Genomic DNA, 55,766 nt, shown 5'->3' on the forward strand with positions numbered 1-55,766 from the left:
AACGAATTAAGGCAAAATTAAAAATGAGCCCGGTACAATACCGAACTCATTTTATACAAGCTGCTTAAACAAAATAACCGTGTCTAACAATTAGGGGTCACTTCAGCAGTTGTCTTTGGAAGTGCTTTTTTAGTTAATGAACACTTACGATAGCTTAACGAAAATGAAAGCATGTCACAGCTAATTTTCGGGTATACTTAAAGGGAATATAGAAACGATGAGGTGGCATGATGGCAGTGGATTTAACGGGGAAAACGATTTTAATAACAAGTGGTGGTACACTTGAAAAGTGGGATAAAGTACGCGGTCATACAAATATGGCCACAGGAACAATGGGTACATATTTAGCAGAAGAAGCACAGAAACTTGGTGCGACAATTATTTATTTAAATGGCTATTTTGCGAAGAAGCCAACGAATGATGACAATTTATTGCTCATTACTTTTGAGGGCATCGAAGACTTAGGCGAAAAAATCAAGCATTTCGTGACGACACAATCAATTGATGCCGTCATTATGGCTGCAGCGGGCAGTGACTGGCTTGTAGATGAAATTTTAGACCAACAAGGGCAGCCGGTTTTAGAAGCAGGAAAATTATCGAGTGATGAACCACCAATCATTAAATTTAAAAAAGCACCTAAAATTTTACCGCAAATTAAAACGTGGAATGCAGACGTCACACTTGTCGGCTTTAAACTAGAGGATGCGACAAATGAGGAGCTTGTAGCACGTGCAAAAAAACGCATGGACACATCGAAAGCCTCGTTTATGGTCGCTAATCAGTCCGGCTCATTATATACGACCGATGTCGATCATTATATTATTAATGAACAAGGTGACTATGAAATCTTTGCCGGCAAACGAGCTGCAGCGAAGGGTCTTATGGCGACGCTTGCAACGCATTTGAATCATTGAGACTGGGAGATAGTGGAACAAAACCGCTCCTAGGAGTAATAGAAGACAGTGATACAATCTTTTTAGATAGTGGCTCAACGACGCATCCTTTAGCAAAATACATAAAAATGCGTCAACAAATCACTGTTGTAACGAACTCTTTACTCGTCGTCAATGAATTAGTTGATAGTGAAGTAGATGTTTTATTAATCGGCGGCAAATTGCGACATTCAGAAAAATCCATCACGGCGTATGATATGCTTTTTCAATTTGATGCTTTAAATATTCAAAAAGCCTTTATTTGCACTAGTGGGATTTCACTTGAAAATGGACTGTCTGATTATGATATCGATGAAATTCGAACGAGACGTCAAATTATGAAAAATAGTAAACAAACGTATGTATTATGCGACCATTCGAAGTTTGAGCAAGATGTTACAATAAAAACATGTGATCTTCAAGAGCTTGAAGCGATTATTACAGATGCAGGTGTTGATGAAGAGGTAAGGAAACGCTTTAGTGAAGCGGGACATCGGATGATAATTGCCTAGTAGAGAACCATCGTTTTAGCGAACGATGGTTTTTTCATCCCTAAATTCGCTATACTACTAAAGGAGGTGAAAAATATGAAAAAATTTGCATGGCTTATGATACCAGCGCTTTTATTAGGAGCATGTCAGCAGGAAGAGCCGCAAAAAGCAGCTACACCGACGACAAAGACACAAAAAGAAGAACCGCAGCTTCATTTGTCAAATAAGGAAAAGCAGCTACTCGCTGCCAAAGTGACGGAGCGAATGGGTGGACGTCCACTTGTGCGTGATAGTGAAGAGCAGTCGGGGGTGATGTATGCAGATTTACTTAATTTAAATGATTCAAAGCAAGAAGAACTTTATTTTTTGACGAAAACACCAACAGGCTATTTTGAGGAAATATGGGGACTTGTAGATGGGCAAGTTACACAGCTTTATAGTCAGATGATTCGTGTGACAAAAATGACCCAGCGCTCGCTTGTGACGCATAATGAGCATGTCTTTTTAGGAGCAACAATTGCTTATGAAAAAGATGGCTTAAAGCAGTTAAAAAGCACGTATCAGCATGTAGGTGACCAAAAATTAATACTAGATGAAGGTATACATATTGAATTACCACTTGGCTCAAATGAACCAACAGCGGCGAGTAAAAATTTAGTAACAGATGAGCCGGCAACGCTTGCAGAGTATGAAGCGCTCGTAAAATCTTATAAGGTGACACAAACTTTATTAAAAAATGAACAAGGTGTCGTATCAATGGCCGTGCCGTTTAACGCAGCGAACGCTAAGCTAGATACTATTTATAAGCAGTTGACAGGAAAAACGTATCAGGTGAAGTCGAATGTGGCAACGATTTCGACCGAAGAGCAGCAAGAGCTGATGTCGAAGTTAGCCGCATTATCATTGTTCCATGAAAATCGGACATTGACTAATATGACAGATAAAGAACTATCACAATATGCGGCACATGATATTGTCAATGGCGCTTTGCGTTTTTTTGACGTTCATTTTACAGAGATAGCAGAGTCGGTGAAAACGATTGAGGGCTTTGTCTATATTGGCTATAACCGCAATGAACTAGACCCTTTAATGGAGGAAATCTTTGGTCGTAGTGTAAGGTGGCAAAATGTGTCGCTGAAAAATTCTAAATTACCGCATGATTTAATTGTATCTAAACAGTATATTTATTTACCGAAGCTAAAAAACGTACCGAAGGCGACATTGCCGGTTATTCAACATTTAGTGCCGATTTCAGCAGATGAATTTTATGTGGAATTGGCTTTTTATAAACTAGGAAACAATCCATTAGGATATACGGAAGATACTTTTTTAGTGCCTGAGCGGATGTGGTCTGAGGAGATGCGTCGAGCCGTTCAACGAAGCAAACCGAAAAAGGGCTATGCGCTCGTGAAAAAAGACGATACCTTGCAAATTGAAAAAATTATTTTTGATGAAACACTATCATATAATGAATTAATAAATACTCGCTAGTCTATATAGAATAAAAAAACAGCGCCATTTAGCGTTGTTTTTTATTTATGCTTTCTTCAAACAATTTTTCGATTTGCAGTAAATCATTTGCAGGTAATTGAGACCGAATAAAAACGGTTGGTTTTGCACTGTTTAATTGTATTCGTGAACAAATAATATTAACATCTGCTTCTTCCACAGTATCAACAAACGCTAATAAAAATCGACCTTTAAAATGCGTTTGTAAAAATTGTTTTGCATATTGTTGGTAAAGTAATGAGAAGTCACAGAAAAAATAAATTCGGATTGTTGGAATAAAGCTATCTATTGGGATTAAAACGTTACACAATGTTAAGTGTACTGCACGGAAATGGTCAGATTCACACATTTCCATGGCGGTAGAATAACTTTCCCATAGTGTATTAAAACGTTCCATATATAATGGGGAAATCGTTTCTAACCGTTCAAAGTCGATTGAATTAAATGTCGCAACAAGCCAGTAATCAATATGGAATAGCTGACTTGCAATATAGTTTTTATAAAGTGTAGCGCTGACAAACTGTTGCTCGTGAGTAGTTAACGGGCGAAATTGTGCTTCAAATTGTTCAATCCACAGTTGCAAAGAGACCGTCTCTTTTGAAAATTGATGGTAAAGCGGGGCATAGTCAATGACAGATTCTAAATTAATAATATCAAACGTATCATAGACCAATAATAAAATGCGCCAATCATCATCTGTCCAATTTTCTAAAAAAGGAGGACGAGCAGGAATAGAAGCCGCATAAAATAGTTGTTGCTCCTGTTCGGTCAAGTCAACATGCTTGAACAAGCGTCTTTCTGTTAGAAGTATAGATAAGGAAAGGGTTTGAAGGCTTTCTTGTACATAAGGAATTTGTAAGTAATCAAAAATCTTTGAGGTACGTTCTATATAAAAAGAAACATTTTCTAAATTTGGTATAAGTGGTAATGTTCGATGAGAAGAGAAGAGAAAAATTGTCCCGAGTATACGAATTTTATGTTCAGGTCCTTCAACTGATAAGGTAGAACCACATGAAAAATGGAGTCCGTAAACAGTCATATAACCATTGATTTCTTTTATCTTTCGACGCAACTTCGACTCGCTAATATGGACAGCTTCACAAAAATCATATGTATCAATGGATTTATGTAAAAAAGTCTGCATAAAAACTTCATATGCTAATTCTCTTGAATAAATATAATCAACATAATTTTGTGTATGAATCGTATGACGAATAAAACGTATGCCATGATGCTTATGAATAATAAATTCTGCTTCATCAGGCTGATAAATTTCTTCAACTTCAGCTTTAAGTTCACGGCACATTTTTTTAATTGTTTCTACACTAGCATAGGCAAGTTTACTCGCTAAAAATTGGCTAGATACAAAGTCATCTTGCTTATCAAGTAGTTCAATAAGATCTTTTTTTAACCATGTTGCCTTCGAAATGCCAAACATTTGGGCTACCTCCTTCAACTTTTTATTTACTGAGGAACAAAAGCTGACTTAGTAAAGTACTCTTATTTTACTATAAAATAGAATGTAACAGGATATAGAATTTAGAAAATTCTTAACAAATAGGAGGGGACAATGTGATTGCAATCGTGCAACCAATTTATGTCGCGAAGATAAAGAGAGCCAATGAGCCCATTTGGAAAGATCTTATTTGTCAAAACAGTTACCAATCAGAGGATTATATGGGAGAGTGTTTTTACGTATATGAAGAACGAGTACATCAGGGAAATCGTTTTTTTTCGTTGCAGCGCACGATGATTAGTGAACCAATTGGTTGGATGAATGAGAAAAGTTTGATGCTTTCAGCGTATGTCGAATTACCAAAATCTGAACATATTTATCATTTTTCAGGAACAGGCATGTGTTATACACATCCCAATGGTGGCCGCATGGATCAATTGTATCCAGCACTTCATATTTTTGAAGGGCAAGCTTTTTTACCACTTGAAACAGTGAAAATCGGCAATAATATTTGGCATCGAGGCAAAATAGGTGATACAAGTGCATGGGTTCAAGCTACTCATTTAATCTAATTTTTAGTGCTTGCTAGTCTATATAAAATAAAATATATTTGTAAATAATCATTTATAGCGAAAAGAGAGGGTTTACTCCGCCGGTGGACGTTCTCTTTTCGCTATATTTTTATGAGGCACAATTTTTGACTTTGAAAACCGATAAGTTTACTTTTATATGGAAGGAGTGATGAATTAATGACTTATTTAACACCATTTACATTCAATAACGGCGTGACATTACGTAATCGCTATGTGATGGCACCGATGACAACCTATTCTGCAAATGCAGATGATACGGTTTCAGATGAAGAAATTGCGTATTACAAGGAGCGCTCATATGGCGTTGGGGCAGTCGTGACAGCTTGTACATATGTCATTGCAAATGGGAAAGGCTTCCCAGGACAAATTGCGGCTCATACGGATGCTTATATTCCTAGTCTTTCAAAAATAGCTTCAGCGATTCACGAAGGTGGTTCAAAAGCGATTTTACAAATTTACCATGGTGGACGCCAAGCAGTACGTGAATTAGTACCAAATGGTGATGTCGTTAGCGCGAGTGATACAGTAGCGGCAGATGGTGGCAGTGCGCGTGCGTTAACAATTGATGAGATTCACGACATCATTCAAGCATTTGGTGAAACGACACGCCGCGCGATTGAAGCAGGCTTTGACGGCGTTGAGATTCATGGTGCGAATACGTATTTATTACAGCAATTTTTCTCAGGCTTTACGAATCAGCGCAACGATGTGTATGGTGGTTCTGTTGAAAAACGTATGCGCTTCCCATTAGAGGTTGTAGCAGAAGTGAATCGCGTAAAGGCTCGCTATGCAGACAAACAATTTATCGTAGGATATCGTTTTAGTCCAGAAGAGCCTGAAGAGCAGGGGATTACAATGGATGAGACGATTCAATTAGTAGATCGCTTAGCAGATGCGGGATTAGATTATTTGCATATTTCACTAGGTGATTTCCGTGCGAACGCGCGTCGTTATAGCGGTGAAAAAGAAAATCGTATTCAAATCCTGCATCGTGTCATTCGTGGTCGCGTACCGTTTATCGGTGTAGGCTCTATTTATTCAAAACAAGATGCACAACAAGCAAGTGAGACTGGCGCAGAGCTACTAGCGCTTGGACGTGAGCTGTTAATTGAGCCACATTGGGTTGAAAAAATTGCAGCAGGAGAAGAGGTTATTACGGAAATGGATATGACGCGTGATAATGTCATTCCTGGACCGTTAATGGATATGATGAAATTACGTCAAGGCTGGGTTCCGGGCGTCAAATAAATATAAAAAGAGACTTTGACATATTTTCATATAAGCATAAGAAAAACCGGAATTGCGCGGTGGCGCGGTTCCGGTTTTTCGTTGCGAACGTTAAAAAAGGAGAATGACGTGTTTTGGCCGAGTCTCTTTTTTTATATTATTTCTTTTCTTCGTTTTTCTTTACCCAATAATCAGCGTTTTTGATACCAAGTTTGATTGGATCAAATGTAGGATCTTTACCTTCTTTTTTCTGTTGTTCATAGTCTTTTAAAGCAATTAATGTTGGCTTCACTAAGAATAGTAAGGCGATAACGTTTACCCAAACCATTAGGCCAAGACCGATATCACCGAGCGTCCAAGCAGCCGTTGATGTTTTTACAGAACCATAGTATAGCCCGATTAAGAAAATTAATTGCATAAAGATAATCGCAATTTTTAATTTTTTACCTTCTAGGAAGTACGCTAAGTTTGTTTCGGCAATATAGTAGTATGCCATGATTGTTGTGAAGGCAAAGAAGAATAATGCAATCGCAACGAAACCAGCACCAAATCCTGCAAGAGGGAATGCGTGCTCAAGTGCTGCCTGTGTATAGGCCGTACCCGCTTCTACACCTGGAATATGTTCAACAATAAATTCACCCGCTTTTGGACCCGACTCATAGGCTACATTGTATTGACCTGTGAATAGAATAATGAAAGCTGTTGCGGTACATACTAAGAATGTATCAAAGTAGATTGAGAATGCTTGTACAAGACCTTGTTTAACAGGGTGAGATACCTCTGCAGCAGCGGCGTGGTGAGGGCCAGTACCTTGACCAGCCTCATTGGCATAAATACCACGTTTTACACCCCATGCGATGGCAGCACCAAGAATTCCGCCAAACATTTCATTGGCACCAAATGCACTTGAGAAAATTAAACCAAATACAGTTGGAATTTGATCAACATTTAAAATGATAATAATAAGTGCGATTAAAATATAGGCACCTGCCATAAATGGTACGATAATTGAAGCAACTGTTGCGATACGTTTTACGCCACCAACAATAATGATACCAATAAAGATAACTAAGAAAGTACCTGACACCCAGGCAGGAATATTAAAGGCATTATTCATTGCGTCTGCAATTGAATTTGATTGTACAGTAGGCATTAAAATCGCCATTGCTAGTACACCAACAACTGCAAAAACCATCCCTAACCACTTCTTGCCTGAAAATTTATGAATGTAGTAGGCAGGACCACCACGATAAATACCGTTTTTCTCCTCTTTATAAATTTGAGCAAGCGTCGACTCTACATATGCCGTTGCGGCACCGATAAAACCAAGTACCCACATCCAGAAGATTGCCCCAGGGCCACCGAACGCGATTGCTGTTGCGGTACCCGCGATGTTACCTACACCAATACGGCCAGATAATGCCATTGCCATCGCTTCAAATGATGAAACACCAGCTGATGATTTTTCTCCTTTAGCCAATTGCACGAACATGTCTTTGAAGAAGCGAACCTGCACAAAACGTGTCATAAACGTAAAAATTAAACCAACAATTAAAATACCGTAAATCATGACAGGGCTCCAAAGCCAGTTATTGACTGTCGTTAACATTTCCTCCATAACATCACCTCTTTTATAAAATTATTCTTTCTGCATATTATTATATTCTGACAATTCATAACATTCAATACAATTTTAGCATGAAAATCATAACCAGGTAAAAGTATCCAATATATTAGATGCTTTAAAGCATTGATATTAAAGAGAAAACGAAGTATTTTAGAGCATCTGTTTCAAATAAATATTTTTTGTGAAAAATAAATTGTTATTTGAAAAAGAATATTGTAGAAAAATGACTAATTGGATGAAATCAAAAAAAGAGCTACTTTTTCGTAGCTCCTGTCAGACTTATGCATAATTTTCTAAAAATGCATGGCCCGCTTCTGTAACCGTTACATCACCGACACCAAATGTAACCTCACAATTTCCATCCGTCAACATGCTTGAAATACCAATTACATAATGATGTTGCTTTGCTTGTTGAATGGCCTCATGCATTTGCGCGTCATTTAATGTATTTTCCCATTTTGTATAATCCCGATTAAAGCGTGCTAGATCTTGAAGTAGTGCATAAAGATGGTCCATCAGAACCCCTCCTTCCGTTATCGTCTTTATCATACGCCAGTGAGCAATAAAATTAAAAAAATAAGCCCCTTTCTTTACAAAAATAATCGAGGGTGCTATGATAAATCTATAAACTGACGAACGTTCGTAAGGGAGATGATGAAATGACACAGCAAGATATTATGAATGCAGGATTACGTAATTTTGCAGAGCATGGCTATGAAGGGGCTTCAATGGCGATGATTGCGGAGACAGTAGGCATTAAAAAACAATCGATTTATACGCATTTTAAAAATAAGGATGCGTTGTTTTTAGCTGTATGTGAGGAATGCATTACACAGGAAATGAATTTTATCCAATCTGTCATTGAAACACAAACAGATTATAAGCAATTGTTTGAGCGTTATATTATACGTTATCAGGAAAATGATGCGACGAAGTTTTGGCTGCGTATGATGTTCTTTCCACCACAGCATTTGTACACAGAAGTGATGGATGGGGTATACCGCTATTTAGATGCTATAGAGGAACTTGTAACGGAAATGTTTAGGGTGTCGGAGGTAGTGACAAACGAAGTAGCGCCAGCGGTTATGGCGCAAGCTTACTTGGCAATCTTAGATAGTATGTTTGTTGAATTATTATATGGTGATGCCAGTCGTGCAACGCGTCGTCTAGAAGCCGCATACACGATTTTTGAACGTGGCATTTAGGAGGAGAAAAAATGAAAAACTGGATGTATGTACTTGCAGCAGGTCTTGTAGAGATTTTATGGGTATTTGGCTTAAAGGCATCAGAGTCTGTCTTAGAATGGGCGGGAACTATCGGCTTAATCGTCATTTCCTTCTATTTAATTATGAAGGCAACTTCGCATTTACCGGTCGCGACTGTGTATGCAGTATTTACGGGTATCGGGACAGCGGGCACAGTTGCTGTTGGGATGCTATTTTTAGACGAGCCATTTAGTTGGTTGAAGATTTTATTTATTACGACATTATTAGTAGGTGTTATTGGCTTAAAACTTGTCACAGGTGAAAAGGAGGCAGCTTAACATGGCTTGGATCGCATTAATTGTAGCAGGTTTATCAGAAGTAATCGGTGTAAATGGAATGAATATGCTGGCGCGTCGTGATAAGCGTGGCCTATTTGTGATGATTATTGGTTTTATCATCAGTTTCTCGCTCTTAAAATATGCGATGATGTCGCTTCCGATGGGCATGAGCTACGCTATTTGGACAGGGATTGGTACAGTGGGTGCTGCCTTGATTGGAATGTTTTTCTACGGTGAGTCTAAAAGTGCGCTACGTCTAGCGTGTATCGCGCTTATTCTTGGCTCAGTGATTGGCTTGAAATTAATCGCGTAAATGACAAGGCCTGATTTAGTATCAGGTCTTTTTTTATTGCATGAAAACGCCTTCCAAATTATAGTAATGAAAAGGAGTGGTGCAAGATGTGGAAAAAAATAGGCCTCATTATTTTAACTGTAGTCGTTGTTTTTTTCATTGCGACGATCACATTAACCATTTTACAAAAGACAAAGCAGCCTGAGGTGAAAAAAGTAGCTGTAGCGATAGATGAGAACAAGGCTCTTAACCATTTATCGCAATCGATTACCTTTCAAACGATTTCATACGATGATCGCACGAAAATCAATTTTAAGCCGTATGATGAGTTTTTATCTTTTTTAGAAAAAACGTATCCACATGTATATGATGAGCTGGATGTAAAGCACATTAATGACTACAGTGTCTTATTTAAGTGGAAGGGACAAAGTAGTGACGCACCGATTGGGCTCATGGCGCATTATGATGTTGTGCCTGTCGCAAAAGGAACTGAAAAGAACTGGGAACAGCCACCATTTAGCGGCGTAATTGATGATAAGTACGTTTGGGGGCGCGGTACATTAGATGATAAAGTAGGCGTTATTGGTATTTTAGAAGCTGTGAATCATCTGTTAGCAGAAGGCCATAAGCCAGCACAAGACCTTTATTTACTCTTTGGTCATGATGAGGAAATTGGTGGCGATGAAGGTGCAGCAAAGATTGTCGCGTACTTAGAGAAGGAAGGCATTCATCTGCGTTATGTGCTTGATGAGGGGGGTGTCATTGTAGAGGATATGGTGCCAGGTGTAAGTGAGTCGATTGGCGTTATTGGAATTGCAGAGAAGGGCAGTGCGAATGCAACGCTCACAGTAGAGGGAAGCGGCGGTCATTCATCACAACCAAAGGATGTTACCACACTTGGGCGTTTAGCACATGCCATTTCAGCTCTTGAGGAAACACAATTTCCAAGTGATATTCAGGGCCCTACAAAAGAGATGTTCACCTATGTGACACCAGAAATGTCCTTTGGTTACCGATATGTATTTGCGAATCAGTGGGTATTTAAGCCGATTATTAAATCCATTTTACTCGACAAACCTGCTACAGCGGCTGTTACACGAACAACGATTGCCCCAACCGTTTTAACTGCAGGAGATAAGACAAATATTTTACCAGAGAAAGCGACGGCTACAATTAATATGCGCGTCATTCCTGGCGATACATTGGATTCGTTGAAAAAGGAAATCGAAAAAATTATTGATGACAACCAAGTGCAAGTCCATGTAGAAGGCGAAGTCGCATCAAGTGTGTCTAAAACAGATAATGCAGCCTTTAAAGAAATTCAACAGGCTGTTTTAGCGACGCATGACAATACGGTTACTACGCCTTACATTATGATTGGAGGAAGTGACGCCAAGCACTATCAAGATGTCGCCGATGATACGTACCGCTTCTTACCAATCGCGATGGAGAAAGATGGCTTAGAGCGAATGCATGGCACAAATGAGCGTATTGAAAAACAAGCATTTATCGATGCGATTTCCTTCTATGTAACCTTAATTAAAAATAATATGAACTAAGTAATAAGGAGGCTACCATGTATAGGTAACCTCCTTTTTTAGCCATTCATCGTTTTTAATGTTAATAAATCCATGACATTATTAATTAAATAGGTAGGCTCTTCTGCTAATAAACTTTCTTGTGAATGGCTACCCCAGGTCACCGCACATGTTTTAATACCAGCCGCCTTTCCCATTTGCAAATCAAATGTCGCATCCCCAATCATGACCGCCCTTTCAAGCGGAAAGTGATGCCGCTGCTGTAGTAGGAAAATACTTTCTGGATTTGGCTTATGCTCTGCGACCATATCGGCACCAATCACATCGCTAAAATAATCACGAATGCCAATGAGTGTCAAGTTGCGTAATAACGCATTACTATGTTTGCTAGACGCAACATAGCATGCATCTAAGTTGGAAAGTGTTTGTAAAACTTCAGGGATACCATCGTAGACATGGATATATTCTTTTTCATATTCTTTATATAAAATGCGAAATAATGTAATAAGTTCAGCTAAATCTGTGTCATTGAGTGGTTCAGCTGCCATTGCTTGAAATGATTTTTCAATTGGAATGCCCATATAGTAGGTAATCGTTTCATCGCTTGGTACGGTTAAATCTAAATCAAAATAAGCTTTGCGTGTCGCAATTAAACTACATTCACGTGAATCTGCTAATGTCCCGTCAAAATCAAAGATAAAGACCATTCTAGCCCACTCCTTTCAAGTCACGTACGTTATTCTTTACCCGAAAAAGGCAAAAGTTGAACAGCACCATAACAGCTAGTACGCAACGTGTTAAATAATTTTTTAAAAATAATAATATCGTCGATTGGTAAAAGAAAAAATTATGAAAGGTTTCGAGTAGAAAATGATATTTATGTCCATTTTATGCGTGTTGTTAGTTTCGGTGATGAGTGTTGTCTATCTTTTGTGTTACAATTGGATACTTTTAGGGTATAAGTTTCAGTAGAAAGGGGAGAAGCATATGCTGAAATTAGAACATTTATCAAAAGTATATCGGGGTGGCAAGAAGGCAGTAGATGACCTCAATATCGAAGTGGAAAAGGGTGAATTCATTGCCTTCATCGGTACGAGTGGGAGTGGGAAGACGACCGCCCTTCGTATGATTAATCGAATGATTGAACCAACAAGTGGTACCATCACATTAAATGGTGAAAATTTGATGAAAAAGAATCCGGTGGCACTACGACGCTCCATTGGGTATGTTATTCAACAAATTGGCTTAATGCCACATATGACAATCCGCGACAATATTACCCTCGTACCAAAGCTTTTAAAATGGTCAAAAGAGAAGAAGGACCAAAGCGCCGAAACATTAATCGACCTTGTTGACCTTCCTCGTAGTTATTTAGACATGTACCCTGCACAGCTATCTGGTGGTCAGCAGCAACGAATTGGTGTCCTACGTGCACTTGCTGCGAATCAAGACATTATTTTAATGGATGAACCGTTTGGTGCGCTAGATCCTATCACACGCGATACCCTACAAGATTTAATGAAGGACTTACAGCAGCGTTTAGGCAAAACGGTTATTTTTGTGACACATGATATGGATGAAGCCATTAAGCTTGCGGATCGTATTTGCATTATGCATAACGGGCAAATGGTGCAGTTTGATACACCAGATAATATTTTAGCCGCGCCAGCGAATGACTTCGTACGTGAATTTATCGGCTCACATCGCCTGATTCAAAACAAACCAAGTGCCAAACTCGTAGATGATGTAATGATCAAGCCGATTACGATTTCAATGGAGAAAAGCATTGATGAGGCGATTTTAATGATGGTCAAACGTCGTGTTGATACGTTGTTTGTTGTCGATGGAAAAGAACATTTACGTGGCATGATTACAGTCGAGGCTATTACAACGAATCGTAATTCGACAGATACGGTGTCTGATGTGATGACAAAAGATATTTATGCCGTACATACGGGCACGAAACTTCAGGATACTGTACGTCGAATTTTACGTCGTAATTTAAATAATATTCCAGTAATTGATGATGAAAAACATCTTGTGGGGCTTGTCACCCGCGCAAACATCGTCGATATTGTGTATGACACAATTTGGGGCGATGAGGAAACAGAAAAAGCAGAATAGGGGGCGTTATCCATGATGGAATTTATTCAAGCTAATAGTAGCGATATGCTAACGAAAACATGGGAACATCTCTACATTTCGCTAATTGCACTGGGCCTCGGCATTGTTGTCGCAGTGCCAGTCGGTATTTTGTTATCAAAAACGAACAAGGTCGCGAAAGTCGTTTTATCGATTACAAGCGTGCTGCAAACATTACCATCACTCGCAATTTTAGCGTTAATGATTCCATTTTTAGGCGTGGGGGTTGTCCCTGCAATTATCGCATTATTTATTTACGTACTATTACCGATTTTAAATAATACATACTTAGGTATGCGGTCGGTAAATTCAAACTTAGTCGCTGCGGGAACAAGTATGGGCATGACCCGTTGGCAAACGATTTATATGGTCGAATTGCCGCTTGCGATTCCTGTGATTATGGCAGGGATTCGTCTATCAGCCGTCTATGCCATTTCATGGGCAACACTCGCATCTTATATCGGTGCTGGCGGATTAGGCGACTTTATTTTTAACGGTTTAAACTTATATCAAACAGACTACATCGTAGCAGGGGCTGTCCTTGTTACCGTACTCGCACTACTTGTTGATTTTATTTTAAGCCGTGTTGAAAAATGGGTGACACCAAAAGGCTTGCGTGTCGAACGATAAGGGGGAAGGATAATGAAAAAGCTTATGGCACTTTTAGCTTGTAGTATCCTACTCGTTTTAGCGGGATGCTCAAGTCAAAACGCTGTTGAATCAGGAGATCAGGTCACGATTGCGTCTGTTTCTACAACAGAAAGCTCCATTATGGCCTATATGCTACGTGATATGATTGAACATTACACAGATGAAGAAGTAGAGATGATTAATAATTTAGGAACGAGTACGACACTTCACCAGGCAATGCTGAACGGGGATGCGAATGTTTCTGCAACGCGCTATACAGGAACAGATTTAACAGGGGCACTCGGTGAGGACCCAATTTCGGACCCTGATAAAGCATTATCAACGGTTAAAAAGCTAACGAAAGAACGCTTTAATCAAACATTCTTTGATTCGTATGGCTTTGAAAACACCTATGCTTTTTTAGTCACAAAAGAAACAGCAGATAAATATAATTTAAAAACCGTCAGTGATTTAGGGAAGGTCGCAAAAGATTTACAAGCCGGGGTAGATACTTCTTGGATAAACCGCGAAGGGGACGGCTATAAGGGCTTTACACAGGCATATGGTTTTGACTTCAAAAAAGTATATCCAATGCAGATTGGGCTTGTCTATGATGCACTACAGGCAGGGAAAATGGATGTGGTCCTAGGCTATACAACAGATGGTCGTATTAGCAGCTATGACTTAGTCGTGTTAAAGGATGATAAACAGTTCTTCCCGCCATATGATGCGAGTCCACTGGCAACAGATAAGTTACTAGAGAAAAAACCGGAAGTAAAGGCGGCAATTGAGCGCCTAATCGGTAAAGTTTCGACAGAGCAAATGCAGAAGCTAAACTATGAAGCGGATAATGATTTAATTGAGCCGTCAATCGTAGCTGAGCGCTTCTTAGAAGAGCATAATTACTTTAAAGACGATAAAGGAGGCGAGTAAAAATGGCAGATATGAATACACTCGAGCAATTTTTTTACTACCTCTCTGAAAACGGCTCTTATGTAGTACTTCAATTTTTAAATCACTTTTTAACATCGATTTACGGCGTATTGCTTGCGGCAGTTGTTGGTATTCCGATTGGCGTGTTAATTGCGAAGTATGGCAAGCTCTCCGGACCGATTATTACAATCGCCAATATTATTCAAACGATACCAGCACTCGCATTACTCGCGATTTTAATGCTTGGTATGGGACTTGGTCGTCCGACGGTTATCGTTGCCGTATTCCTATATGCGTTACTACCCATTATTAAAAATACGTATACCGGCATTACAAATATTAATCAAGATTTAATTGATGCGGGTAAAGGCATGGGCATGACGCGAAGTCAAGTGCTCTATATGATTGAGTTACCGTTATCCTTGTCTGTTATTATCGGTGGTTTGCGCATCGCACTTGTTGTGGCCATTGGTGTCGTAGCCATCGGGGCGTTCATTGGTGCCGGTGGTCTTGGCGATATTATTATTCGCGGGACGAACGCAACAAACGGTACAGCGATTATTTTAGCAGGAGCGATACCAACCGCGTTAATGGCGGTCATTGCTGATATTATTTTAAGCTTTGTTGAGCGTCGATTAGACCCAGTGAAGCGACATAAAAAAGCTTCAACACCAGAAGTACAATCATTAGAGAATTAATAGAGGCTGGCACAAAACACGTTATTTTCTTTTTTTAACGTTCGCAACGAAAAACCGGAATCGCGCTATGGTGCGATTCCGGTTTTTCTTATGCTCATATAAGAGGTTGTTTGAACATATATGTCCTAGCCTCTTTTTTACCCTTTAAATTCCTCAAATGGCTGAATCGTTAATTTCATTTGTAAAATGCCTAATTGCTCATCTGATAAGCCATAAAAATCTGTTGCTGCATTATTCAGTGCTGTTACAATGAACGGTCCGAAAATACGCATTGAAAATTTATCTTCATCTGAAGCGATACGGAATGAAAAGCCTTCTTGGTCATATTGCGCGTTTTCATCACAAAATAGTACGACATTTGGTACGACATCATTTAAGCTAGCTGGCGCTAATTTGCGCTCCTCTAAGCCAAGTTGATCTAATGCCCATGTAAAATCAAGCTGACCTTCCTTCGACATTATTTGAACCCCTTGATCGGTTGCGATAAGATAATGCATCTCTAAATCCCCCTAAGTGTTTTTCTTCTAAATTGGAACCATAAAAATATGGAGCGAACATATAAATCAATTAATAATGCGAGCCAGACACCTGCAATGCCCATATCGAGTGTGATACCTAGTACATACACACCGACAATGCGTAGTCCCCACATACCAACCGCAGTGGCATACATCGGTGTTTTCGTATCACCGGCACCTTGAAGTGCACCAGCTAACACAAAGCTCATCGCTACAGCCGGCTGTGCAAAAGCATCAATGCGTAGCGCCGTGACGATTTGGTCAATGACTACAGGATCGTCAGTAAACCAGCGTGCCATCCATGGACAAAAAATAAACATGAGCACCCCAAGTACAGACATTACAACAATCGTTACAACTGTTGACAGCACCCCGTATTCAAAGGCTTCCTTCATACGCTTTGCCCCAATACTAGCACCAACAAAGGTCGTTGCCACAACCGCCATCCCATACCTCGGCATAAACGTAAATGCCTCAATATTTTCAGCAATCATATGTGCCGCATACGTGTCCGCTCCGATTTTAATAATCAAACCAAAGTACACAACCTGCCCAACACGCATAATGAGTCGTTCTAGTGCAGCGGGTGTAGCTAAAGCTAGGAGCTGCTGCAGGAGTGTTGCATCATTTGGGCTACGCCAACTGAAGCGCAATGCCGTTTTTTGGACCGCTTGATACAGCCAAATACTATTCACGATTCGAATGAAGACAGTCGCATACGCAGCACCCGCCACGCCGCCATCAAGTACGATAATAAAAATATAATCAAGCCCGATATGAATGATGTTCAGGATAAAGCTGATTTTAAGCGGAGTTGTTGTATTACCAGTAGCGCGAATGACGCTTGCGAGCACCATTGTTAACGAAATAAAGAATGCAGGAATACCAACAATGCGTAAATAAACCGCACCTAGCTCAACAATTGCTTCTCCTGCACCCATGACGCGTAGCATATGCTCGGCAAAAAACTGCGTAGCTAACCCAAAGAAAATACCAGAGACAAGCGCGAGAATCGTGGATTGTCTTGCTGTCTGCCGTGCTTTGCTTATATTGTCTGCACCTAAATACCGTGCAATCAGTGACGAAGCGCCGACACCAATTGCCATAAAGATAGCCATATAAATCGCAATAATTGCATTGGCGATACTGACCGCCGTCACTGCATCTAAGCTAACCTTTGAGACAAATAGTGTATCGACAAAACCAACGAGTGTTTGCAAAATGTTTTCAAACATAGCCGGAATGCCCATGACAAGGATAGCTCGTAATTTTTTCTTTCTTGTATTATATTGCTCAAGTTGTAATTTTTCCATCATGCTAAAAGTATAGCACAATAGTTGCGCTTTTCGTCTAGAGCCTTTAGAGTGGATTATAGAAGGTGAGGTTTTTTCATGAAACGTATTGCACTTGATATGGACCAAGTAATGGCAGATTTGGTCGCAAAATTTTTAAGCCGCTTTAATGAAGATTTTGATAAAAACTACACGAAAGAAGATGTTGTAGGCAAACGCTTACCAGAGCTAGACGAACAGGCACCACAAGCACTATACAATTATTACGGGGACCCTACATTCTTCCGCGATTTACCAGTCATGCCACATAGCGTTGAAGTCGTAGAGCGTCTAAGTGAACACTATGAAATTTATATTGCGACAGCAGCAATGGAAGTCCCCCCATCATTTATGGCGAAATTTGAATGGCTACAACAATTTTTCCCAACAATTCCACAGCATCAATATGTTTTTTGTGGCGATAAAAGTGTCATTCAAGCAGATTATTTAGTCGATGATACGGCTCTTCAACTAAATCGTTTCAAAGGCACTGGCGTGATGTTTACGGCGCCTCATAATATGAATATGGAGTATCCAATTCGCGTGAATGATTGGCTTGAGGTAGAAAAATTTTTCATGGATGAATTAAAAAAATAATAAAAACCCCGAGAGGACTGCACAAATCCTCTCGGGGTTTTTGCTTAAGATAGTAACGCGAGCTTATTAAAGCGTTTATGCGATTTATAATGATCTCGCGGTAATATGTGTAGCACCTGTTCAATAAAACGCTCGGTATTTAGCTCAATGTCTTGCTCATATGCGGTGATAGCACGTTCAAAGCGAGCACATTGCACTTCATCTTCTAGTACATTCATAACTTGTGCAATAGCAGGTTGGGCTGCGTCAATTGGATAAACAAGCTGTTTTGGTATTAAATAATCCATATTGATTTGTTCTTGCCCCGGTAGCACAGAGGCGACAAAAATAGGTATACGTTTTACAAAAGCTTCTGAAATTGTTACACCACCAGGCTTTGTGATGATGCCATCTACTTGCTCATAGAGTGCATTCATCTCTTCTCGGCTAGAAATATACGCAAGTGGTGTCACATTTGGTACCTTACTTGTCTGTAGTGTATCAAAAAGTTTTTGATTATTGCCACATAGCACCGAAAAATGCGTATCTGGATAGGCACTACACTGTGCTGTAAGAGAAGCTATATCGCCTAAACCGCTATTCCCACCCGCTACAAGTAAATGCTTTGCCTTTGAGCTTTTTACTTGTTTCACACGCGTCATAGCTGGATGAACAGGAATACCTGAGATTAAAATTTGCTCCGGTGCAATATTGAATGTTGTTTTTAAATGCTCACCAACTGCTTTTGACGGTACTAAATGAAGATCGACACCGTCCTTTGCCCACACACCCCCTGCAAAAAAGTCCGTATAGGCGTTAATGACAGGCATAGAAATATGCCCTTTCACTTTTAAGTTGCCGACAGCATGCGAAGGGAAACTATGTGTACAAATGACCGCTTCTGGTTTCTTTTCTAAAATGATGCGTTCAAGTGTTTCCTCCATCAAGTTTTCCCATGGTGAAAATGGTTTAAAATTATATGTTTGTTGATTGAATTGCTTCGCGTAAAACTTACTGTACGAGACGGGATGCTTTTGAATCCATGATAAGTAAATACGTGAAATCATTTTTTCAATACGTGGAAATGTATAGTTGAAAATATCGAGCTTTTCCACTTCTTGTGATGGGTCTTGTTTTTTTATATGAGCAGCAATGGCATCTGCCACTTGATGATGCCCAGACTGCATTTGCATAAATGGTAAAATCAAAATCATAATTAACACGTCCTTTACGTCCAAATAAAGTGCGACAAAATGTATTATTTTTTGCTTTGTACTTGTTTACGTTTATGTTTAATAAAGAAAAATAAAATAAATGCAAGGCCAATAAAAATACCAATAAAAGGTAAATATTCATAACGAATTGTCACAACATTGGCAGTAGCATAGCCAAGCATCATAAAAGGCACTACCCATATTGTCGTACCAATTAAACTTACAATGACATAAGGGATAAATGGGATTTTTGAAATACCGGCTAAATAAGGATTAATTTGACGAGCCCCTGGAATAAATAGGCCAATGAGCAATGCTTTTTTATAATTTGCTTCATATTTTTCCTTAAAGGCTTGTACTTTAAAATCACTCATTTTCATTAGTTTCGTTACTTTGTTAAAAACAGGCGCTCCTGCATAACGGCCAACAGCATAACTTGATAAGAAGCCTATAAAGACACCGAAAAATGCGGAAAGAATTGTTGGCAGTGCTGGTAGCGTGTGTTGATGAATTAAAATACCAATAATAACAACCAATGTTTCCTCTGGTGCTGGGATGCCCACGACACCAAAGAAAAGACAAACAAAAATAATTAATGGTCCATAGCTTTCGACAAGAGATAATACATGGCTAGTGTCCATTTTTTTCTAACCACGCTTTCGGGTCTGTGAACTGCTGACCTTCGAGCGTAGCCTGGTGAAGAAACTGCGATAATTGATGCAGCATATAGGCTGGGGCAGTGTCGTCTGCTCCAGGGTTTTGTCCACAATCATGCAATACATAAGTTGCGCCGTCTTGACGCTTTGCATGAAGTTTTTGTAATAATGTCGTTTGACATGTACGGATTTTCCAATCGCCAAAAATCCCTGTCCACATAACAGGTGTTAAATTTAGCTTGCGAGATACTGGTAAAGTCGCGAGAGAAATATGACCATAAGTTGGTCGATACAAGGCAACCTTCGACTGTGTAAGGTTTTCTACAACCTCTTTTGCGTGTGCGACTTCTTTATATAAGCCAATAGGTGACAGTCGGTAACTATTTTTATGCGTATAGTGATGAAGTCCAATCACATGGCCTTCTTGTTGCATACGCTTAATTATCTCTGGGTAACGCTCCGCTTTTTCCGCAACAACAAAGAAAATGGCTTTTATTTCGTATTGTTTTAAAAGATCAAGTAGTTGCGGTGTATATGCTGGATTAGGTCCATCATCAAATGTCAACATGACTCCTGGCATACCATTATTCTGCACGATGCCATAGGAAGTACTACGGATAAACACTGTAGGTATGACAGTGTAGGCTGCTGCAAGTCCAACTGCAGCGGCAAGTATTTTTTTCATAATAACCAACCCCTCATAAAATAGAACGTTCAATTTGTAAAAAGGTGTCCTATATTCCATTATTTCGTTGAATATGTTATTTTTCAATGCCTTTTTTGAAAATGCTGGATGAAATAAAAACTTTTTCAGGTAACAAGAACGTCTATTCGTTGAACTAGTTTGGTAAAGGAGCTCCTTACATGACAAAAAGACACGACATACGTGCGCAGTTTGTGGCATGTGTAACGGATTATAAAGACGATTTTTATCGTTTAGCATATAGCTATGTAAAAAATCAGCAGGATGCGCTTGATATTGTGCAAGATGCGATACAAAAAGGCTTACAGGCACTTGAGCGCTTAGAAAAAATGGATTCGATGAAAAGTTGGTTTTATAAAATTGTTGTACGAACAGCTATCGACTTTTTACGAAAACATAAGCGTGTAACGGTAATGGATGATGACACGCTTGACTATTTACAAAGTGGCGCAGAAGACCATTACGAAGATATCGACTTACACGAGGCACTTGAGCGTTTACCAATCGAATATCGCACTATTATTGTTTTACGTTATTTTGAAGATTTAAAAATCGATGCTATTGCAGAAATAGTAGATGAAAACGTTAATACCGTTAAAACAAGATTGTATCGTGGTTTAAAATTATTACGTATTGAAATAACGGAGGGAACCGTTCATGAATAAAAAATTGCATGAATTACGAGAGGAATACAAAAATATACCGATTCCTGTGGAGTTAGATAAGCTTGTCACAGAAGCATTGCATGAAAAGCCGAAGAAAAAACGGTTTGTATGGCCGATGACAAGCGTCGCAGCAGCAACGGTCTTTGTTGCATCGGTAAACCTAAGCCCTGCAGCAGCGGATACATTATCCAAAATTCCTGGCGTCAAAGAGCTTGTTGAGGTTGTTACATTTGAAGAAGTACATTATGGCAAGGGCACGACAAAAATTGATGTAGCGACACCGAAAGTGAGTGGACTCGAAAACCAAACGCTTGAAAATAACATAAATGCAGACTACCAAGCAACAACAGAAAAACTGTATCAAGAATACAAACAACAAAAGGGACATTTTGCAGTGGATAGTGATTATAAGACGATTACCGACCATCATGGCATTCTATCGATTGAGCAAACGATTCTACGTGTACAAGCATCTGGCTATGAGCAGAAACGCTATGTGACCCTTGATACGAAAAATGAAGCGCTTATTACATTACCGAGTTTATTTAAAGATACTTCTTATATAGAAGTCATTAGTGAAGAGATTATTCGCCAAATGCATGCGCAAATGAAAGTGGATGACAATAAAATATACTTTGTAAATCCGGAACAGGAACCTGTTGATGTTTTCAAAAGTATTCATAAAAATCAACAATTTTATATTAATGATAAAGGCAAGCTTGTCATTTCGTTTGATGAATATGATGTAGCACCAGGCTATATGGGGGCTGTTCAGTTTGTCATTCCAACGAAGGTGATTCAATCGATTTTAGTAGGGGATCGCTATATTCGATAAAAAATAAGGGAAGTACGTTTTGTCGTACTTTCTTTTTTTATGTACCAAAAGAGGGTGTGGCAGCCACATAGCAACGAATAATGACCGCATAGCGTAAATAAGCGATTTTCGTTCTTTTTTTCAATCATAAGGAGGCGACAACATACGAGTAGAAATAAAGTCATCATATAAAAAAGACTGGGACAAAACACGTCATTTGCCTTTTTTAAAGATTGCAACAAAAAAACGGGAACCGCGCCGTAGCGTAATTCCCATTTTTTTATGCTCATAGTAGCGGTTGTTTTTGCGTATGTCAAAGTCTCTTTTTACTTATCTTGTCTCTGTATTAAACAATACAATATTAATTTCTGCATTATATTTTTTCTTCTTCAGATTTGATATACAAATAACATCTTTTTTCATGCTGAGTAGGCAGGTAACCGCATGCTATCAAAAAACTTTCTGCTGTCGTTTTGCCAACTTGCTTGAAATAGGCACATAATTGTTCAATTCGGTTTTCTGGTGGTACGACATCAAGGAAATTTTTGAAGCTACCATATTGTTTCTGAATAGTTAGGAGCTGCTGTGCGTTATAAACAGTAGCAGCGATTTTTGCCGTATGCCGGATAATCGATGCGTCCTCTTTCAACTTCTTTTTCTTAGCGTCATCAAACTGCGCAACATGTTTTATCGTAAAATTAGCAAATGCCTGTTTAAAACCGTCGCGTTTTCGGTAAACAGTTGCCCATTTTAAACCTGCCTGGAAAATTTCAAAGGTCAATGCTTCAAAAAGCTCGTCATCGGTTTCTCGCTTTGTTCCCCAAATCTTATCATGATAATGGATGAGATCGGCATCATACTCACACCATCTACAGCGAAACTTTTCCATTGGATCACCTCATATTTTTCGTTTATTATAACAAATATCGAACAAACGTTCTAATTATATGACTTAAAAATATGATACACTTAAAACGCATTAAAGGAGGTTGAAAAATGGACGGCAAAAATCGTAAAGATGTATATAGTGGTCTGAAAGTTGATATTGTATTAAAAAAAGACCAACGTACAGGTAAGACTGTACAAGGAATCGTGAAAGACTTATTAACAAATAGTAGCTCACATCCCCATGGTATTAAAGTACGCTTGACAGACGGGCAAATCGGGCGTGTATGTAACACTTATCCGGAGAAATAAACGTGTTAGTTATAGTGTGTCTAAAGGAATTGTCATTTCAGGCAATTCCTCTTTTTTATCTTCGTTTAAAACGTTTTCTATCATTAAATTAATAACTTTAGTAAACCTTTTTTATTTTATATAAGTTAACTATGTTAATTTAAGGTAACTTTTATAATTAAATAGAATAAAAGTATTTATTTTAATACATTATTGCTTATACCGATAAGGCATACTTACGCGAACTAGCAAAAAAAGGATATTTAATTTTCGATTTCGTTTCAATTCTGAAAAAAAGATGAAAAAGCGCACACATTACGAATTTCGAAATATTTTTAAAATTATATTGAAAATTTGAATAATTATTTCTATAGTTAGAGTATTAGATACAAAGGGGTGCAAGAATGAAAAAATCAAAGTTAATCGTTTCATTAAGTGCGGCATTGCTATTAGCGACAGTGCCATTTACAACAACGGATGTCACGGCAGATGCTAAAGTGGTGGACAAAACTGTACCTGTGCAGTTTTTAGGCATGAATGATTTACACGGTTATATCGATGGCAACAACAAAAAAGATGCCAATGGTGCCGTAATTGGGGGTATGGCTTCTCTTGCATATCATTTCGAACAAGAAAAGGCAGCTTTTGCAAAGGCAAATAAATTAAAATCAACTAAAAACTCATTAGCGATTCAAGCGGGTGATTTAGTTGGTGGTTCTCCTGCAATTTCCGGACTACTACAAGACGAGCCTGTTATGAATATCGTCAATGCAATGAATTTCTCTGTAGGTGCTTTAGGGAATCATGAATTCGATGAAGGCATTGATGAATTTAAGCGACTTCTTAAAGGAGACGCACCAATTAAAAACGTGACACAAAATTATGAGCTCGTGAAAGATTATCAGTATAATAAATCGTCTATGGATGTCCTATCAGCAAATATTAATGACAAAAAAACAAATAAGCTTTTAAAAGGCTTTAAACCATATGTGATTAAAAAGGTAGACGGCGTTAAAATCGCCTTTATTGGCGTGGTCACACCAAGTATTAAAGATGTTGTGCTGGCACAACATACACAGGATATCGACATTGTAGATCCTGGGAAGGCTGTTGCGAAATATACAAAAGAGTTGCGCAAAAAAGGCGTAAAAGCAATTACTGTTGTGGCACATGCTTCTGTATCAGCGAATAAAGAAGCAAATTCTTCTATTCCAACACAAAAAGATGAGCAATTAACAGGTGAAGTAATCGACATGCTAAAAACGGTGAATAAGCTCGATCCGAAAAACTCAATTGACGTCGTATTTGGTGGTCATAATCATGCGTATGCAAATGATACATACAAAAAGGTGCGTATCGTTCAAGCCTATAATTATGGTGAAGCCTATTCGGTTGTAAACGGTAAAATTAGCAAGAAAACAAAAGATTTTGTTTCTACTCCATCGGCAACGATTAAATACAATTATACACAGCCTGCTGATGTATTGAATTCAAATAAAGTATCGAAAAAGGTTAATAAAATTGTCACAGAGGCGAAAACAATCGTTGGGAAAATTATGGACCAACCAATTGCTACCTTAGACGTTGAAAGCTTATCAAAAACCGCACCAACAAAAGTACGCCCGACCGACCAGTACCCTATCGGCGGCTCTGAAGTCGGTAACTTAGTAACAGATGCACAGCTAGATTATGCGCGTTCAATTGATGCAGAAGTAGACTTTGCATTTACAAACTCTGGTGGTGTACGCTCAAACTTAAATGGTATCGCAAGTGCTAATGGCTTTACAGTTACACGCGGTGCAGCACAAGCTGTACAACCATTTGGCAATACATTAAACATCATTGAATTAACAGGCGCACAAGTAAAAGCAGCAATTAATGACCAATTCATCGGTGGTTATGGTTTAGAAATGGCGGGGTTAAACTATACATTTAATGAAAATGGCGTCGTTGATGTTTTTGTGAACGGACAAAAAATCGATGAAGATCGTATCTATAAAGCGGCATTAAATGACTTCTTACTAGGAGGCGGCGATAAATTCCCAACCTTCATTGGCGCAAAAGTGACACAATATTTAGGTGTTGATACAGATATTTTCATTAATTATGTTGAAAAAATAGGGACTATTAAAAAAGAAGATGTCTCGACATTACGTTTAGAACGTGTAGAATAATGCAAAAAAGACAGCTCCTATTCACTGGGGCTGTCTTTTTTTATAAAATGTACATCGATTCCTCAAATTCATGCTAAAATAGGCGTTGCGAAATGCTAGGAGGAAACAATGAATACACAAGATTATAAATGGATCACACAAGGACGAGACGTTATTATGGCGCAATGCGCACAATTAAATGAGGCACAATTAGCACAATCACATGGCTTTGCATTAGATAGCGTTAAAGATACATTATTACACATTACAAAATGCTATCGTAACTGGATTGGCTCATTTTTATTAGGCAATGATTCTATTGAGGACTTCCCCGTAGAGATTGTAGAAAAAATGACATTAGCTGATATTCAAGAAGTATATGTACTAGTTGATAAATACGTCGCATTAGCCCTTCAAACATTTGAAGATTCGATGGATGTGATGACTTCTTCCGCATCTGACTTTAAAGCAACTGTACAATACGAATATCGTTTTATTTGATAGCTTATAAAAATAAAAGCCCTTCCTAGATAGTGGAAGGGTTTTTATTTTTTGACATCAATCGCAATTACATAACTAACATCGCCTTTATCCCATCTTGCTGAAATGGTATACATATATAGTCCCTTTTTAGTCGGTGCTTTAAATGTCTGATTTTCTCTTTTTACGTCAATTGAATGCCCCGCTTCATCTTCTAATAATATACTTTCAGAATCTCCTACTGGTTTTTTACTAAATTGATAGCTCAGTATAGCCCCTGGTTTCACAACAGTTGGTGTAATAAATCCCTCTTTCACCATTTGTGTCGGTGCTATTTTATCGACACATTCACTTGATATTAAGCTACTCCAGCAATAAGTTCCTTGTGTGACTTCTACTATCTTATTATCCGCTTTAACTGATAGTGAAGGAATCCCTGTTGCATAATTCCAATAAATAGCGCCACCAATCATTACCATAATAACAACAATTAATGTTATTTTTTTCATTTATACTCCCATAACTGATTTGCAATATCAAATGGATTTTCCGTAAGTACATCATGTCCGGTGTCCACACGTATACAATTTGTTTGCGGCAATGTTGTCATAAATCGCTGCATGGCTTTTTGGCGCACTTGTTCGGCTTCTATAGGCTGAGTCGCAATAAACAATGTGATCGGTTGCATAAGTGCTGGTAGTTTAAATTGATAGCTTATTTTTGTATAGGCAACCGCTGTTTTCTCCGATACCTTTAATTGCACATGTCCATCTGTATGATGAAAACGTTGGAACACCGCTTCTTCAAGGACATCATTCCATCTTAGTGCCTCTTCTTTTTCAGCTTCTACTGCTGCTTCAAATGTTGGAAACTGCATTTGGGCGATAAACTGCCTAGCGCCTTCGATTTCTTGCTCGAGCGATACGCCAAAATCTGCCGACTGTAAATAGCCACCATCTAATAACACTAGATGCGCTGCATTTTTCGGAAAGCGCTGTGCATAAGCTAAGCAGATGATTGCGCCAAGTGAATGCCCGACTAACATGACAGGCTCGGTCACCTTATGATGTAGCCATGCCACTAGCTCCTCCATTGTAAAATCAGCTAACGCTTCTTCCTCACCATGTCCGGGCAAATCATAAGCCTCTATATCCTCATTCGGTAATAGCTGTTGCAACTCTTTAAAATAATGCTTCGTACTCCCTAACCCATGTAAACAAACCCATTTCATTTTCTTTCCCCCTTAAATATAAGTATATTTCCTTTTAATTAAAATAACTACCATTTTTACAAATGTGTAGCAACACTAACACCATATTGCAAGCGCTAACATAGGCGCAGTGAAAAGATTTGTACTCCTGTTCACTAATTGTTATATTTGGAATAAATAAGGATATTAGGAGGTATTTGTATGGTTGATTGGACAGCAGAATATGATGTGGTAGTCGTTGGTTCAGGGGCAAGTGGCTTTGCTGCAGCTATCACCGCTAAAAATGAGGGGCTAAAAACATTACTTATCGAGAAAGAAGCAGTATTTGGCGGTGCATCGGCGCTTTCTGGAGGCGGTGTCTGGATTCCAAACAATCGCTATTTAGTCGAAGCAGGCGTGGCTGATTCTTATGAAGATGCTAAAAATTATTTAGATTCAACGGTTGGAAAAAATAAGAGAATAGATATAAAAAAGTACCACGGGCCTATAGGTATTAAAATTCTGGCATCCTACTTTTTGTAGCGTAAGACGCACACAATTTCGTCCATAAAAATAAAGCCCACTTCTTTAAAAGTAAGCTTTAATAAATAGATGGATAGCTAGCATTGTTATCGATTATTATCGTCTTCTACATTGGCTTCAAAATTTTCTAATTCCTCAGCAGAAATCGTCTCAATAGGCATTGGATAATCCTCTTCTAATGCTTGCTCTGGCTCAGATTTTGCCGATAAATAATTACGACCATAGGATGCATTTGTTTCAAGTAAATCTTTCACATCAATCCCAGTCGTTTCTTTTAGGGATTTTTGGACCATGGCCATGACACCGACTGTATTTCCCGCGACGCTTTGTACACCGCCTCCTTCTGCTCCAAAATCCATCACCTGTACATTATCAATCGATGCAAGTGGCTCTGCAACGGCGCGCGCAAAATCTGGCAGTACTTTAATTAACATTTCTGCAATCGCTGCCTCACCGTATTCCTTCATTGCTTCAGCTTTCATCTTAATCGCTTCCGCCTCAGCAATCCCCTTCTCACGTATCGCATCAATTTCGATTTGATTTTTACGTGCAACCGCATCATTTTCTACTTTTAACTGAAGTTCCTTAGAACGCGCATCCGCTTCTGCTGTACGTTCTGCAATACGTGCTCTCGCATCACTCGCGATGACATCCTTTTCTGCAATGATTTGCGCATCGATAACTGCTTGCTGTTTCGCTAACTCTTTCAGCTCTAATTGTGAATTTTCACGTTCCCGCTTTGCCTGTGTTTCTTTTTCAATTAAATCGAGTTCTAGCTCAGCTTGCTTTTTCTCATAGGCTTGCTTTGCAATCGCACGTTGCTCATTTAGCTCACGCTCACGACGTGTTTTTTCAAGCTCTAAATCATTTGCAGCTTTTGTCTGCTCTAATTGTAAATCCGTCCGTTGACGTGTAATTTCAATATCCGATTCATTTTTCGCACGTTCTGTTAACTGCGCATTACTCGCTTTATTCTCCTCAATTTGACGCTCTGCATCAGAACGCGCATTTTGTGCCTGTTTTGACGATTCAGCAAGCTTTGTAATCCCTAAGTTTTTTAAATAGCCAAGCTCTGAATCGTATTCATCTGCATCTAATACACGGTCTAATGAAAAGTTGACAACATTGAAGCCCATCGCCTTTAAATCCGCCTCTGATTTCTCTTGTACAACTTGAATAAAGTTTTCTCGCGCATTATTTACTTCAAGCGCTTCTTGCTCGGCAACTGTAGTACGCAGCTTACCTTCTAGAATAACGCGTAATTCTTTTGAAATTTCCTCTTCTGCCTTGCCCATAAATTGCTCCGCAAATTTAATGACAGATTCAAGTTCATCGGCTACTTTAATCGTTGATGTCGCATGAACAGTAATCGGTACTTCATCTCGCGTTAAAATCCCTTCTGCTTTTAATGGAATTTGGAATGAGTTCAATGAAATAGAATCAGCAGATTGGAATGGCGTAACAAGTACCGTGCCCCCACGTACGACACGAAGGCGACGACCATCTTTAATATAGACGCCCGCTTCCCCCTCTTTCCCGATATTTTTGCCTGAAATAATTAATGCCTCGTTCGGAGCGACCTTTTTATACCCGAATTTAAACATGTAACTTCCCCCTTTTTCGTGGTGGATATAATTTCCACTTACTATAAGTTTATGGGAATTGATTACTCATTTCAATGCATAGCCGGTAGGACGGTGCTGAATCACTACTATTTCTAGGTACTCTCTAGTTGAATGTTCTTATAATTTAATATCGATATGATATAATTTGTTTTGAAAAATGAAAAGTTAGGTGATGATTTTATGAAACAACGAAAAGAAGGTTCTTGTACAACGATTTTAGTCGGTAAAAAAGCATCGATTGATGGTTCAACGATGATTGCGCGGAATGAAGATAGCGGAAGTGCTTCGTCTAATCCACAACGTTTTATCGTGATGAATCCACAGGATCAGCCACGTCATTATAAATCAGTGCAAAGTACATTTGAAATCGACTTACCAGAAAATCCAATGCGTTATACATCTACACCAGATGCAGCAGAAGGCTTTGGTATTTGGGGAGAATCTGGTATCAATAGCGCCAATGTAGCGATGACTGCAACAGAAACCATCACGACGAATACACGTGTATTAGGTGCAGACCCATTTGTTGATAATGGTATCGGTGAAGAAGACATGCTTACATTAGTACTCCCTTATGTACACTCTGCTAAAGAAGGCGTACAACGTTTAGGAAGTATTTTAGAACAATATGGCACATACGAATCAAACGGTATCGCTTTCTCTGATGCCGATGATGTATGGTATATGGAAACAATTGGTGGTCACCACTGGGCAGCTGTTCGTATTCCAGACGATGCTTATGTCGTGGCACCAAACCGCTTCAATATTGATCATTTTGACTTTGATTCAGCGGATACACTTTTCTCAGAAGGATTACGTGAGTTTATCGAAGTTCATCATTTAAATCCTGATTTTGAGGGCTATAATTTACGCCATATTTTTGGTAGTGCTTCAATTAAAGATACCCGTTATAACAACCCTCGTGCTTGGTATGTTCAACAATTCTTTAACCCAGAAATCGAACAGCAACCAATGGAACAAAACCTACCATTTATTTGCCATGCTAATCGTAAAATTTCGGTAGAAGACGTCAAGTGGGCGCTTAGCTCACATTTCCAAAACACCGAATTTGACCCATATGGTGAAGGCAGCGAAGATACCAAATTTATGTTCCGTACAATTGGTATTAACCGTAATCAGGAATGTCATATTCTACAAATCCGTCCAGACGTTTCACCAGAAATTGCCGGTGTACACTGGCTTGCATTTGGACCGAATACATTTAATGCCATCGTTCCTTTTTATGCAAATGTATTAGATACACCAGCTTGCTACCGTGATACAAAATCGACATTTGATATTACAAAAATTCATTGGCTAAGTCATACAATTGCCCTGCTTGGAGATACGAATTTTGATTTATACAGCGATCTACATCGTGCCTACGAACAAAAAACGGTGGCAAGTTGCCGTAATATGCAGCTATTAGCAGACCGCGAGGCTACTAAGCAAACAGACATTCAAGCTTATTTAGGCCAAGTGAATGAGGAAATGGCGACATTATGCTTTAACAATACGAACCAGTTACTCGGTAACATGATGGCAACTGGTACAAAACATATGTCTTTAAACTTCTCATTAAACGATTAATCTACTGAAAGAGGCTGGGACATACGTGTAAAAACAACCTCTCCTATGAGCATAAGAAAAACCGGAATCGCGCTGTTGCGCGGTTCCGGTTTTTCGTTGCGAACACTAAAAAAGGAAAATAAAGTGTTTGTCCCAGCCTCATTTTTTTACGTGTTCATAATCCATTCATAAAGAGAGATTATACTCGTGATAACGACTTAAGGAAAGGAAGTATACAATGTTTTCATTATCAATTAAAGAAATGACTTTTTTTAAATTAAAGTATTTATTGATTGGGTTTATTTTATTTTTTGTTGCAGCGCTCGTATTTATTATTAGTGGATTAGCAAATGGGCTAGCAAACGATAATGCCTCTTCTATGAAAGAATTAGAGGTAACAAATTTTTATTTAGCGGAGGATAGTGAAAATCGATTAGATCGATCACAGTTTACAATCGAACAAGCAGAAAAAGCGAAAGATGCTTCTGCATTTGGTGTTCAAATGCAAACAACTGAAAAAGATAAAGATAGGAAAAAAATTGACAGCACGTTTATGACATTTGAAAACAAAAAATTATTACCAACTATTATAGAAGGTAAACTGCCTCAAAACGCTAATGAAGTTATTGTTGATAAAACAATGCAAGAACATGGCGTAAAACTTGGTAGTGTGCTTTATCTACCGTCTGTTGAAAAAAAGGTAAAGGTTTCAGCATTCACAGAACATTTTACGTATAGCCATACACCGGTAATCGTTATCCAGCCTGCACTATGGGAAAAAGTAGGATTTACTTATAATGCGCTTGTTTCAACTTCAGGGACACCTGCACAATCAATTGATGGTGACTGGTCAACCAAAGAAGATGTTGTGGCACAAATTCCAGGCTATAGTGCAGAGCAAAGTTCTCTAAATATGATGCTTAGCTTCTTAATTATTATTGCTGTATTCGTATTAGGAGCTTTCTTCTATATTATGACGATTCAAAAAGTACAACAATTTGGTATCTTAAAAGCAATTGGCGCGAAAAGCAAATCACTTATTCGCACAACGATGCTACAAGTATTCATTTTATCAATTACTAGCATTACACTTGCTGCGCTATTCGCTTATATCTTACCTCTATTTATACCAGAAGGAATGCCATTTGTTTTTGAGCCAACAGTTATTTTAAGTTATGGTGCCGCGTTATTTGCAGTTTCATTAATTGGTGCACTCATTTCAACAATTAGTATTGTAAAGGCCGATCCAATTCAAGCAATGGGGAGAGTAGAATAATGACATTAAAACTTCAACATATCACACAGCAATTCCAAGATGGTGATGATACATTAACAGTTGTAGAAAATTTAGATTTTGAGGTAAATAAAGGAGAGCTTGTCGCAATTATTGGTCCGTCTGGATGTGGTAAAAGTACGGTTTTATCAATTGCGGGAGCACTTCAAACTCCAACAAGCGGAGATGTTTTCATAAATGGCGAAAATATTTCAAACTACCCTAAAAATAAATTAGCAGATGTGCGTCTAAAAAATATCGGCTATATTTTCCAAGCATCAAACTTAGTACCATTCTTGACGGTAAAAGATCAGCTAAAAGTAGTTGCTGATTTAAATAATACTTGGGATGAAAAACGAGCGGATGAATTATTAGAAGCGGTTGGTATGAGTCACCGGAAAAAACAACATATCCAACATTTATCTGGTGGTGAAAAGCAACGTGTTGCTATCGCTCGTGCATTTATGAATGATCCAGAATTAATTTTAGCGGATGAACCAACTGCATCGCTTGACGCAAGTCGTAGTGAAGAAATTGTCGCATTGATTGCGCATGAGGTGCATACACGTAATAAAGCTGCCGTTATCGTAACACATGATGAGAGTGTTTTACCTTACTGTGATATCATTTATGAAATGCAACAAGGAAAATTGGTCAAACAGAAAGAAACATCGCAGTAATTGCGATGTTTTTATTTTTCGACATCTTTTGTCTATTTTTGTCGAAAAAAGTTTTGCGTTATTTCTATTTAAAAAAGCTAGATTTAGCTAAAAAAAGTAATTTTTTATAAAAAAGGCTGTATTAAAGTCCTAAAAAGTGTGTTTTTTATCGTTTTATACGACTTTAATTGATTGACGCAGAAAAAAAGAATTGGTATGATAGTTTCCGGATAAAGATTTTGTCGAAAAATGACGAATTAATTATATATTATTAGGAGGATTTCCCCCATGAAATCTACAGGTATTGTACGTAAAGTTGACGAGCTAGGCCGTGTCGTTATTCCTATCGAATTACGCCGCACATTAAAAATTGCAGAAAAAGACGCATTAGAAATCTACGTTGATGATGATAAAATTATCTTAAAAAAATATTTACCAAATATGACTTGTGCTGTTACAGGTGAAGTATCAGATGATAACTTCCGCCTTGCTGGTGGCAACTTAATCTTAAGCCCAGAAGGCGCACAAATATTAGTAAAAGAAATTCAATCTCAATTAAACAAGTAGTCATTCATGCATGCAAATGGCGTAATAACGCTATTTATAGCTGTTTTCGCAAGATAAATAATAAACTCCCTAGTCATTCATTATATAACGAATGTGGGAACTAAGTGGGAACTGAAACGGGAACTACGTTAAATAAGTATATATGTTTTTAAAATAGGCCGGCGAGTGGCTTTTTATATAATAATGCTCTTTCTATGATTTTATAGAAAGAGCATTTTTTTATTTTAAAAGCTCATAAATTTATTACATACATTTTTCTACATCATTGTTAGCATAAATAGTACAGAGATGGAGGGATTATTATGAAGAAACTATTATTGGTCGCTTCAGTTGCTTTCGCATTAATTCTAGGCGCGTGTGGAAGTGACGAGTCGAGCGAAAAGAAAGCAGCTGCAGAGGAGAAAAAAGAGAAACCGACAGAAGCATTCACATATAACGAAATAGACCTTGAAGCGGATGATGATGGCGAATTCGATGTCTCATTAACTGTTAGTGAGGGATATAAAATTGATAAAGCGGACGGAGCGGAAATTGAGGACTGGGGCGACGGTGACGTAGATCTTGTAGGAGTAATAGCCAAAGATAATAAAAAAGCTGAGATAACCGTCACTGCAACAAATGGCGAAGATACACAAGAAGAAATAATTACGATTGATAATAGCGAAGCTTATAATACTGTTGCCCAAGCGGAGCAGGATAAAAAAGATTTGAAAGCAGCTAAAAAAATAGCAAGAGAAAATAGTAAAGAAATCACATACAAACATCTCATTAAGACAAGTGATGGTTATGTTGGTACTGAATACTACATTGCTAAGGCAAAAGTGGCACAAGCTTTCGAAGAAAATGGCAAGACTGTCCTTATGGTAAATATGTCGAATGAAAACAATTATTGGACAGATTTAATTGCTATTGCTTATAACGGCTCAACAGATGTAATACAGGACGATATTGTAGAAGTATATGGGTATGTAGCTGAACAATATACATATCAAACCAAAATCGGCGGCACAAATACAGTACCATTGATACTAGCTAGTGAAATAAAAATATTACCTTAAACAAAACCGCTTCTAGCAAGGCGCTAAAAGCGGTTTTGTTTTATTAATGTTCTTGGAGTTTGGCTGGCATTTCTAATGATTCATTTTGGAATAATTGATTAAGTTTGTCTGAAAAAGAAGAATCATTTTGTATTTTATAGCGCAAAGTGTCCGCTAATTGATATGGGTAGTTCATATTTTCAAAAGTTTCATGTATTTTTTGTGTAAATTCACTACTTGTAATAGCTTTATATTCTAGACTATATTTTAAGTAAAAAGTAATTAACCACTTATGATTATTAGCAAAAGTGAAATCTTTTAAGCGTGGATATTCCGTATCAAAAAGCATGCTTTCTAAAGTTGGTATTATAGATTTTGTCATATTGAAATATGTTAATTCGTTAGCATTCTCAAAGAAGTCATCTTTATACTGTAAATCATTCAGAAAAAGATCAATAGCTTCTTCTTGTTGATTAAAAGGAATTACATCATGCTTAATCAATTCTATGAAAACCTGAGATGCCCTATAATCTCTTTTAGCAGGTAGATACTTCTTCCACAAAATTCTTACGCAATCATCATTTTTTAAAAGTTGAACTAACCTAGGCGAACAACAAAAAAGTTCAAATAATAAATTTAATTCTTTTTTTAGTTGACCTAAATAGAATGGTTTATGTTCTTCTAAATCGAAAAAACTAATTAAAAGGTTGGTTTGTTTCTTGCTCAATATATAACCTTCAAAAAGTTGAGCTGAATTGCATAATTCAATAACTTTCTTGAAAATTTCTCCACTTTCTTCAATCGGTATATGATTTCTTAAATATTCTACTATGTATTCAGGTGATTCATTTTCGGGCGTTTCATAACTATCTAAATACTTTTGTATATTAGCTATCAAAAATAATTTTCCGCCATTTATATGAAACTTTCCTTCATTTGAAATAATGAATGACCAAAGACTTTCTACATGACTAGCTTCTATGGGATTGTTTTTTCCGTGTGCGCAGTCGTTCCTTCGATAAGACCAATAAATATATTGTTGTTTTAAATCATCTGTTAAATCAAAAATCTTCTCCTCTGGCTTAGAAATTCTTATATAGTTTCCTAAAACTTTATCAGCATTATCCTCGTTCATTAATGCCTTCTTTTTATGTGACCACTCTTCTTCCTTTAATTCATATGCTATTGGTAAGATTGAAGAATGAAGAATACGCTTTTTCAAAATTCTTTGGAAACCTGTAAAAGAAAATAAAAGCGCTGCCCTATATGCTCCTGCTTTATAACATATAATAGCTTCCTCAAAAAAGATCTTATTAATTTCAGGAGCATAAATTTGATCTTCCAACCATTTTTCGAATGATAATTTCAATGTATATCCCTCCTAAAATTAATGTTAAGTAAAAATTAATAATTTGTATATCATATTTTTGATAAGCAAAATAAAAAAGCCTAGCACTTAGCGGATTGAGCTCCTGAGTGCTAGGCTTTTTTATTTTATTCATTTTCTACAAATTTCACATGCTTACTATTAGAAGTAATATAACGGCCACTCTTCAGTAGGTAATGCCCGCTTCCTAACTTTTTAACGACTGTATACACCTCGCCTTTTTTCACCTGGCCATCCGCTTTATCCCAGCGCGCTGTATCGTAATAGTTTAGATCATCGGTTAAAATCTTAATCGTACCGATGTAATCATGATAACCTTTGACGTTTTCCTTATTCGCTGTGATATAGCCTTTTGCTGTGCGTAGACGCGGTGTTTTGCCGTCGTACTCAACCCCGATAATCGTAAGCTTTGTTCCTTTTGCATAGCGCTTGATTTGCTTATCTTTTGATAGCTTCACATCGCTATATAAGCCGATTTCTTTTAAAGATTTTACATGATCTGGCGCATACGTATAAAACTTGTCGCTCGTCGTATCGCCTTTTAATTTTGCTGCTACTGCATCTTTGAAGCGGCCCCAGTCGTTTGGACGAGCTACCCACGGAGCGGGGCAATTTTTACCCGTGACATCGTAGTGGCGATATAAATCGCTAGACGATAAGTTATACAGTTTACATAGCTCCACAACAACATCTACTGTACGGTTAAACGTAGCTGTAGCAATGCTACCATCTCGCTCAATGCACATTTCCACACCTACGCTTGTTACATTTGCATTACCTGTATAACCGCCCAAAGAGCCTTTCAGTGCCGCAATTCGGCATGATGCTTCATTTGCTTGATACGCCATTTCTTGAAGCGGCATGATTGCTAACGCTTCGTTTTTATCGACAAACACTTGAGCTCCGGCATATCGACCGCCCCCGCCATCTGAGCCGTCAAAGTAGTTTTGATGATTTTTAGCAGTGCCGCCTAAATTCGCTGTGTAGTGTAATACGATGGCACGTGTCACAACTCGTTTTGCTCCTGGTCGGCTGTATTTATTTTTTACTACAAAATCATTTTTGATTAATGACATATTACTTTAACCCCTCTTCTCTTAGTTTCGCTTCCTGTTCTTTCGCTTTTTTGCTCACGATATAAGTGTTTTTCCAGACACCATATACGACTAAAACAAACGGTACAGCTGCTAGCGCAGCATTAATGAACGTTTCAATTGAAGCGTCAGTAAACCAAAATAACTCGATTCCTAATGCTTGCAAAAATAAAAGGATTGCTGATAGCAACCCTCCAAAAAGTGCAATGTATTCCTTTAATTTATCTGCTGTCATACTTATGCTCCCTCCTTTTCGCCAATTGAGTCGATACGTTTATGAGCTTGTTTCGCAGATTCTTCTGTTCTGATTAGTCGCTCATTTAACGCTTCAATTTTTCCCGCCTGTGCTCGTTGATCAATGCGGATATCATCCACCCCACGCGCAATGTAATCCACTTGTGCTTTGACGTGTGCATCTTCCGCTCCGTCTGCTTTACTATCCTTTTTCAGGGTTACTAATGCCCCTACGATACCTAAAATGGTACCAATTGCACCAAATAAAATAGAAAGTTCCATATCACACCTACTTTCAAAATTTGAACAAATAAAAAAGCACCCACATTCGTGAGTGCTTAAATTTAATTTATTGAATCAATCGTGCTTTGTATTTCATCTAATATTTGTTTGTTCAATTTACTACCAATAACCGAAAAACCTTCCAATGATTCCAGTTGGAAGTCCGTGTCTTCACCTAACATCAGTACTGTTAAAGCTTCGATTGGATTTTGGCTAGTTACAGCCATATTCACTCTATATTTTGAAAAATCTACTACGTCGAGCTTGATGATTTTGTTGCTATTATGCTGCGTATTCAGCGTAGTTGATGCCAGTGTATTGCTCGAATTTTTCTTCTTTTAACTTGCCATTTGCTACGTCTGTTGCGAATAATGCAATTGTTTGATCCTTCCATGTGTTTGGCACGCGTGTAATCTCCCACATGTCCACTTTGATTAGTTCGTAGTATACTTTTGCCATAATTATTTTCCTCCTTCGATTGTAGCTACTAGCTCTGCTATTGCTAGTAAATTATCCATTTTATCTTGTTCGCGTTGCGCTTCTAAATCAGCGAGTGCCGCGAATAGTGCCATCTCACGTGGCGTCATTGGTTGCTCAGCGATTGGTTTTAGTGGTCCGAAAGTGTTCCCTTCAATACGTTCACGAATTTCCATTAATCAATCACTCCTTGTACAAGCGTTACAACGTCATCTGCGTTTGATTTCGTGATTTTTAACTTTGTAACGATATTTTGTTTTTCTTCGTCTGCTGTGTACATAAATTGGTCTTCGACGATATTGCCGGAAACAGATGCAGTATTCGTTTTCTCCATTGGCGCGTAGCTTTCCGGTTCACCGACTAATGCCATTGACGCAAAAGCATCAATTGTCATACCAGACGAACGTTGCGCCCACACGACGATTGTTTTTGCCGAACCCTTTGGCGGCTTGATTTTGTATCGCACTGTTCCTGTCATGCGCGCTGTGCGTACTACGTCTTTTTGTAGCTTCACTGTTTTTGATGCTTTGAAATTGAATGTATCTGTTACATCAATAACAATTGTGTTTTCGCCGGCTTTCAGTGCGCCGAGTGCCACATTGAACGACCATGTCGCTGCTGGTCCTCGGTAAATTTCAACCGGTGTTTCGCTGTTGATTTTGTACGTCACAACAACATCATTTCCGTCTGGATCGGATGCGCTACCTGAAATGATGAAAGAATCTGAATCAATCGTACCGCTTGGTGTTACTGCATCAACGACAAGTCCTGGAGCACGGTTTGTCACTGATGTAAACGTACGCACGACCTCGCTTGTTTTGTTGCCTTTGTCGTCCTCTGCCCATACTTTAAGCACGTGGTTTGTGTTATCCGCAAGCGCTGACGTAATCGCTGTTGCACCGTCAAAGAGAATGCCGCCTTTGAAAACGAGTTGCTTGCTGAAGACAATCGGCGTTGCACCGTCCGAAACTGCTGATGTAATCGCTTTTGATGTACCGTCATTGATTGAGTATTTGACGCTCACGATATCGCCGTTGTCGACATCTTTCGCGTTACCTTCAATCGTGAATGCATCATTTTCGTACAACGTTTTGTTATTTTCTGTGTTGACCGTCAATGTTGGTGTATTATTCCATACGATTGTATATGCTCCATCTGAATCGACGCTGTCAGATACCAAGATGTCAGATGACAGATTCAAAGCAGGACGGACGCCGTAGACGCCGCTGTACGCGTTGTCGTTGCTGAGAGCCCCAGACAAGTACACGCTACGCACGAGGCTCGAGTAGCCGGCGCTCGGCGAACGGAGCCAGTAATACCATGCTTTCGAAGTTGTTAAGCTAGTTGTATCTTTGTACTCCGATTTTGAAACTGCTTCTGCTGTTGGATATGCTAAGCGTGAGCTATCTGCTGTTGTAAATAACGGTAATAATTTACCTTCTGCGATTGAATTTTCATTTGCTAAACCGACTTCTGTATTCGATAGTAGGAATACTTTATCTGTAACTGTTTCGCTACCGCCACCGTCTGTAACGGTATTTTTAGCGACTGTTAATGATGTCGGAATCAACGCATTTCGTAGGTTTGCACTGAAGTTTGCTAAGAAACCTTTTTCTTGATCGTATTCGTTGTAGTTCGACCAAACGTTAGCGTTAGTTGGCGGCGCGTCTGCTGAATGTTGCGCTGCGTACCAAGATGTTACTGCACTATTTAACCATTGACGTAAGTTCGAATGTGCATAGCGGTTGTTGCCATAGTTTTTGCGGTTGCTATCTGTATTGCTTGCTTCGATAGCGTCAAATGCCTTGAGCGAGATGATTTTTTCTGATACTAAAACTGTTTGACCGCTCGCATAATGGTTGTGACCACCGACTTGCCAAACGATTGGCTTGCCGTTATAACTTGTTTGACTATCTTTTACTTTTGCACCAACTGGTAGTGCTGTTAATCTTTGTGACATGTAACGTCCTCCTCAAAAATCTTGTGATACAGTTTATCCATTTCTTTGACCAGATAAAAAGAATCACCATGCCTTACGTGATTCTTCCAACTGTTATATGCTTGATCAATCTGTTGTTTTGTCCGCTCGCCATTCCTATACAGCTCACGAAACTTCTTCAATTTGCGCTTTACACGCTTATTTGAGTCGTGCCTTACCTTTTTAATTAGCTTGCCTGTTTCGGTAATATACGTGTGAAATCCAAGGAAATCCACGCCATGCTTTAACGGGAAAATGTGTGATTTATAATTTAATTTAAGCTCTAAACCATCTAAAATCCATTCGATTTCTTTCTTGCATTGTCGCAAATATTCCTTGTCATGATGAACCAAAATAAAGTCATCCATATAGCGGACATACCATTTGATACGTAATTTTTCTTTGATGTAATGATCCATTTCATTGAGTAATAGCACTGAGAACCATTGGCTAGATTGATTACCGATTGGCACGCCTTTGCCATCTGTACTATCTATAATCATGTCTAATAACCACAGCAAACGGTCATCATTGAAAAACTTACGCATGAGACGTTTGACGATTTCATGGTCAATGCTGTCGAAATATTTTTCGACGTCGCACTTTAGTACCCATACATCACGACCATGTTTGCGATATGCCGCCCTATAGAAATCTTCTGTGCGTTTAAGCGCCGCATGTGTACCTTTACCATGTCGACAAGCATAATTATCGTATATTAAGGACCTCTCAAACACTGGTTCAAGCACGTTATCGCAAAGTGAACGTTGCACCACTTTGTCTTTAAAAGCAGTCGATTTAATTGTTCGCTTTTTTGGCTCGGTAATTTCGAAAACATTGTATGCCCCCATTCTATAAGTCATTTCGCGTAATTGCTTTTGAAGTGTCGCTACACATTCGAGCGCATTCGCTTCAAAACGGTTCGTCGCTGTCTTCCAGCGTTTGCCTTTTCGCGCAGCCATGTACGCATTATATAAATTACGAAAATCGTATACTTTATGATATAAATCCATACCGCTTGTAAGGTCGGTGTCCATATACGAAAACCTCCCTGTCAGTAATCTTGTGTTCGTGGCAAATACTAACCACAGGAAATAACCTCCTTTGAATCTGTGAATTCAAAAATATGCTTTCGGCCACATAAGAGCCTACTCAGTCTGTAAGTATTTTTTGTTTCGTCATCAAATCAGGACGGACGCCGTTGTTGCCGTTGTACGCGTTGTCGTTGTTGAGAGCCCCAGACAAGTTCACGTTACGCACGTTGTTCGAGTTGCCGGCGTTCGGCGAACGGAGAAGATACAGGTTATTCCCTAATAACTAATAAATCGCATATTAAAAGCGCTGTTGGTCTACTTTCATCCATTTTGCAGTCAAAAATTTGACGTTTAGGATTAGTTTCGTCCAGTATTCAGCGCTCTTTTCGTTTATGTAGCCTTGCTGCAGGCTTAAATCTACGTAGAACAAAAGTTCTTTGCAGTAAGTCAGTGCAAGGCGTTGTTTTTCCGCTCGGTTTTCTTTTTGCGAAGCATTTCGCGGATAAATTTCGTTCGCTTCAAGTATAAATTCGTAAAGATTCATCACTTTATCTTGCATTCGGTTAACTAATGTAAAGCGCATGCTCTTTGGAAATCTCTTGGTGTTGTTGGTCATCTGCAGTGTATATGTGATTAAATCTCTACATTTCGAAAAGACAGCCATTTCGCTATCTTCTTTATTTACCATTCGGCGTTGCATTTTTACAGGACCTCCAAAATTAAACTACAGATGTAAGTGTTACGTTGTACGTGGTAAATGGTGCGGTTGTCATCGTTTTATTCGTTGTATCAACTGATACTGCGGAACGTACAAGACGCGCACCTTTTTTGTAACCATGTGCAATATTGCCGCTCACCGTCACTTGATTACCGTTGATTGCTGAAATCAACACATCTTCTTCGTACGTATCATCGAACAGCGTCGCTTCCGTGAATGGTGTAAGTGTTGATGCGTCATCTACAGTGATAATAGATGTATTAGCGTTAATAGCAGCTACAACAACCGCTCCACCAGTTTCGATATTCGTTGATGTACCGTCCAACGCGTCCGTAAACGCCCCGTTATTACCCGGTGCGCGGTCTGTTAATTGAAGTTGCAGTTGCATACGTTGTTGGTCTTTTTGTAGTTGCATGATATGATCAAATGCATTGTAAACGCCATTTTCGATGTTATTGATATAGTCAGCTAAAAATGGCGTACCTTCACTGAGTACTTCATCAATTTCTGGATCATAAATTTCATCGTACCAAGTACGCTTTTTATATGGATTTTCTTTTAATACTTCCACCATTATTCTTCACCTACCATGATTTTTTGAGTGATTGGGAATGCGATGATGTACGGCTTATTACCTTTTTGATAATTAAGTACCTTCTCGACTAATGGACGCCCTTCGCTGTCCACTAGCACCGCTTTTGTGATTAAGCCACGTTCTTCCGTTAATCGTACATATTTACGCACTGTATTCTTTTCGATGCGCGCTAAATAAATTGGCTGCTCGGTTTCAACTCCTTCGACCGTCACGACTGCTTTTACAGCGAGTCGGTCCAAGAAATCTAATGTCGCATCAACCATATATTGTTTAATCTGGCTCATTTGTTACCTCCTTGTCGTTGTCCTGTGCGGAATTTACCTGTTGTACGTGTGCGTTGTTCGTAGCCGTAAACATTCACACTTGATTCGACGTCTACGGCACTTTCTGTTCCATCTACACGATCAGTACTAAAGCGATTCGTAACTTTGATTTCATTATCAAATGCGTACGGATCCGCTCCAAGTTCAAATGTTGCATCAACATATACACCATCAACACGTTCGGTGTTAAAACGATTGGTCATACGCGGACTTTCAATGAAACTATATGGCGTACCGCTCATTTCGAGCTCGCTCGCTGCTGTAGTGGCTTCGACTCTCGCACATCGGAAACGACCGCAAATATACGGATTTGTGATAAATGCATATGGTTTTGAGCTGTACTGCAAGTAATCACTCAAACCGCTTGCAAGCAGCATCAATTTGACGCCACCCGCAACGAGCGATGTAAGTATTTCCTCGAATTGGTCCGTTGTGATGTTAGCGTCGTAGATTGTTTGGAGCGGTATTTCTTCAATCGCCATTGCTGCTGGCTCATTTAACAGCTCCCACAATTCAACGACTTTTACTTGTTGTTTTTCGACACCTAGCACATATGCAATCGCTGTGATTAAGCCGTTCAATGTACCATCTGCAAGGTTACGAGCAATCTTTGTTTTCAACATGATGCGATATACTTCGTCTGTTGCTGTACCCCGTGGTTGCACAACGTTTTGACCGATTAAATCAAGCACTTTCCCTTCTGCATTGTCGATGCTGCGCCACTCGATAATACGATTGTTCGTTTCTTCTAATAGCTGTAATTCATCGCTAAACAACTGCATTAATTTGTATGTGTTACTTTCCTCGTCTTTACGAAAATGGTCTGTAAAGAGCGATACAAGTTGTTTTACGCTGTACATTAAATCACCTCAATTGCATTAGCAGATAACTGGGCGATTTGTGGACGTGACATTGTAACGTTGGCAGCACTAAATACTGCGTTGTCTGCTGATAATTCAATCGTCACATCATCAATGCCAGTGACCGCATATACACGAGCGATTAGTTTAGATAACACAACGTCCTCACCCATTGATAGCCCACTGTGTACCGTATCATCTTCATCTAAGCCACCTACGTAAGCGACCATCGCATTGCGTACTTGTCGATGGCCGTCTGCTTCAAATGAGATATTCGTTTTGAGTGTGACCTTCGCATAAATTTGTACGGTTTCTGCACGAGTGAAACCGATTTTTTGTGTGTATTCTGCTTCATCTTCGATATTCACGATTGTTGTGCCGTAAGCCTGTACGCCTGCGCTTTTCTTGTTAAGTATTGCCTGGGCAATGTCTGTATCGTCACCGCCAAGCACGAAACACTGAATAGCTCGTGTAGGCGTACCGTATTCGTTCGTGGTGTCCTCTGGATTGTTGTCCACGTATACTGCTCGGATGTCTTGATTCTTCAATAATTCTGTACGAATAGATGAAACTGTGCCGTAGCCTTGTCCGCTAACTACTTCATCTGCTCGTTTACGTGCTTCAGCATCTGTTTCACGTTCGCGTCCATTTGCAATAGCGATAGGATTCGTTACACTCTCAACGCCTTGTAAGGGATTTAACAGCTTATTGATTTCGCCAATATCTGCATTGCCTACCGAGCCAAGTTCTCGTGCTACTACTTCGATTGTGATTGTTCCGTTTGAACTGATACGCTTTTCTTCCGCTGTGTAGTACAGCGTGTCATCTGCTTTACTTACGATTGTGCCAAAAGGAATCAGCGTGTTGGCTTCACCTGTGAAAGTTACATCACCGTATGCGCTTGACGCAGGATTTCGTGTGATGCCTGCATACACAAGTAAGTTATCTAACTGCTTCCCTTCCGCTGTATTACGATATGCGCTGTAGTAAACATTTTCGTTGTCTTGCCAGACGAGCGATGTGGACCATGCGATGATTCGTAAGATAAAACCGAGTGCGGATCGTGACGATGTATTTGCATCTTGTCCGAATAATTCTTTTGCTTTTGATTCAGTACGAGCAAGAATTTCCTCGTAGGTTTCTCGCTTGTACCCTAATTTAGTTAGTGCCATCTAAACTCACCTCCATTTCCATTTCATCGCCTGTCGCAATTTCTTCAACTACAAACGACACATGCGCTGTACGTGAAGCTGTTTCTACTTCAACCTGTACCTCACCAACCAATTGCACACGCTCCTCGTTTGCGATTACTCTTGCTACTTCAACGATGATTTCATCTGCTGTCGGTTTATTCATGAATACTTCTAAGTCTTTGCCGTATTCCTCGTCCAAAAACCATTCATTAAGCGCTGAACCGAGTTCAATTTCAAGACATTGTGCAATCTCGTATTTCCCTTCTGTAATGCCTGCGCCCGAAAAATCTAAGTCGTTGCCCCATTCGTTTTCATTCATACTCACTGTTTTCATGCTCGTATTAGCACCCCCACGATAACGCTGTCCTGTAAGTTCATTACGCGTGATTTCTGCGGTAAGTAAGGTTGCTTTGTGTCAATGTCATCAAGTGAGCGCTGGGAAACGCTACATAGCACGATGTCGCCTTTTTTAAATACTGGCACAAAGTACACCGGCTCGTTAAATGTGATGCTGTAGTGATTTTCAAAACTACCTGGAATAAAAACTGAAATAGCTTTGGAATCATGTATTTCATAACGATGTTGAATACATGTAACACCTTCTACAATCGGCGGCACTTCTGCATCTTCGTTGTACTCTTTACGCATCAACAAAGGCTGTATCGTAGCTTCTTGACCGTTCCACGATTCAATTCTAGCCGGGAAGGTTGTATTCGCCATTAACAGCGTTTGCGTTGTAATCATATCGAGCGTGTCCATTCCTTGCGGCATTAGCTCACCACCTCCAAATGCGTCTGAAAATCATCTTTTGTAGCGATGTGTTTACCACCGATGACGCGGAATGTTCCAGTTACTGTCTTGCTGTGTAGCTTCAAGATAGCTGCTGTTTTCACACGATGCTGTAAGAGTGCTTCGATTTTGAAGCCCCTTGTCGATTTCTTCTGATATTTCTTTGTGAATCTCTCTGGCACACCTAAAAGACCTGTACTTGGCGATAACTCAAAGTTGATGTTGTCGCCTTTACGAATATCTCGGATATACCATTGACCTAAGATTGGGTAAAACGATGCGCCACAGTCCTCTGCAAGCGATTTAATCGTGTCTACACCTTTCCCGTTACAGCTATAGCCTTTTTTGTGTAGCTTGTCATTCGGCAACTCTAGCACCTTGATTTTCATGCCGATAGCATTTGCTACATCACGAATAATCGTGCTTGATTTAACAGCCTTTTTGTACGACTTCTCGACTTTTTTCTTGCTCTTTGTACCTTGTTCATCAACTACACGAATACGAGTAGCCCTGTCCTGCCCGACCTTATCGGACCAAACAGCCGTAATCTTGCCACTAAGGATTTGACCTACATCACCTTCGTAGCCTGCGTTAAGCGTGAGCCGTTCCCCTTCTTTGATTTTCTCACGCGTGTCATGGACTAGATTGTAGATTTTGATGATTGCGCTGTTAGGTAAATGGTCATCATCAAATGGCACTTCAAACTCGATGTGCAACATCTTATTCGTGATAGATAAGCCATTCGTTTTCACTTCAATCTTACGTTTCCATAGTTTAGCCAATCGATTCACCACCATTTTGCAAAATTAAAAACACTGTTTCATTGAGCGTGGCCCAAGTCACAGTGCTTTCATGATTTGATAAATCTAACGGTACAATCGTTTGTGCTGGGTGAGTGCGTGGGTCATACGTTGATGCAAACAACGCTTGCCCGTACACTAACTTTTCACCTGCTACAATCAATTGCTCGTCTTTGTATAAATCAACAGTGAAGAAATCGTATGTTTCGTTGTATCGTACATCTAACTTGTACTCGTCATTATCCAGTTCAATGATGAACTCATACGGTATCAAGTCTTTGTCGATTTCGATATATTCCATTACTTCACCTCATTTATGGTAATTTCAGTATGACGCCAATTGGAATTTTGCGTGGTGGGTACTTGTTGAGTTTGTATAGTTCCTCCCACGTTGTACCGTATTTTTTAGCTAAATCCCAGTATGTGTCGCCACCTTTAACTTCATGCGTTGTCGCATCACTTTTAGAGCCACTCGTCTGCTTTGTACCACCGTTTGATTTGCCTTTAGCACCTTTTTTAGATGATTTCTTTTCATCACCTGCAATGCGTACTTCTTGCAAGATAATCGTAAACTTATGGCCGTTGCCAATTTTCGTTTCAGATTCATACGTGAATTTGTTGATAAGGAAGTTGTTGCCTGTCCGACGACCAACGTAAGTTAATCGTTTCCCTTCGTTTTTGTACTTCCGAATCGCTTTGACCTTTTCTGCTACAGTATGCTTTTTATCACCAAAGATAACACCTGTAATCGTGAGGACGTTTGCTCTGTCCTCTACATGGTCCGTAACGTCTTTGCCTTTTTCAACGGCATATTGTGGTATGTCAGCGTCATCTTGCCAGGATTCTTTCTCGACTAACAGATGTAGCTTGCCAAGTGTGGTCCTCGTCGTTTTAAACGGCTTTGATTTTGTTTTAGGTGACTTCACAACTTTCACTTTCGACTTCGGGCTTTTTTCACTAGGTTTCTTTGGATATTTCGTCTTGTCCTTTGGACTTTTCTCCGCAGGTTCTGTCGGATATTTTGTTGTGTCCTTTGGACTTAATTCAATTGGATCCATACGCTACACCTCCATTATCGGTGGCATTACATCCTGTACAGATGCAAACCAGTTTTCGATTTCCTCACGCACAGACGTTGCAGTAGTTTGAGCGTCACCGCCACCTTGCACAACGATTGTTACGCTATTGTGATTTGTTACTTGTGCATTTGTACCGCCACCACTTACAACTGGCGCTGATGAAGCTACTGCGCTTAAATCAACTGTCGGGCTTGTACCGTCACCTCGTAACACACCTGCATCACGTAAGCCTTGTGACTGGCTTGCTGTTAATACAGATTCGTTTTTGTGTAACTCACCCATATAACCATCAAATGGTACACGCCCCAAACCGCTAGCATGAGAGCCGTTAGCCCCTGCACCACTCACATTCACTTTTACTGTCGGCATTGGCGGCCAACTGAAGCGTGGGAATGGTGGCCAACTAAATCTAGGCATCGGTGGCCATGAGAATTTCGGCATTGGCGGCCATGTCCATTTTGGTAATGCAGGCCATGAAAACTTAGGCATTGCAGGCCAACTGAATTTAGGCAGGCTTGGGAATGTGAACTTTGGCATCGGTGGCCAGTTAAAGTTGATGCCCGAACCACCACCCGCAAACATCGGTGTAACAGGTAATTTAACTGGACCTAATCCACTTGTATTGATGCTGCTAAGATTAGCTGGCACATTAACCGGCGCAATGTTGTTTGTGATTTTGATTGTGTCAGCCTTTAAACTAATTCGAGCGTCTGGCAAGTTACCGATAGAGTTCGTAAGACTTGCTGTATCAGCAGTAACTTTTACTCTAGCGTTCGGCATATTTTGAATAGATGCGGCAATTGCAGATGAATCAGCTTTAATCTTGATTGGCGTCGCTTTCATGCTGTTCAGTTGCGATTGTGCTTGCGCTGTATCAGCAGATACCTTTGCTTCAATCTTATCTGCTTCAATATTCTTCACGTCTGCTTGCGCTTGTGTGGTATTTGCGCCTACATCCACTTCAACCTCTTTACCTTGGAATAGGCTCAATTCTGCTTCAAATGGCTTACTACCACCACCATTAAAGGCATTTTCGACTTGCGTCATTGCACCTTGGACCATGTTATCGACAGTCGCATCTGGCAACGTCATGTCAAAACCTTCGAACATCTTACTTAGCCCATCTTTCAAGAACGACGGCATATTACTACCTTGTATCGCTTGATAAATATCGCTACCTAAGTTGTTGAATAAGCTAGATATTTTAGAGCCTATATCCGATGCAAGATTACCTAAAGAATCTAGTCCGAGTATTTTCGACCAATCAATGTCGATACCTAACGCATCAAGCCCCATACCTAAAGCGCCGCCTTTGAAAATCTCTGCGAAATCAAGCTTCGGTATATTCTTGCCACTCGTCATGTCGGTTAGAAAATCCCAAACCGCGCCATCACCAACACTTGATAAAGCGGCAGTCATATCCATGATGTTCGTCGTTACGTTTCCAATTACTTCTGCAACCTTTGGACCGTCGCGAGAAATGTCGGACAGCATCTTTTGGAACCCTTCATTGTTACCTAGATTCGCAGACCAATTCGAGAAGTCGGCCATTAGATCTGCCATCCAGTCAAAACCACCAGATGCACTACCGCTAAATGCCGCGAAGAAATTAACAATACCATCTGTCGCATCACCAATGATTGAACCTAATTTCGGTAGATTAACTTTTACATAGTCGATAAACGCCGTCATCTTATCCGAGCCTTGTAATCCTGCTGTCCAATTCGAGAAACGCCCCATCATATTTTCAAAGCCTTGCCCCATCCATGATGTTAATGGCTCTAATGCTGTCATTGTGTTTAGAACGCCTTTGAACGCATTACCTAGCCCGTTGCCAATGTTCATTGTTAACGGACCGATTGAACGTTGCAAATAATCAAAGAAGTTTTGCATTTCTGCGCCTTTAAATGAAGCATTTAAGTTGTCCATCAACCCTGCAACAGCTTTTGATGCGGCTTGTAGAATAGGTTGTGATGCACCTAAAGCTGTATTGACTGCCTTTGCACCGGAACTGACTACATCGAACATTGCTGGTTGCATAGATTCTTTTAAGTCATTCCAACTATTAACCACGCCATCTGTTTGTTTTTTCAACTCAACTTGCTGTGCGGTTAATTTAGCGTTCTTTTCGTAAAGCGGTGTAATCGTAGATATCGCAAGCATACCAACACCCATGATGCCACCGAATGCAATAGTAGCTGCAGACGCTAAACCAAGTAGACCTCCTGCAACAACACCAATCGCTACACCAAGCGCACCGATAGCACCAACCGCCACTTGTGCAAGTGAAGCAATAGCAGGTAAAGCAATAAGTATCGCTGTTAATTTCACACCCATACCGAACAAATTAGGTGATAGTATGTTGCCGATGTTGAATCCTCCACCGACATTGAGGTCTGGCCCTCGAATGCCGTTGATATGTGCTTGTAGAATGGCTAACTGTGCATGTGCGCCTGCTGTATCTAAATCAACGTTAATATTACGTGCTTGCAATTCAAGCATTCGTAAATGCGCTCGTAACGCTAAAATATCATTCGTGTGCGTTTCAATATCTACATCAATAAATACATCATTCGCATCTAATGAGTTCACTTGTTGTTGTAATGCCTGTAGTTGCGCTAAAGTTTCTGCGTATTCTGCATGCACATCAATAGTAATATCATCATTGTCTACGTTATTAATCTGTTGTTGTAATGCCTGTAGTTGCGCCATGATTTCGGCGTTATCTAAGATAGCGTTGATGTCGATAGTGTTGTTGTCGAGCTGTCCTGTCTGCTGTTGCAACAATTGAATCTGCGCTAAAGCACCATTGTCATGCAAATTTACATCAATGTTAATGTCATCATCGAAGAAACTTAACTTCGCAATCAGTGCATCAATTTGCGAATTGACCGTAGCTAACTCGCTACCATCTACCTCCAAGTCGATATCGATATCTAAGTCACGTAATGCCATCTACTCACCCCTTTCTTATTTCTGATTTTTCTTCGCTTCATTTATCTTCTTAATCTGTATGTCAATTGCGGCATTGAACTCCATCACTTCATCGAGTGAGCGCCGTTCCATTTCCTCAAACGTTGACATACGTTCCACGATTGGTCGCCAAAAATACCAGTCACGATTTGCTTCGTTTTCGTAGTGATATTCACTCTTCGACGTCGTCTGTGTCTGTAAGAAAGCGCATCGCCGCACCTGTTACAGAGTTGATAACTTGGAACGAGTTTGGTAAGGCTTCGAAGAACTCGTAGTCTACTTTTGAACCTTCTTCTGTGAAGATGACATGTTCAAGCAGTTCATCAATACGTTTGTCGATGCCATCTTTCGTGCGGTTGATTAATTTGAATGTTTCGCGTAAGCCTGCTGATTGGAATTTAAATGTAATTTCCTCGCCATTAGCGAGTTTTTCTGTGTGTAATGTTGTTTTTGTCATGTTTAATCTCTCCATTTCTTTAACTGCTTTTTTTCGTTCTAAATCATGCACTTCTGGATTTACTTTAATCATAAAAATAAGGGGCTAGATGCCCCTCACCTCCCAACTACTCTTGTACGTAGTCGAATACTAAAATCTCGAATTCACGTTCAGTAATTTCCTTGCCGAACTCTGCTTTTGGTACTTTGTTTACCATTGCTTTTGTACCGCCTGCTTTTTCCTTTACTTCGTTGTCTGAAATAACCCAAGCTGGAACCATTTCTGATGTACGAGCAAGCTTCACCAGGTAATTGATGTACGGTGATGTTTGGTTTAATTTGATTTTAATTGTACCTAATGAGTGGGTATTGATTGCGACACCAACGTCACCTTGTGCTGATACATGCGTTGTTACTGTTTCCTCGTCTTTTTCTGCTTCGACGAATGAGTCTTTTGCAAAACCTGTAATGTTTTGACCGCCTACGATTACACTAACTTTCTTAGCGTCATATACTGCAATTGCTCCCATTATAAAACCTTCTTCCGTTTATTTTTTTGCATAATAAAAGCACCTATCTGATTGATAGATGCTAGATAATCATTTCGCCTTTTACTGGCACTTTGTGGATAGCGCCCGCCAGTTGGAAGCTGAATCCTAAACCTTTGTAGATACGTGCCGCGCGGTCTGCAGCGTTTGATTGTGCGCGTGATAGAGTTGTGATTGCATAGTCTGGAATGTTATCCGTTACTGAAATCATGTCCTGTGCTACACCTGCAAGTAATACGTTATCTAATGATGACGCTAGTAATGCAATACCTTTATCTGTATAAGCTACTTTGTCATTTGCAATTAATTGCTCTTGGATAGCATTTGCACCATTCACGATTAACCAGTCTTTCGAGTGGACCACATCAATGTATTCGCCAGATAATGTTTTACCTTCTGACATAACATTGTGGCCTGATTTTGTAACGAATGTCTGCATGTTTAAAATTTCGATGTCTGTTAGTTTTGCTACGCTGAATGCTTGTGGTGTGATACCTACTAGCTTTTTGTTCATCCATGTAATCGAGCCAACTTCTTTCGAGCCATGACCACCCACCCATGCTTCAGCAACATACTCGCCTGCTGTTTCGTGATAAGCGGCAAATGTGCGCTCGTATTTGTATAGCTGTAATGATTCAGCATCTTCTAGCTTCGTGATAGTCGTCGCAAACATCTTGATACCTTCACCTTCAACGACATCTGCGATTGCTTTAACGTCTGCAACTGCTTGTGTATCAGCTACAACAAAGTAGAAATCTTCATCGAAATGTTGTTGCAATGCTTTAGCTGCCGTTTTTGGTGTATCGTCCGTAGCGTTAGGATCATACGTGATAATGCCCATCGTCTCGGGTGATGAATCGCCTTGTTTTAATAGCGTTGTCGCAATCTTATGAGCGATTGAATCCTCACCGAAAATCTCGGCAATTTGTTCTGGCTCTGAATAATTCGAATAGCTTGATGGACCTGCAAGTGCTGCAAGTAAAGCAGGTTTACCAAGCCCTGTAAGTCGTGCGGCTTTTTTAATTTGAATCTTTACTGTGACGTCTTTTAATGGCATTTATAGCCCTCCTTTATTTCCTGTGAGTTCCACCTTGTCGATGTACTCCATTTCTTTGACTACTTGCGCACGTGCTCGTAGTCGCACATCAAAGCCGACACGATACTCGTAATCTGTCGTTAAAAACGTTGTACGGTCCGTTAAGTCAGTTGTTTGTACAATCGCGATATTTTTATCTTTTAGCTCGTCTACACCAGCTGTCTCAAGATATTGCAAAGCACTGTACGCAAGTGTTTCTGCCGCTCCGACTGTACTCGCATAACAAGTAATCGAAGCAGTCATTTCAATGTCCTGCTCGTGCACCGCAGTTGTTCCGCGTATGTACTGCGCAGGTTGCCCAATCTTTTGACCGAGCATTGTAAATTTAACGCCGGTGTATGGATAAGGCGGTTGTTTTGCAGTTGTTTCAGTGCGGATTGTCGTTGCACCTGTAAACGTCTGCAAACCCTTGATAAGAGCGACTCTAATTCCTTGTATATCAAGCATTCGGATTCACTCTCCTTGCTGTGTAAATAAAAAAATCACCATACTCGGTGTGGTCGGCTTCTTCCTCCACTGAGTAGGTGACTTTCCTGTATACAATTTGCTGCTTTGTTTGTAGCTTGGTATGCGTATAGACTTGCCTATCGCTAGATGTATAGCGACCACCGCTGTCATAGATTTGTTTGTCCGTCATCGGTACAATCGCACAATGAAGTGGCACTGGCTCGACTTTTTCGGGTTCAACCCATTCACCGTCTACCCAGCTCCCTTCTGCATTTTCGTCTAGGAGCGGCACCAACAGCACATCTTTAGCAGCATACTTGTTAATAAGTCTTGTAAAGTTATGGATCACTGTAAAATAACCTCCATTGCCTGTAGCATAGCGCCTGTCTCGATAAGCGGATTGCTAGAACCTTTTTGTTGAACCGTAAGCGGCGCATTAGGTGGACTTTGTAACGCACGAGCATACTTTTGTATCTCTGTACGCATTTCAAGCCCTAGCGCTTCGTATAATAGCTCCACGTCCACGTTATCGAGTATAGCAAGCGGCACTAACTCCGCTGCTTTAGCCATAATGGCTGGTGTTGCTTGCTCACTGCCGTTGCGTAAAAATGACCGCTCCGGTATACGTATGTGTGTAGTAGACGCTTTAAGTCCAACACCAAACTTAGCTACCCAAAACTTGCGCATTTTATCAGTGACAGGGATATCTACACCGTATTCGTGCACGCGAGCCTTACCCTTGTTTGTAAGCGTGCCCCCAGCGTATTCTCCTCCGCTAATATAGCCAATCTTTACGGAGCGGCTATTAATGCGGTCAATGTTAGCAATTGCCTCCGGTATACGATTTGTGTCGCGTATTCGCACGCCCATGCTACCACCTCAACTTCCTAAGTCTTGTAGCGCGCAACAATGATTTAAAGGCATTGTCACGCTCCTCGCGACTCTCAAATGTTTGCGACATGCCCGCTAATGACTCTGATTTAATGCCCTCCGCCCCGTCAAAAGAAAGCTCTGAGTTTACGTATTTTGCAATAATACGTTTGACTCTCCCTGGCATCGGATTATCGTCATCAAACGATTGATTGAGATAGCCCTCAACAAAATCAATGGCATCATCTAATTTGACTTGGAGCGGTACATCCTCAACGTTTGTGTCTACACGTGCTCGTAACTCCTCAAGCGTCATCATTCGCATCATCCACTTTCTTCGGAGGACGTTTACGTGGCTTTGGAGCGGCCGCTTCTTTCGTTTTAGGTTGTTCGACAGCTTTTTTGTGATATCGTCTCAGCAACATATTATCCCTCCTCTAAACTGTGAGCATGACTACGCTTTTGTAATTTTCACAACGCCGTTGTCGTCACGCAGGTTCGTTGTATAGTGAGCATTCGCTGCTAACACATGTGTACGTGCTAAGATGTCGTAATCAGTCTCAAGATTTACTTTTTTCTTGTTAACGATTTCAACAGCGCCGAACTTCTGAAGATATGAAGTACCTTCTGTTAAACGCTTTGTTTTAACAATATCTTTTACACCAACAAGCTCAGACACTTGTGCTTTTGTAACTGCCGTTTCTTGCGTCGAGCCGCCTACTGCAAATAGATTTTTCACTAATTTTGTGTAATCTTTCGGATGCACGAACAATACTAAGCTTTGCTCGTCCTCGTCGCCGAATACGTCAATAGCATCTAAAATAGCACCTGGCGTCTCCGCTCCTAAAGTTGACGTTAATAATGATGTGCCTAGCGTCGCTAAGTAGTCGATTTCTACTTTATCAGCCATCGCTTTCGTTAATTGTTTCTTCGCTTCTTCTAGCGTGCCAGTAACGTTTGTGATAACGGCTTTTTCAGTGACTTCGATAGCTTTACCCGCTTCTTTCACAGTCACTTGAGTAGTAGTCATAGACATTTTGCTCGTGTCCATCGGTACACCCTCTGTTAAATCCTCGGCAGGACCAACGTATCCGTATTTTGGACGCGTAATCGTGTCACCTGGTTGTCCAGTTAGCGTGTTATCTGTTACAGCATAAGGTGTGAAGCGGATAGCTGTAGGCAACTCGGCTGAGATAGCGTCAGCTAACACCTCTGGATTGATTAAGTCCGATGCCTTTGTTTGAGCAAAGAACTGGATATCTAAATTAAGTAGTAACGGTGCACTTGCTACGATTGCTGTTTTCTTCATGTGATCTCTCCTATTCTGATAATTGTTTGTACAGTTCATGATTGTCATTGAATAGTTTTGTCTTTTCAACAACGTTCATTGCATTGAATTGTTCTTTTGTGATGGCAGGTGGTGTACCTTGTCCACCAGGAAGCGGATTCCCTTTGACACCCTCTTTTTCAAATAGATAAGCATCCGACTCTTTAAGCATAGCCAGTTGCTCCTCTAATCCAAGCAACTGCGAACCATCTAGCTTCACCTTTCCGATGTCAAGCAAGGCTTTTACAGCTTTCGGATTCTTCGCTTTTGCGTTGCGTAATGCATCAGATAACGCAAAATCAAAGTCCTTTTGCGCTAAGCTCTGTTGATATTCTGCGGCCGCTTCTGCATTCTGCGTTTGTAGCGCTTGAATCTGTTCCTTGAGCTTGCTACTATTAGCAGCTTCACCCTTTAATGTTTCCAGCTGTGCGTCACGATCAGTGAGTTGCTGTGTTAAATCAGCTACTTTTGACTGTTCCGCTTCAAGTGCTGTCTTTGCAACATGCGAAGCGGTATAGCCATCTACAACTTTCTGCGCCGTTTCTTCATCGATACCGAGCGCAATTAGTTCTTCTTTTGTCATGTATAAGCTCCTTTCGTGCCTTTTAACGTCTTACTTAGGACGAGTGTATTATCGAACTAAATCAACGATACGAATGCCTGGCGCATGCTTATGTTGACAATTTTCATCGTATGTCGCTTGATAATATTCAATTTTCTTTTGGATATTCTCGGGCGGATTAGTAATCATCTCTGGTGCATCAAAGCCTGGCATTTCGATTAAAACTGTTAATTCTTTATTCGCTTTTGCGCAAAAACCTGCATGAAATAATAAATCTTGCATTGTTAGTGAAGGGTATTTAACATC

69 protein-coding genes (1 of these 69 running past the window's edge) are annotated in these 55,766 nt (G+C 39.7%); 25 read left to right on the forward strand and 44 right to left on the reverse strand.

Going from position 1 to position 55,766, the window contains the following annotated elements; all coding sequences use genetic code 11:
- Nucleotides 1-230 precede the first annotated feature (230 nt).
- The 3 genes from ACFSY7_RS02745 (at nt 231) to ACFSY7_RS02755 (ending at nt 2,914) form a co-directional block, all read left to right on the forward strand.
- The gene (locus ACFSY7_RS02745) at nt 231-914 is read left to right on the forward strand and encodes a phosphopantothenoylcysteine decarboxylase domain-containing protein (protein ID WP_126991855.1); all 684 of its coding nucleotides are present in this window, start codon (nt 231-233) and stop codon (nt 912-914) included.
- Nucleotides 911-1,444: a DeoR/GlpR family DNA-binding transcription regulator gene (locus tag ACFSY7_RS02750; RefSeq protein ID WP_380146725.1), complete on the forward strand. Its 534-nt coding sequence runs from the start codon at nt 911-913 to the stop codon at nt 1,442-1,444. The genes ACFSY7_RS02745 and ACFSY7_RS02750 overlap by 4 nt, the downstream gene beginning before the upstream one ends.
- A 75-nt stretch (nt 1,445-1,519) precedes the next feature.
- The gene (locus tag ACFSY7_RS02755; protein ID WP_380146726.1) at nt 1,520-2,914 is read left to right on the forward strand and encodes a hypothetical protein; all 1,395 of its coding nucleotides are present in this window, start codon (nt 1,520-1,522) and stop codon (nt 2,912-2,914) included.
- A gap of 28 nt (nt 2,915-2,942) precedes the next feature.
- Here ACFSY7_RS02755 and ACFSY7_RS02760 read toward each other — a convergent pair whose 3' ends face one another.
- Nucleotides 2,943-4,370, reverse strand: coding sequence for a helix-turn-helix domain-containing protein (locus tag ACFSY7_RS02760; protein WP_380146727.1), 1,428 nt, complete (start codon nt 4,368-4,370; stop codon nt 2,943-2,945).
- Between the two features lie 134 nt (nt 4,371-4,504).
- Here ACFSY7_RS02760 and ACFSY7_RS02765 point away from each other — a divergent pair, with 134 nt between their 5' ends.
- Both ACFSY7_RS02765 and ACFSY7_RS02770 read left to right on the forward strand, forming a co-directional pair.
- Nucleotides 4,505-4,960 carry a hypothetical protein gene (locus tag ACFSY7_RS02765; protein WP_380146728.1) on the forward strand — a complete coding sequence of 152 codons (456 nt, stop codon included), beginning with the start codon at nt 4,505-4,507 and terminating at the stop codon, nt 4,958-4,960.
- Between the two features lie 177 nt (nt 4,961-5,137).
- Entirely contained in the window at nt 5,138-6,229 is a 1,092-nt protein-coding gene (locus tag ACFSY7_RS02770) for an NADH-dependent flavin oxidoreductase (RefSeq protein WP_139993559.1), read from the forward strand.
- 136 nt (nt 6,230-6,365) lie between these two features.
- On the opposite strand, the gene ACFSY7_RS02775 is transcribed toward ACFSY7_RS02770, so the two are convergent.
- Entirely contained in the window at nt 6,366-7,826 is a 1,461-nt protein-coding gene (locus tag ACFSY7_RS02775) for an alanine/glycine:cation symporter family protein (protein WP_380146729.1), read from the reverse strand.
- A 288-nt stretch (nt 7,827-8,114) separates the two neighbouring features.
- The gene (locus ACFSY7_RS02780; protein WP_126991848.1) at nt 8,115-8,351 is read right to left on the reverse strand and encodes a hypothetical protein; all 237 of its coding nucleotides are present in this window, start codon (nt 8,349-8,351) and stop codon (nt 8,115-8,117) included.
- A gap of 143 nt (nt 8,352-8,494) precedes the next feature.
- Here ACFSY7_RS02780 and ACFSY7_RS02785 point away from each other — a divergent pair, with 143 nt between their 5' ends.
- The 4 genes from ACFSY7_RS02785 to ACFSY7_RS02800 all read left to right on the forward strand — a co-directional run bounded on the left by ACFSY7_RS02785 (nt 8,495) and on the right by ACFSY7_RS02800 (nt 11,229).
- Complete coding sequence (locus ACFSY7_RS02785; RefSeq protein WP_126991847.1) at nt 8,495-9,040, forward strand: TetR/AcrR family transcriptional regulator; 546 nt, start codon at nt 8,495-8,497, stop codon at nt 9,038-9,040.
- Nucleotides 9,041-9,051: 11 nt separating this feature from the next.
- Entirely contained in the window at nt 9,052-9,378 is a 327-nt protein-coding gene (locus tag ACFSY7_RS02790; protein ID WP_126991846.1) for a DMT family transporter, read from the forward strand.
- Nucleotide 9,379: 1 nt separating this feature from the next.
- On the forward strand, nt 9,380-9,691 hold the full coding sequence (locus ACFSY7_RS02795) for a DMT family transporter (protein WP_126991845.1): 312 nt from the start codon (nt 9,380-9,382) through the stop codon (nt 9,689-9,691).
- Nucleotides 9,692-9,777: 86 nt separating this feature from the next.
- Complete coding sequence (locus ACFSY7_RS02800) at nt 9,778-11,229, forward strand: M20 family peptidase (RefSeq protein ID WP_380146730.1); 1,452 nt, start codon at nt 9,778-9,780, stop codon at nt 11,227-11,229.
- A 38-nt stretch (nt 11,230-11,267) separates the two neighbouring features.
- Here ACFSY7_RS02800 and ACFSY7_RS02805 read toward each other — a convergent pair whose 3' ends face one another.
- Nucleotides 11,268-11,915: an HAD family hydrolase gene (locus tag ACFSY7_RS02805; protein ID WP_380146731.1), complete on the reverse strand. Its 648-nt coding sequence runs from the start codon at nt 11,913-11,915 to the stop codon at nt 11,268-11,270.
- A gap of 280 nt (nt 11,916-12,195) precedes the next feature.
- On the opposite strand from ACFSY7_RS02805, the gene ACFSY7_RS02810 reads away from it, so the two are divergent.
- Genes ACFSY7_RS02810 through ACFSY7_RS02825 form a run of 4 tightly spaced genes read left to right on the forward strand, consistent with a single transcriptional unit; the run spans nt 12,196 to nt 15,611 of the window.
- Complete coding sequence (locus ACFSY7_RS02810) at nt 12,196-13,332, forward strand: betaine/proline/choline family ABC transporter ATP-binding protein (protein ID WP_126991842.1); 1,137 nt, start codon at nt 12,196-12,198, stop codon at nt 13,330-13,332.
- Nucleotides 13,333-13,344: 12 nt separating this feature from the next.
- Nucleotides 13,345-13,980 (forward strand): ABC transporter permease, encoded by a 636-nt coding sequence (locus tag ACFSY7_RS02815; protein ID WP_139993565.1) that lies wholly within the window; start codon nt 13,345-13,347, stop codon nt 13,978-13,980.
- A gap of 12 nt (nt 13,981-13,992) precedes the next feature.
- On the forward strand, nt 13,993-14,913 hold the full coding sequence (locus tag ACFSY7_RS02820; protein ID WP_380146732.1) for a glycine betaine ABC transporter substrate-binding protein: 921 nt from the start codon (nt 13,993-13,995) through the stop codon (nt 14,911-14,913).
- Nucleotides 14,914-14,915: 2 nt separating this feature from the next.
- Nucleotides 14,916-15,611 (forward strand): ABC transporter permease, encoded by a 696-nt coding sequence (locus tag ACFSY7_RS02825; RefSeq protein WP_126991839.1) that lies wholly within the window; start codon nt 14,916-14,918, stop codon nt 15,609-15,611.
- Between the two features lie 137 nt (nt 15,612-15,748).
- Here the strand turns inward: ACFSY7_RS02825 and ACFSY7_RS02830 are convergent, their stop codons facing one another.
- Nucleotides 15,749-16,108 (reverse strand): hypothetical protein, encoded by a 360-nt coding sequence (locus ACFSY7_RS02830; RefSeq protein WP_126991838.1) that lies wholly within the window; start codon nt 16,106-16,108, stop codon nt 15,749-15,751.
- Nucleotides 16,109-16,110: 2 nt separating this feature from the next.
- Nucleotides 16,111-17,445: an MATE family efflux transporter gene (locus tag ACFSY7_RS02835; protein WP_380146733.1), complete on the reverse strand. Its 1,335-nt coding sequence runs from the start codon at nt 17,443-17,445 to the stop codon at nt 16,111-16,113.
- Between the two features lie 75 nt (nt 17,446-17,520).
- Here ACFSY7_RS02835 and ACFSY7_RS02840 point away from each other — a divergent pair, with 75 nt between their 5' ends.
- Entirely contained in the window at nt 17,521-18,057 is a 537-nt protein-coding gene (locus ACFSY7_RS02840; RefSeq protein ID WP_380146734.1) for a 5' nucleotidase, NT5C type, read from the forward strand.
- Between the two features lie 44 nt (nt 18,058-18,101).
- On the opposite strand, the gene ACFSY7_RS02845 is transcribed toward ACFSY7_RS02840, so the two are convergent.
- The 3 genes from ACFSY7_RS02845 to ACFSY7_RS02855 are packed head-to-tail and all read right to left on the reverse strand — an operon-like array spanning nt 18,102 to nt 20,591.
- Nucleotides 18,102-19,250, reverse strand: coding sequence for an MGDG synthase family glycosyltransferase (locus ACFSY7_RS02845; protein ID WP_126991835.1), 1,149 nt, complete (start codon nt 19,248-19,250; stop codon nt 18,102-18,104).
- Nucleotides 19,251-19,294: 44 nt separating this feature from the next.
- Nucleotides 19,295-19,891 carry a DedA family protein gene (locus ACFSY7_RS02850; RefSeq protein WP_126991834.1) on the reverse strand — a complete coding sequence of 199 codons (597 nt, stop codon included), beginning with the start codon at nt 19,889-19,891 and terminating at the stop codon, nt 19,295-19,297.
- A complete protein-coding gene (locus ACFSY7_RS02855) occupies nt 19,881-20,591 on the reverse strand; it encodes a polysaccharide deacetylase family protein (protein WP_126991833.1) in 711 nt (236 codons plus the stop codon). Before ACFSY7_RS02855 ends, ACFSY7_RS02850 begins: the two co-directional genes overlap by 11 nt.
- 179 nt (nt 20,592-20,770) lie before the next feature.
- On the opposite strand from ACFSY7_RS02855, the gene ACFSY7_RS02860 reads away from it, so the two are divergent.
- The gene (locus ACFSY7_RS02860) at nt 20,771-21,274 is read left to right on the forward strand and encodes an RNA polymerase sigma factor (protein ID WP_126991832.1); all 504 of its coding nucleotides are present in this window, start codon (nt 20,771-20,773) and stop codon (nt 21,272-21,274) included.
- Entirely contained in the window at nt 21,267-22,109 is an 843-nt protein-coding gene (locus ACFSY7_RS02865; protein ID WP_380146735.1) for a DUF3298 and DUF4163 domain-containing protein, read from the forward strand. The genes ACFSY7_RS02860 and ACFSY7_RS02865 overlap by 8 nt, the downstream gene beginning before the upstream one ends.
- A 352-nt stretch (nt 22,110-22,461) precedes the next feature.
- Here the strand turns inward: ACFSY7_RS02865 and ACFSY7_RS02870 are convergent, their stop codons facing one another.
- The gene (locus ACFSY7_RS02870) at nt 22,462-22,977 is read right to left on the reverse strand and encodes a DNA-3-methyladenine glycosylase I (RefSeq protein ID WP_126991830.1); all 516 of its coding nucleotides are present in this window, start codon (nt 22,975-22,977) and stop codon (nt 22,462-22,464) included.
- Nucleotides 22,978-23,084: 107 nt separating this feature from the next.
- On the opposite strand from ACFSY7_RS02870, the gene ACFSY7_RS02875 reads away from it, so the two are divergent.
- The 3 genes from ACFSY7_RS02875 (at nt 23,085) to ACFSY7_RS02885 (ending at nt 25,918) form a co-directional block, all read left to right on the forward strand.
- Complete coding sequence (locus ACFSY7_RS02875; protein WP_126991829.1) at nt 23,085-23,285, forward strand: YwbE family protein; 201 nt, start codon at nt 23,085-23,087, stop codon at nt 23,283-23,285.
- A 383-nt stretch (nt 23,286-23,668) separates the two neighbouring features.
- Nucleotides 23,669-25,438 carry a bifunctional metallophosphatase/5'-nucleotidase gene (locus tag ACFSY7_RS02880; protein WP_380146736.1) on the forward strand — a complete coding sequence of 590 codons (1,770 nt, stop codon included), beginning with the start codon at nt 23,669-23,671 and terminating at the stop codon, nt 25,436-25,438.
- Between the two features lie 108 nt (nt 25,439-25,546).
- The gene (locus tag ACFSY7_RS02885) at nt 25,547-25,918 is read left to right on the forward strand and encodes a DinB family protein (protein WP_380146737.1); all 372 of its coding nucleotides are present in this window, start codon (nt 25,547-25,549) and stop codon (nt 25,916-25,918) included.
- A 44-nt stretch (nt 25,919-25,962) separates the two neighbouring features.
- Here ACFSY7_RS02885 and ACFSY7_RS02890 read toward each other — a convergent pair whose 3' ends face one another.
- Nucleotides 25,963-26,406, reverse strand: a complete 444-nt coding sequence (locus tag ACFSY7_RS02890; protein ID WP_380146738.1) for a hypothetical protein — start codon at nt 26,404-26,406, stop codon at nt 25,963-25,965.
- A complete protein-coding gene (locus ACFSY7_RS02895; protein ID WP_380146739.1) occupies nt 26,403-27,128 on the reverse strand; it encodes an alpha/beta hydrolase in 726 nt (241 codons plus the stop codon). Before ACFSY7_RS02895 ends, ACFSY7_RS02890 begins: the two co-directional genes overlap by 4 nt.
- A gap of 180 nt (nt 27,129-27,308) precedes the next feature.
- On the opposite strand from ACFSY7_RS02895, the gene ACFSY7_RS02900 reads away from it, so the two are divergent.
- Nucleotides 27,309-27,629, forward strand: a complete 321-nt coding sequence (locus tag ACFSY7_RS02900) for an FAD-dependent oxidoreductase (protein ID WP_380146740.1) — start codon at nt 27,309-27,311, stop codon at nt 27,627-27,629.
- 86 nt (nt 27,630-27,715) lie between these two features.
- Here the strand turns inward: ACFSY7_RS02900 and ACFSY7_RS02905 are convergent, their stop codons facing one another.
- A complete protein-coding gene (locus tag ACFSY7_RS02905; protein ID WP_126991823.1) occupies nt 27,716-29,233 on the reverse strand; it encodes a flotillin family protein in 1,518 nt (505 codons plus the stop codon).
- Nucleotides 29,234-29,434: 201 nt separating this feature from the next.
- Here ACFSY7_RS02905 and ACFSY7_RS02910 point away from each other — a divergent pair, with 201 nt between their 5' ends.
- The 5 genes from ACFSY7_RS02910 (at nt 29,435) to ACFSY7_RS02930 (ending at nt 34,380) form a co-directional block, all read left to right on the forward strand.
- On the forward strand, nt 29,435-30,844 hold the full coding sequence (locus ACFSY7_RS02910) for a C69 family dipeptidase (RefSeq protein ID WP_380146742.1): 1,410 nt from the start codon (nt 29,435-29,437) through the stop codon (nt 30,842-30,844).
- A 217-nt stretch (nt 30,845-31,061) separates the two neighbouring features.
- Entirely contained in the window at nt 31,062-32,099 is a 1,038-nt protein-coding gene (locus tag ACFSY7_RS02915) for an ABC transporter permease (protein WP_380146743.1), read from the forward strand.
- On the forward strand, nt 32,099-32,776 hold the full coding sequence (locus ACFSY7_RS02920) for an ABC transporter ATP-binding protein (protein WP_380146744.1): 678 nt from the start codon (nt 32,099-32,101) through the stop codon (nt 32,774-32,776). The genes ACFSY7_RS02915 and ACFSY7_RS02920 overlap by 1 nt, the downstream gene beginning before the upstream one ends.
- Nucleotides 32,777-33,043: 267 nt before the next feature.
- Complete coding sequence (locus ACFSY7_RS02925; protein WP_126991817.1) at nt 33,044-33,322, forward strand: AbrB/MazE/SpoVT family DNA-binding domain-containing protein; 279 nt, start codon at nt 33,044-33,046, stop codon at nt 33,320-33,322.
- Nucleotides 33,323-33,624: 302 nt separating this feature from the next.
- Nucleotides 33,625-34,380 carry a hypothetical protein gene (locus tag ACFSY7_RS02930; RefSeq protein WP_380146745.1) on the forward strand — a complete coding sequence of 252 codons (756 nt, stop codon included), beginning with the start codon at nt 33,625-33,627 and terminating at the stop codon, nt 34,378-34,380.
- Nucleotides 34,381-34,423: 43 nt separating this feature from the next.
- Here ACFSY7_RS02930 and ACFSY7_RS02935 read toward each other — a convergent pair whose 3' ends face one another.
- The 31 genes from ACFSY7_RS02935 to ACFSY7_RS03085 all read right to left on the reverse strand — a co-directional run.
- Complete coding sequence (locus ACFSY7_RS02935) at nt 34,424-35,728, reverse strand: hypothetical protein (protein ID WP_380146746.1); 1,305 nt, start codon at nt 35,726-35,728, stop codon at nt 34,424-34,426.
- 125 nt (nt 35,729-35,853) lie between these two features.
- A complete protein-coding gene (locus ACFSY7_RS02940; protein ID WP_380146747.1) occupies nt 35,854-36,822 on the reverse strand; it encodes a DUF5776 domain-containing protein in 969 nt (322 codons plus the stop codon).
- Nucleotide 36,823: 1 nt separating this feature from the next.
- Nucleotides 36,824-37,075 carry a phage holin gene (locus tag ACFSY7_RS02945; RefSeq protein WP_380146748.1) on the reverse strand — a complete coding sequence of 84 codons (252 nt, stop codon included), beginning with the start codon at nt 37,073-37,075 and terminating at the stop codon, nt 36,824-36,826.
- A gap of 2 nt (nt 37,076-37,077) precedes the next feature.
- A complete protein-coding gene (locus ACFSY7_RS02950) occupies nt 37,078-37,356 on the reverse strand; it encodes a hypothetical protein (RefSeq protein WP_380146749.1) in 279 nt (92 codons plus the stop codon).
- Nucleotides 37,357-37,638: 282 nt separating this feature from the next.
- Nucleotides 37,639-37,815 (reverse strand): CD1375 family protein, encoded by a 177-nt coding sequence (locus ACFSY7_RS02955; RefSeq protein WP_380146750.1) that lies wholly within the window; start codon nt 37,813-37,815, stop codon nt 37,639-37,641.
- 2 nt (nt 37,816-37,817) lie between these two features.
- Complete coding sequence (locus ACFSY7_RS02960) at nt 37,818-38,009, reverse strand: hypothetical protein (RefSeq protein ID WP_380146751.1); 192 nt, start codon at nt 38,007-38,009, stop codon at nt 37,818-37,820.
- Complete coding sequence (locus tag ACFSY7_RS02965; RefSeq protein ID WP_380146752.1) at nt 38,009-39,793, reverse strand: DUF6273 domain-containing protein; 1,785 nt, start codon at nt 39,791-39,793, stop codon at nt 38,009-38,011. The genes ACFSY7_RS02960 and ACFSY7_RS02965 overlap by 1 nt, the downstream gene beginning before the upstream one ends.
- Nucleotides 39,778-40,848 (reverse strand): reverse transcriptase domain-containing protein, encoded by a 1,071-nt coding sequence (locus ACFSY7_RS02970; protein WP_380146753.1) that lies wholly within the window; start codon nt 40,846-40,848, stop codon nt 39,778-39,780. Before ACFSY7_RS02970 ends, ACFSY7_RS02965 begins: the two co-directional genes overlap by 16 nt.
- A gap of 115 nt (nt 40,849-40,963) precedes the next feature.
- Nucleotides 40,964-41,113 (reverse strand): DUF6273 domain-containing protein, encoded by a 150-nt coding sequence (locus ACFSY7_RS02975; protein ID WP_380146838.1) that lies wholly within the window; start codon nt 41,111-41,113, stop codon nt 40,964-40,966.
- Between the two features lie 30 nt (nt 41,114-41,143).
- Nucleotides 41,144-41,545: a four helix bundle protein gene (locus ACFSY7_RS02980; protein WP_380146754.1), complete on the reverse strand. Its 402-nt coding sequence runs from the start codon at nt 41,543-41,545 to the stop codon at nt 41,144-41,146.
- A 19-nt stretch (nt 41,546-41,564) separates the two neighbouring features.
- A complete protein-coding gene (locus ACFSY7_RS02985; RefSeq protein ID WP_380146755.1) occupies nt 41,565-42,137 on the reverse strand; it encodes a hypothetical protein in 573 nt (190 codons plus the stop codon).
- Nucleotides 42,137-42,442: a hypothetical protein gene (locus ACFSY7_RS02990; RefSeq protein ID WP_380146756.1), complete on the reverse strand. Its 306-nt coding sequence runs from the start codon at nt 42,440-42,442 to the stop codon at nt 42,137-42,139. The genes ACFSY7_RS02985 and ACFSY7_RS02990 overlap by 1 nt, the downstream gene beginning before the upstream one ends.
- Entirely contained in the window at nt 42,439-43,341 is a 903-nt protein-coding gene (locus ACFSY7_RS02995; protein WP_380146757.1) for a hypothetical protein, read from the reverse strand. Before ACFSY7_RS02995 ends, ACFSY7_RS02990 begins: the two co-directional genes overlap by 4 nt.
- A complete protein-coding gene (locus ACFSY7_RS03000) occupies nt 43,341-44,513 on the reverse strand; it encodes a baseplate J/gp47 family protein (RefSeq protein ID WP_380146758.1) in 1,173 nt (390 codons plus the stop codon). The genes ACFSY7_RS02995 and ACFSY7_RS03000 overlap by 1 nt, the downstream gene beginning before the upstream one ends.
- Nucleotides 44,500-44,868 carry a hypothetical protein gene (locus ACFSY7_RS03005; RefSeq protein WP_380146759.1) on the reverse strand — a complete coding sequence of 123 codons (369 nt, stop codon included), beginning with the start codon at nt 44,866-44,868 and terminating at the stop codon, nt 44,500-44,502. Before ACFSY7_RS03005 ends, ACFSY7_RS03000 begins: the two co-directional genes overlap by 14 nt.
- On the reverse strand, nt 44,865-45,305 hold the full coding sequence (locus ACFSY7_RS03010; protein ID WP_380146760.1) for a hypothetical protein: 441 nt from the start codon (nt 45,303-45,305) through the stop codon (nt 44,865-44,867). Before ACFSY7_RS03010 ends, ACFSY7_RS03005 begins: the two co-directional genes overlap by 4 nt.
- Nucleotides 45,305-46,105, reverse strand: a complete 801-nt coding sequence (locus tag ACFSY7_RS03015; protein WP_380146761.1) for a phage protein — start codon at nt 46,103-46,105, stop codon at nt 45,305-45,307. The genes ACFSY7_RS03010 and ACFSY7_RS03015 overlap by 1 nt, the downstream gene beginning before the upstream one ends.
- Nucleotides 46,098-46,424, reverse strand: a complete 327-nt coding sequence (locus ACFSY7_RS03020; RefSeq protein WP_380146762.1) for a phage baseplate plug family protein — start codon at nt 46,422-46,424, stop codon at nt 46,098-46,100. The genes ACFSY7_RS03015 and ACFSY7_RS03020 overlap by 8 nt, the downstream gene beginning before the upstream one ends.
- Before the next feature lie 13 nt (nt 46,425-46,437).
- Entirely contained in the window at nt 46,438-47,181 is a 744-nt protein-coding gene (locus ACFSY7_RS03025) for a LysM peptidoglycan-binding domain-containing protein (RefSeq protein ID WP_380146763.1), read from the reverse strand.
- A 3-nt stretch (nt 47,182-47,184) separates the two neighbouring features.
- Nucleotides 47,185-50,157 (reverse strand): hypothetical protein, encoded by a 2,973-nt coding sequence (locus ACFSY7_RS03030; RefSeq protein WP_380146764.1) that lies wholly within the window; start codon nt 50,155-50,157, stop codon nt 47,185-47,187.
- Between the two features lie 15 nt (nt 50,158-50,172).
- Nucleotides 50,173-50,295: a hypothetical protein gene (locus ACFSY7_RS03035; RefSeq protein WP_380146765.1), complete on the reverse strand. Its 123-nt coding sequence runs from the start codon at nt 50,293-50,295 to the stop codon at nt 50,173-50,175.
- A 52-nt stretch (nt 50,296-50,347) separates the two neighbouring features.
- On the reverse strand, nt 50,348-50,704 hold the full coding sequence (locus tag ACFSY7_RS03040) for a hypothetical protein (protein ID WP_380146766.1): 357 nt from the start codon (nt 50,702-50,704) through the stop codon (nt 50,348-50,350).
- A 34-nt stretch (nt 50,705-50,738) separates the two neighbouring features.
- Nucleotides 50,739-51,140, reverse strand: coding sequence for a phage structural protein (locus tag ACFSY7_RS03045; protein ID WP_380146767.1), 402 nt, complete (start codon nt 51,138-51,140; stop codon nt 50,739-50,741).
- A gap of 61 nt (nt 51,141-51,201) precedes the next feature.
- Nucleotides 51,202-52,215, reverse strand: coding sequence for a DUF3383 family protein (locus ACFSY7_RS03050; RefSeq protein WP_380146768.1), 1,014 nt, complete (start codon nt 52,213-52,215; stop codon nt 51,202-51,204).
- Complete coding sequence (locus ACFSY7_RS03055) at nt 52,216-52,701, reverse strand: phage neck terminator protein (RefSeq protein ID WP_380146769.1); 486 nt, start codon at nt 52,699-52,701, stop codon at nt 52,216-52,218.
- Entirely contained in the window at nt 52,694-53,050 is a 357-nt protein-coding gene (locus ACFSY7_RS03060) for a hypothetical protein (RefSeq protein ID WP_380146770.1), read from the reverse strand. The genes ACFSY7_RS03055 and ACFSY7_RS03060 overlap by 8 nt, the downstream gene beginning before the upstream one ends.
- A complete protein-coding gene (locus tag ACFSY7_RS03065; RefSeq protein ID WP_380146771.1) occupies nt 53,047-53,571 on the reverse strand; it encodes a hypothetical protein in 525 nt (174 codons plus the stop codon). The genes ACFSY7_RS03060 and ACFSY7_RS03065 overlap by 4 nt, the downstream gene beginning before the upstream one ends.
- Before the next feature lies 1 nt (nt 53,572).
- Nucleotides 53,573-53,899, reverse strand: coding sequence for a phage head-tail connector protein (locus ACFSY7_RS03070; RefSeq protein ID WP_380146772.1), 327 nt, complete (start codon nt 53,897-53,899; stop codon nt 53,573-53,575).
- 126 nt (nt 53,900-54,025) lie between these two features.
- The gene (locus ACFSY7_RS03075) at nt 54,026-54,880 is read right to left on the reverse strand and encodes a N4-gp56 family major capsid protein (RefSeq protein ID WP_380146773.1); all 855 of its coding nucleotides are present in this window, start codon (nt 54,878-54,880) and stop codon (nt 54,026-54,028) included.
- A gap of 10 nt (nt 54,881-54,890) precedes the next feature.
- Nucleotides 54,891-55,481 carry a phage scaffolding protein gene (locus ACFSY7_RS03080; protein WP_380146774.1) on the reverse strand — a complete coding sequence of 197 codons (591 nt, stop codon included), beginning with the start codon at nt 55,479-55,481 and terminating at the stop codon, nt 54,891-54,893.
- Nucleotides 55,482-55,529: 48 nt separating this feature from the next.
- Nucleotides 55,530-55,766, reverse strand: the 3' portion of a protein-coding gene (locus tag ACFSY7_RS03085; RefSeq protein ID WP_380146775.1) for a hypothetical protein. The gene runs 12 nt beyond the window's last position; only the last 237 of its 249 coding nucleotides appear in the window; its start codon lies beyond the right edge, outside the window; it ends in the stop codon at nt 55,530-55,532.

The sequence above is a fragment of the Kurthia populi genome (assembly GCF_042686175.1).
Lineage (GTDB): Bacteria > Bacillota > Bacilli > Bacillales_A > Planococcaceae > Kurthia > Kurthia populi.

Coding starts and splice junctions, on each gene's coding strand:
- ACFSY7_RS02745 (WP_126991855.1), top strand. CDS start 231: ATGGCAGTGGATTTAACGGGGAAAACGATTTTAATAACAAGTGGTGGT.
- ACFSY7_RS02755 (WP_380146726.1), top strand. CDS start 1,520: ATGAAAAAATTTGCATGGCTTATGATACCAGCGCTTTTATTAGGAGCA.
- ACFSY7_RS02760 (WP_380146727.1), bottom strand. CDS start 4,370: ATGTTTGGCATTTCGAAGGCAACATGGTTAAAAAAAGATCTTATTGAA.
- ACFSY7_RS02770 (WP_139993559.1), top strand. CDS start 5,138: ATGACTTATTTAACACCATTTACATTCAATAACGGCGTGACATTACGT.
- ACFSY7_RS02775 (WP_380146729.1), bottom strand. CDS start 7,826: ATGGAGGAAATGTTAACGACAGTCAATAACTGGCTTTGGAGCCCTGTC.
- ACFSY7_RS02780 (WP_126991848.1), bottom strand. CDS start 8,351: ATGGACCATCTTTATGCACTACTTCAAGATCTAGCACGCTTTAATCGG.
- ACFSY7_RS02785 (WP_126991847.1), top strand. CDS start 8,495: ATGACACAGCAAGATATTATGAATGCAGGATTACGTAATTTTGCAGAG.
- ACFSY7_RS02790 (WP_126991846.1), top strand. CDS start 9,052: ATGAAAAACTGGATGTATGTACTTGCAGCAGGTCTTGTAGAGATTTTA.
- ACFSY7_RS02795 (WP_126991845.1), top strand. CDS start 9,380: ATGGCTTGGATCGCATTAATTGTAGCAGGTTTATCAGAAGTAATCGGT.
- ACFSY7_RS02800 (WP_380146730.1), top strand. CDS start 9,778: ATGTGGAAAAAAATAGGCCTCATTATTTTAACTGTAGTCGTTGTTTTT.
- ACFSY7_RS02805 (WP_380146731.1), bottom strand. CDS start 11,915: ATGGTCTTTATCTTTGATTTTGACGGGACATTAGCAGATTCACGTGAA.
- ACFSY7_RS02810 (WP_126991842.1), top strand. CDS start 12,196: ATGCTGAAATTAGAACATTTATCAAAAGTATATCGGGGTGGCAAGAAG.
- ACFSY7_RS02815 (WP_139993565.1), top strand. CDS start 13,345: ATGATGGAATTTATTCAAGCTAATAGTAGCGATATGCTAACGAAAACA.
- ACFSY7_RS02820 (WP_380146732.1), top strand. CDS start 13,993: ATGAAAAAGCTTATGGCACTTTTAGCTTGTAGTATCCTACTCGTTTTA.
- ACFSY7_RS02825 (WP_126991839.1), top strand. CDS start 14,916: ATGGCAGATATGAATACACTCGAGCAATTTTTTTACTACCTCTCTGAA.
- ACFSY7_RS02830 (WP_126991838.1), bottom strand. CDS start 16,108: ATGCATTATCTTATCGCAACCGATCAAGGGGTTCAAATAATGTCGAAG.
- ACFSY7_RS02835 (WP_380146733.1), bottom strand. CDS start 17,445: ATGATGGAAAAATTACAACTTGAGCAATATAATACAAGAAAGAAAAAA.
- ACFSY7_RS02840 (WP_380146734.1), top strand. CDS start 17,521: ATGAAACGTATTGCACTTGATATGGACCAAGTAATGGCAGATTTGGTC.
- ACFSY7_RS02845 (WP_126991835.1), bottom strand. CDS start 19,250: ATGATTTTGATTTTACCATTTATGCAAATGCAGTCTGGGCATCATCAA.
- ACFSY7_RS02850 (WP_126991834.1), bottom strand. CDS start 19,891: ATGGACACTAGCCATGTATTATCTCTTGTCGAAAGCTATGGACCATTA.
- ACFSY7_RS02855 (WP_126991833.1), bottom strand. CDS start 20,591: ATGAAAAAAATACTTGCCGCTGCAGTTGGACTTGCAGCAGCCTACACT.
- ACFSY7_RS02860 (WP_126991832.1), top strand. CDS start 20,771: ATGACAAAAAGACACGACATACGTGCGCAGTTTGTGGCATGTGTAACG.
- ACFSY7_RS02865 (WP_380146735.1), top strand. CDS start 21,267: ATGAATAAAAAATTGCATGAATTACGAGAGGAATACAAAAATATACCG.
- ACFSY7_RS02870 (WP_126991830.1), bottom strand. CDS start 22,977: ATGGAAAAGTTTCGCTGTAGATGGTGTGAGTATGATGCCGATCTCATC.
- ACFSY7_RS02875 (WP_126991829.1), top strand. CDS start 23,085: ATGGACGGCAAAAATCGTAAAGATGTATATAGTGGTCTGAAAGTTGAT.
- ACFSY7_RS02880 (WP_380146736.1), top strand. CDS start 23,669: ATGAAAAAATCAAAGTTAATCGTTTCATTAAGTGCGGCATTGCTATTA.
- ACFSY7_RS02885 (WP_380146737.1), top strand. CDS start 25,547: ATGAATACACAAGATTATAAATGGATCACACAAGGACGAGACGTTATT.
- ACFSY7_RS02890 (WP_380146738.1), bottom strand. CDS start 26,406: ATGAAAAAAATAACATTAATTGTTGTTATTATGGTAATGATTGGTGGC.
- ACFSY7_RS02895 (WP_380146739.1), bottom strand. CDS start 27,128: ATGAAATGGGTTTGTTTACATGGGTTAGGGAGTACGAAGCATTATTTT.
- ACFSY7_RS02900 (WP_380146740.1), top strand. CDS start 27,309: ATGGTTGATTGGACAGCAGAATATGATGTGGTAGTCGTTGGTTCAGGG.
- ACFSY7_RS02905 (WP_126991823.1), bottom strand. CDS start 29,233: ATGTTTAAATTCGGGTATAAAAAGGTCGCTCCGAACGAGGCATTAATT.
- ACFSY7_RS02910 (WP_380146742.1), top strand. CDS start 29,435: ATGAAACAACGAAAAGAAGGTTCTTGTACAACGATTTTAGTCGGTAAA.
- ACFSY7_RS02915 (WP_380146743.1), top strand. CDS start 31,062: ATGTTTTCATTATCAATTAAAGAAATGACTTTTTTTAAATTAAAGTAT.
- ACFSY7_RS02920 (WP_380146744.1), top strand. CDS start 32,099: ATGACATTAAAACTTCAACATATCACACAGCAATTCCAAGATGGTGAT.
- ACFSY7_RS02925 (WP_126991817.1), top strand. CDS start 33,044: ATGAAATCTACAGGTATTGTACGTAAAGTTGACGAGCTAGGCCGTGTC.
- ACFSY7_RS02930 (WP_380146745.1), top strand. CDS start 33,625: ATGAAGAAACTATTATTGGTCGCTTCAGTTGCTTTCGCATTAATTCTA.
- ACFSY7_RS02940 (WP_380146747.1), bottom strand. CDS start 36,822: ATGTCATTAATCAAAAATGATTTTGTAGTAAAAAATAAATACAGCCGA.
- ACFSY7_RS02945 (WP_380146748.1), bottom strand. CDS start 37,075: ATGACAGCAGATAAATTAAAGGAATACATTGCACTTTTTGGAGGGTTG.
- ACFSY7_RS02950 (WP_380146749.1), bottom strand. CDS start 37,356: ATGGAACTTTCTATTTTATTTGGTGCAATTGGTACCATTTTAGGTATC.
- ACFSY7_RS02955 (WP_380146750.1), bottom strand. CDS start 37,815: ATGGCAAAAGTATACTACGAACTAATCAAAGTGGACATGTGGGAGATT.
- ACFSY7_RS02960 (WP_380146751.1), bottom strand. CDS start 38,009: ATGGAAATTCGTGAACGTATTGAAGGGAACACTTTCGGACCACTAAAA.
- ACFSY7_RS02965 (WP_380146752.1), bottom strand. CDS start 39,793: ATGTCACAAAGATTAACAGCACTACCAGTTGGTGCAAAAGTAAAAGAT.
- ACFSY7_RS02970 (WP_380146753.1), bottom strand. CDS start 40,848: ATGGACACCGACCTTACAAGCGGTATGGATTTATATCATAAAGTATAC.
- ACFSY7_RS02980 (WP_380146754.1), bottom strand. CDS start 41,545: ATGCAACGCCGAATGGTAAATAAAGAAGATAGCGAAATGGCTGTCTTT.
- ACFSY7_RS02985 (WP_380146755.1), bottom strand. CDS start 42,137: ATGGTGGAAGTATTAAAAGAAAATCCATATAAAAAGCGTACTTGGTAC.
- ACFSY7_RS02990 (WP_380146756.1), bottom strand. CDS start 42,442: ATGAGCCAGATTAAACAATATATGGTTGATGCGACATTAGATTTCTTG.
- ACFSY7_RS02995 (WP_380146757.1), bottom strand. CDS start 43,341: ATGTACAGCGTAAAACAACTTGTATCGCTCTTTACAGACCATTTTCGT.
- ACFSY7_RS03000 (WP_380146758.1), bottom strand. CDS start 44,513: ATGGCACTAACTAAATTAGGGTACAAGCGAGAAACCTACGAGGAAATT.
- ACFSY7_RS03005 (WP_380146759.1), bottom strand. CDS start 44,868: ATGAAAACAGTGAGTATGAATGAAAACGAATGGGGCAACGACTTAGAT.
- ACFSY7_RS03010 (WP_380146760.1), bottom strand. CDS start 45,305: ATGCCGCAAGGAATGGACACGCTCGATATGATTACAACGCAAACGCTG.
- ACFSY7_RS03020 (WP_380146762.1), bottom strand. CDS start 46,424: ATGGAATATATCGAAATCGACAAAGACTTGATACCGTATGAGTTCATC.
- ACFSY7_RS03025 (WP_380146763.1), bottom strand. CDS start 47,181: ATGGATCCAATTGAATTAAGTCCAAAGGACACAACAAAATATCCGACA.
- ACFSY7_RS03030 (WP_380146764.1), bottom strand. CDS start 50,157: ATGGCATTACGTGACTTAGATATCGATATCGACTTGGAGGTAGATGGT.
- ACFSY7_RS03040 (WP_380146766.1), bottom strand. CDS start 50,704: ATGATTAAAGTAAATCCAGAAGTGCATGATTTAGAACGAAAAAAAGCA.
- ACFSY7_RS03045 (WP_380146767.1), bottom strand. CDS start 51,140: ATGGGAGCAATTGCAGTATATGACGCTAAGAAAGTTAGTGTAATCGTA.
- ACFSY7_RS03050 (WP_380146768.1), bottom strand. CDS start 52,215: ATGCCATTAAAAGACGTCACAGTAAAGATTCAAATTAAAAAAGCCGCA.
- ACFSY7_RS03055 (WP_380146769.1), bottom strand. CDS start 52,701: ATGCTTGATATACAAGGAATTAGAGTCGCTCTTATCAAGGGTTTGCAG.
- ACFSY7_RS03065 (WP_380146771.1), bottom strand. CDS start 53,571: ATGGGCGTGCGAATACGCGACACAAATCGTATACCGGAGGCAATTGCT.
- ACFSY7_RS03070 (WP_380146772.1), bottom strand. CDS start 53,899: ATGATGCGAATGATGACGCTTGAGGAGTTACGAGCACGTGTAGACACA.
- ACFSY7_RS03075 (WP_380146773.1), bottom strand. CDS start 54,880: ATGAAGAAAACAGCAATCGTAGCAAGTGCACCGTTACTACTTAATTTA.
- ACFSY7_RS03080 (WP_380146774.1), bottom strand. CDS start 55,481: ATGACAAAAGAAGAACTAATTGCGCTCGGTATCGATGAAGAAACGGCG.